Below are 57,671 nucleotides of genomic sequence, written 5' to 3' on the forward strand. Positions count from 1 at the left end.
GAGTGACGAGAGTTGTCGGCTTGATGATTGAGTCCCAAGGTCCTGAAAGTTCCATCGGTGACGTATGTAAAATCCATATTCAAACATCAAAGAACGGTCCGCAAGTTATGTTGGCAGAAGTAGTAGGGTTTAAAGATGAAATCGTGATTTTAATGCCCTATTCTTCGCTGAAGGAGATTTCGATTGGCTGTCTTGTTGAGGGGACTGGCTCACCGCTCGAAGTGAAAGTAGGTCCTGAACTGATAGGAAAAGTACTCGATGCAATGGGGAACCCATTTGATGGACAACCATTGCCAAAAGGGTTAATGACGGTACCAACGGAAAAGGAGCCGCCAAATCCTTTAAGTCGTCCGCCGATCAACGAACAGTTAGAGGTAGGAGTTAAAGCGATTGACGGAATGCTTACAGTTGGCAGCGGTCAGCGTGTAGGTATATTTGCAGGATCGGGAGTCGGAAAAAGTACATTACTTGGTATGATCGCCCGAAACACGGAAGCAGATATTAATGTCATTGCGCTTGTAGGAGAACGTGGACGTGAAGTACGGGAATTTATCGAACGAGATTTAGGTCCGGAAGGGTTGCAACGGTCGGTTGTCGTAGCAGCTACGAGTGATCAGCCGGCATTAATGCGCATTAAAGCGGCATTTACCGCAACAGCCATTGCAGAATATTTCAGGGACCACGGCAGGAATGTCATGCTGATGATGGATTCCGTAACACGTGTTGCGATGGCGCAGCGCGAAATCGGACTTGCAATCGGCGAACCGCCTGCAACAAGAGGGTATACACCTTCCGTTTTTGCAATATTACCAACATTGCTGGAACGGTCAGGGACAAATATACATGGAACAATTACCGCGTTTTATACAGTGCTTGTAGATGGTGATGATATGAATGAACCAATTGCAGATGCGGTACGGGGGATATTGGACGGTCATATTGTACTGGACCGGAATCTTGCCAATAAAGGACAGTATCCGGCAATCAATGTATTAAAAAGTGTAAGCCGTTTAATGAATCATATTGCACAGCCTGAGCATGTCCGTGCAGCGAGCCGTTTGCGGGAATTATACTACAGCTATTCAAAATCAGAGGACCTGATTAATATCGGGGCATATAAGCGTGGGACATCGAAGGAAATTGATGAAGCGATTATGTATGAGCCGCTCATTACGGATTTTTTAAAGCAAGGGTATAAAGATAAAATTTCGATCGATCAGACAGTCAATGAAATAATTGCATTATCGAATGGTGGTGCCCGTTAACTATGAAATACAATTATCGTTTTGAAAAAATTCTTGTCGTTAAAGATCAGGAAAAAACGGAATCGGAACTTGCTTTTAAAGAATCGGTTCAAGTGTTTGAAGAAATCGCTACAAAGCTGTATGACCTGTTAAAGAAAAAAGAAGATTTAATCGAGTTTCAGCAGGAACGGTTAATAATAGGATCTTCGATTGATGAAATCAACCACTATTCGAAATTTATCGATAGTATGGAAAAAACAATCCAGGATGTACAGCAAAAAGTAGTGCAGGCACGTGCAAAAATGAATTGGCATGAGCAAAAATTATTGGAAAAAAGTTTGGAAGTACGTAAATATGAAAAAATGCGTGAACGAGATCATGAAAAGTTCAAAGAAGATCAACTTCATATAGAAGCAATACAGTTAGATGAACTTTCAACAATTGCGTATTACAAGAAGGAAATCAGGTGATTCCGTGGCAAAAAAAATAGAAAATACGATGGAACAAGTGGAAGAAATGGAGCTGGAAAGCCAATCTCCAGGTTTTTTCAAAAAGTTTTTCTACCTATTTTTAATCCCGTTCATGTTTCTCATCGCAATTTTATTAATTATTACAACTATGACGGAATATAACGTTTTTAAGATGGCAGACGATGCGATAGAAAAAATCCCGTTCCTCAGCTCGGATGAAAAAGACGGGACAGTAGAAAATAGCGCATTAAATGAACAGAAAGTAGTAGAACTGCAAGCAGAAATTCAGGAGAAAGAAGCGCAAATTTCCCAGCTTCAATCACAAATTGATGCATCAGCGACTGAAAAGGAAGAGCTTTTGACTGAGCAAGAACGATTGCAGTTTGAAATTGAAAAACTTCAGCGGGATCAGGAAGAAACGAAAAAAGAATTCAAAGAGATTCTTTCTACTTTTGAAAAAATGTCTGCAGGAAAAGCGGCACCTATCCTGGTAGAAATGAATGACACAGAAAGCGTGCGTATTTTGTCGGAGATGAAACCCGATACATTATCAGCCATTTTTGCAAAAATGGCGCCAGCAGACGCTGCCCGCTATACAGAGCTTTTATCGCAGCAATAGTCCTTGAATGGAGGGAGGTGTACTAATATGGATATAGCAATGTTACAAACAGTTAAAATACCGAAACAAGATTTCCAGTCAAACACAGTGAAAACAGCGAAGCCAGATGCAAATGCATTTGGAAATGTGTTTAATTCCATAGTCGCAAAGCCGACTCCAACGGCTAAGCAAACGGAACCGTCAGAACCGGTGCTAGCTGAAAGTATTTCTGAAGTTTTGGAAGTGGACTCACTGGAAAGTTTACTCGAGCAATTAGGAGTGGAGATGGATGAGTCGGGGTTATTTGCATTAGTAGGTGAAGAAAGTACACCGGTCGCAATCGACGAACTGATGACGCTGGAAAACTTAACGGAGCTTTTAGGCATGACAAAAGCAGAGTTGAATGAAATTATTGACCAGTTATTAGGCGATTCAAAACAAGACATTACGGATATTTGGACTCTTATCGAACAAGCACCGCAAATTTTAAGTGAAGTATTGGCAACTATGCAGAAGCCTGAGCAAAATAATGTACAGCCTAAGGAATTGCAGCAAATTGTGCAGCTGTTAAAGTTAGCTCAATTAGCGGGAAATAAGGTAGATACGGTCTATCAACAGGAAGTCCAGCTAGCAAGTTTAAAAGATGCATTACTGGCAATGGCAAATGAAACAGGAAAAATTGCAGATACAAAAGACCGTGCAACAAAATTTTCTGACTTTCAGCAAGCAGTAAAACAATCTTCACTACAAACTATTCACAATCCGTCACAACAAGCGGCAAAGGAACCTACACAAAATATACAAAATCAGTCACAGCAAGCAGTGCAGCAATTAACTCAACAGAATACACAAACCCAGTCGCAGCAAAATCAGCAGACAACAGTAAAAGTTGAGACGGATATATTATCGGGCGGTCAATTACAACAGCAAATGACACAAACAAAAACCGTGACACTCACTTTACCTGCTGAGAAGCCGGCTCAGTCGGAGGCATTATTGAAGGAAATTCAAAACCTGATCAATCGCAGCCAGCTTTCTGGACAGTCAGGAAATATGAAATTATTCCTGAAACTGTTTCCGGAAAACCTCGGACAAATCCGAATTGAGTTAGTACAGAAAGATGGTATTATGACTGCTCGATTATTGGCGACAACAGCGATGGGGAAAGAATTGCTTGAAAATAATATCAATCAGTTAAAAGCCGGTTTCGTCGCTCAAAATATTCAAATGGAACGCATCGATGTAGCGCAATCTTTACAGGATGCGGATCGAAATGCACGTGATCAAAACTTCTTTAATAACTTCTTCCGTCAAAAAGATGAAGAAGAACAGGACAATAAGGAAGATACACCTGAAGAAGATAAACTATCGTTTAAAGAACTATTAAGTGAGGAGGCAGAATAAATGGCAAACTCGATTTCAAATGAATATTATTTACCGACAAATAATCCTAATTTCAAAGTGACGGATAAGCAGGATAACGGGGCGCTTGGAAAAGATGCATTTCTGAAAATTTTAATTACACAATTGCAGAATCAGGATCCGACAAGCCCGATGGATGATAAAGAATTCATTTCACAGATGGCGCAATTTTCTTCGCTGGAGCAAATGCAGAATATGACAAAGGCGATGGAGAATCTGCTTGAATCCCAACAACAGTCACAATTGATGAATTATTCGACATTCGTAGGCAAAGAAGTAAAGTGGCACGAAATTACAGATGAAGTGGATGCAGACAATAAGCCGATTTACAACGAGGGGACCGGTGCAATTCAGGAATTGAAATTTGTTGACGGCGAGGCTGTTTTTGTACTGGCTGACGGCAAGGAAATCAAACCGGGCAATATTTCATCGATTCTTGACAGTGGCAGTACGAGTGAAACACAGCCGACAGCTCCAGCTGGAAATCCGTTAGCAGAAGCGAGTCAGATGATTGGACATACCGTTCAATACAAAAATGGTGACCAGGTCATCGAGGCAATTATTGAAGCTATAAAAACAAATAATGTGAATATCGAATATATTCTAAATGACGGATCCCGTATCACAAAAGACCAATTTACAGTGAGTTCTCAAACAGCCCAAAATGAAAATGCAATAGAATAAGAGGTGGGTCTGATGAACCGAGTCAATATTCAACATATACCGTACCATCCACCGATAAAGCCGGTACTAAAGCAAAATACAGAGCAAGTTTCCAAGCAGTCCTTTATGGAGCATTTAAAACAGGCAACCGGTGAGGAATTGAAAATAAGCAAGCATGCTTCAGATCGGTTGAGTGAACGGAATATTTCGATAACGGACCGTGAGTGGCGGCAAATTACAGAAAAAGTTTTTGAGGCAAAGAATAAAGGTGTGAAGCAGCCGTTAGTCCTGCTGGATCAGGCAGCCTTAATTGTAAGTGCAAAAAATGCGACAGTGATTACGGCATTGGATCGTAACGAGGCGAAACAGCAACTTTTTACAAATATTGATGGAACAATCCTATTATAGGCCGGACCTTCAGAAGTAAGGAAGCCTACAGTCGTTGAATGATCGAGACGACTGAACTAATAAACAGATTTGAAAAACGAAGGGAGAACGACATTTTATGTTACGTTCAATGTATTCAGGGATTTCAGGCTTAAAAAACTTTCAGACAAAATTAGACGTGATCGGGAATAATATTTCGAATGTTAATACGTACGGCTACAAGAAAGAACGTACAGTATTTAAAGATTTAATTTCTCAAACACAAGCAGGCGCGTCTGCACCATCAGCAACTCGTGGTGGGGTGAACACGATTCAAGTAGGATTAGGTTCACAACTTGCGGCAATCGACACGATTCACAATGCCGGTTCAATGCAAACGACTGGACGAACTTTGGATTTAGCGATTTCCGGGGACGGTTTCTTCATGGTGGCAGATGCTGCTGACTTTGTTCAGGGCGATCCAGCTGCAGGTGAACCTGCTACGGCTGGAGGATTCACAAATACACTCTATACACGTGCAGGGAATTTCTACATGGATCAAAATGGTTTTGTAGTTAACAGTGATGGTAAATATTTAGTTGGTTTTGCTGCAGATGTAACTGCATATGATGCAATAGATCCGGAGAATGCCCCAGGTTCACAATTTACAGATAACAAACCTGCAGTTGCCGGAGGAATGAATTTGTTGGATCCAGCAACTGGCGAATTACTTCCGGAAGGGAACACAACGGCTTCTCCAATTCGAATTCCAACTACAGCTCAATCAATGAGTATTGCTCAAGATGGATCGGTTTCATTTGTCGATTCAGCAGGGGATCTTCAGTATGCGGGTACAATTGTGCTGGCGAAATTTGCAAATGCAAGTGGTCTTGAAAAAACGGGAGGGAATTATTTCCAAACTACTCCAAACTCAGGAGCGATTTATGCTCAATTAGGAACTCAAGATGGTATCGGTTCGATTAACTCGGGCTTCATGGAAATGTCCAACGTAGACCTTTCTGAAGAATTTACGGAGATGATTGTTGCACAGCGTGGCTTCCAGGCGAACTCTCGTATTATTACAACTTCGGATGAAATTTTACAAGAGCTTGTTAACTTAAAACGATAGTATAATAACTTTATATACTCATTGAAAATTCATTATAGAAGGGGGGCGGGCCGGCTCTCAAATGCAGGTCCGGTCCTATTTCAATGATTGAGGTAACTCGCCTTAACGGTAAAGCTTTTACATTAAATGCTCTATACATAGAAACGGTTGAAGCATTTCCAGACACCCAGATAACGCTGACGACGGGACGTAAATACATTGTGTTAGAAACTGAAGAACAGGTGCGGCAAAAAGTGAAGACATTTTATCGGCATGCCCAGGTTTTATCTAACCCGCACCTTAGAGGTGAAGAAGATGAAGAATAATAAATTATTGACAATTATGGTAATTATATTAGTGACGATTACATTATTCGGTGTTATTGTAGTTGTGCTGTTGACACAGCTCAACAAAGAGAAACCGGATGGTCCGACTATTGATGATATCATCGAATCATCGGTTGACATTCCTGAAATTACGACGAATTTAGCAGATGGAAGTTTTGTCCGAATTACATTGAAAATCCAGGCATCAGATAAAAAAGCTGGTGAAGAGTTATTTAAGCGAGATTTCCAAGTGAAAAATATCGTCATTCAAGAGCTTTCTGAAATGGAAGAAGAAGCTTTGGAAGGTAAGCAAGGAAAAATTACATTCCAGGATGCAATTAAATCTCAAGTAAATGAGTTAATGCAAGAAGGGGAAGTTACGCAAGTGTATATTACTTCATACGTACTTCAGTAATTATTAGTACTACAATTTTAATTTTTGAAATGGAGGTGGGCAAATGGCAGGAGATATAATGTCGCAATCCGAAATTGATGCACTTTTATCAGCGATTTCGACCGGAGAGATGTCTGCAGAAGACATAAAAAAAGAAGATGAAACACGAAAAGTAAAAGTTTATGACTTTAAGCGGGCTCTGCGCTTCTCAAAAGACCAAATCCGAAGTTTGACCCGTATACATGAAAACTTTGCGCGACTGTTAACAACTTTCTTTTCTGCACAGCTAAGAAGTTATGTCCAAATAACAGTTGCATCTGTGGACCAAATACCGTTTGAAGAATTTGTTCGATCAATCCCAAACATGACTTTGATCAATGTATTCGAGGTTCCGCCTTTGGATGGCAATATTTTAATGGAGATTAACCCGAACATTGCCTATTCGATGCTTGATCGACTGATGGGCGGCGCAGGGGGAAGTCATAGCAATGTAAACAATTTAACTGAGATCGAAACGAAAATCATGACGAATTTATTCGAACGTTCTTTTGATAATTTACGTGAAGCTTGGGAAAATGTAGCTGAAATCGATCCTATGCTTGTGGAGCTGGAAGTGAATCCGCAGTTTTTACAAATGATTTCGCCAAATGAAACAGTTGTAGTCATTTCGTTTAATACCATTATCGGGGAAACGACAGGAATGATTAATATTTGTATCCCGCATGTAGTATTGGAGCCTATTGTTCCAAATTTATCAGTTCGATACTGGATGCAGACAAATACGAAGGAAATTTCACCCGAACAATCGAAAATGCTTGAAAATCGTGTGAAACAAGCAAAATTACCGGTTATTGCAGAGTTAGGTTCAACAGATATTACAATTGAAGATTTCCTGACGATGTCGATCGGTGATGTTGTTCCGTTAAATCAAAAAATTGATAATCCGTTAACATTGAAAGTGGGCAGTTTACCGAAATTTACCGTGCAACCGGGGAAACTGAATAATAAAATGGCTGTACAAATTATCGACCCTTTGAAAGGAGGAGACGAAGATGAGTGATGATATGCTCTCCCAAGAAGAAATTGAGGCTCTATTAAGGGGCGAAACACTGGAGGATTTACCAGCGAACACTGAAAGTCCGAAAGAAGAAATTAAAGTTGAGGCTCACTTAACTCCAATCGAAATTGATGCACTAGGTGAGGTAGGTAATATCTCATTCGGCAGTTCGGCAACTGCATTATCTTCATTACTAGGTCAAAAAGTGGATATTACAACACCAAGTATATCAATGATTAACCGAAATCATCTGGAGCAGGAATTCCCGCACCCATATGTTGCTGTGCAAGTAGAATACACAACTGGACTATCAGGAATGAACCTGCTTGTAATCAAACAATCGGATGCTGCAATTATTGCAGACTTGATGCTGGGCGGAGATGGAATCAATCCAAGACCTGAACTAAGTGAAATCCAATTAAGCGCTGTTCAGGAAGCGATGAATCAAATGATGGGTTCAGCTGCGACATCCATGTCAACAGTATTTAACCAAAAGGTGGATATTTCACCACCTACAATTGATTTGCTGAACATTTCACAAAATGAAGGCACTGAAACGATCCCGACGGATGAGTTATTAGTTAAAATTTCATTCAGATTGCGTATCGGTGAACTGATTGATTCGAATTTAATGCAATTACTACCTTTAAAGTTTAGTAAAAAGATAGTAAAGTCATTAATGGGAGAAACTGATGAGCCTCTCACTGCAACAACAACAGTGGAGCCTAAGCCAGTTCAGCCAGAACAACAGCAGCCATTGCAAGAGACTCAACAACCGACTGCACAGCAACCTATGTATGAACAACCGGTGCAACAGCCGGTCTATCAGCAACCGGTGCAACAGCAAGCATATCAGCAACCTGTATATGAACAGCCAGTTTATCAGCAGCCTGCTTATACAGCGCCACCTGCCAATATACAGCAAGCTCAATTTGCCAGCTTCGAACCGGCAAATATTACACAGTCGGAAGCACGCAACTTGAATATGCTGCTTGATATTCCGTTGCAAGTTACAGTTGAGCTGGGCCGGACTAAACGTTCAGTAAAAGAAATACTCGAACTTTCCAGCGGGTCTATTATAGAATTAGATAAGCTTGCAGGTGAACCAGTGGATATTTTAGTGAACAGTCGGTTAATTGCAAAAGGTGAAGTTGTAGTAATCGATGAGAACTTCGGTGTTCGCATCACAGATATTTTAAGTCAGGCAGACCGCTTGAACAATATTAGATAGTTTTAATTGGAGGAATTGGATTATGTCTAAAAGGATTTTAATTGTTGACGATGCAGCTTTCATGCGCATGATGATCAAGGATATTTTAACGAAGAATGGTTTTGAAGTAGTAGGAGAAGCAGCTGACGGAATTCAAGCGGTTGAAAAGTACAATGAATTACGTCCTGATTTAGTAACAATGGATATTACAATGCCTGAAATGGACGGTATTGCAGCATTAAAAGAAATTAAAGGCACGGATCCAAGTGCGGTAGTTATTATGTGTTCAGCGATGGGCCAACAAGCTATGGTAATCGATGCGATTCAAGCAGGTGCAAAAGACTTTATCGTAAAGCCTTTCCAAGCAGATCGCGTAATCGAAGCGATTCAAAAAGCTTTAGGTTGATGTGATGAAAGCAAAAAAATCATTTCGATTTTGGCTCGCTGTTGGAATTGTATTGATGACGGCATTATTTACACCAATCTCAAATGGAACTTTTGCGATGGTAAGTAACGTATACGAAAACTGTAATGAAAACCCTGAAGTATGTTCAGAAGAAAAAATTTCAGATGAGAATACTCCGGATGCCGACGAAGAACAAACTGACTCGGCATCCGTTAGTATTGGATTTTGGGAATATCTGAAAGTTTTAATAGCACTTATCTTCGTCATAGGGCTATTATTGTTCATTTTAAAGTATTTAAACAAGCGTAACTTCAACTATCAACAAAATGCCGTAATCAAAAATATCGGTGGCTTGTCTGTAGGACAGCAAAAGTCTGTACAATTATTACTAATTGGTAAACGAGTTTATGTAGTTGGTGTCGGCGATAACATTCAGCTTCTGAAGGAAATCGATTCCGAAGAAGAAATCGACCATTTACTGAATCAAATTGAATCCAAACAGAGCATGGTGAATACTTCGCCATATATAGCACAATTATTTAATAAGTTTTCACAAAAAAAACGCCCGCAGGATATTTCGGAAAGCCCTAAATTTAATGATTTATTCAATGAAAAAATCGGTAAAATCAAGCAGCAACGAAGTGATGAGCTGGAGCGTTGGAAAGAACAGGAGCGTGATGATCGATGAATGACCTTCTTTCCGTGTTTTCTGAAAGTGATCCGGGAAATGTATCCACATCGGTTACGCTGTTATTCCTGTTAACCGTTCTCTCTTTAGCGCCGAGCCTGTTAATATTAATGACTTCATTTGCGCGTATCGTCATCGTTCTGTCGTTTACTAGGACAGCCCTTGCCACGAACCAGATGCCGCCAAACCAGGTAATTATCGGGTTGGCATTGTTTCTGACATTCTTTATTATGGCTCCGACATTCCAGCAAGTAAACGAGCAAGCATTACAGCCGCTCTTTGATGAAGAAATTAATTTGGAAGAGGCATATGAACGGGCAACAATTCCGTTTAAACAATTTATGGCTCAGCATACAAGACAAAAAGATCTGGAACTTTTTATCGAATATAATCAGGCGGAGTATCCGGATTCCATTGAGGAAATTCCGATGACACTGCTCGTACCTGCATTTGCGTTAAGTGAAATTAAAACAGCTTTTCAAATGGGCTTTATGATCTTCATTCCGTTTTTAGTTATTGATATGGTAGTCGCAAGTACACTGATGTCAATGGGGATGATGATGCTGCCTCCGGTAATGATTTCACTGCCATTTAAAATCTTATTATTTGTACTCGTCGATGGTTGGTATTTAGTGATGAAATCTTTACTTCAAAGTTTTTAGGGGATGATATAAAGTGACACAGGAAATGGTCATTGCAATAGCAGAAAATGCAGTATTCACGATATTGATAGTTTCGGGACCATTACTATTAATTGCGCTTATCAGTGGTTTAATAGTCAGCATATTTCAGGCAACAACTTCAATTCAAGAACAGACATTGGCGTTCGTACCTAAAATCGTAGCGGTATTAATGGCGATTATTTTTTTTGGCCCGTTTATGATCAGTAAAATGACGGACTACTTTCACGATATTTTAAATAACCTAGTTCGGTATATTGGGTGAGAAGATGACAGAATTACTGCCGAATTTATCAATATTGCTATTAATTTTAGTACGTGTTTCTGCATTTTTCGTCTCCGTTCCTTTATTTTCATATCGTACAATCCCACCGCAAATGCGCATTATATTAGCTGTCGCTTTAGCGTGGATGATGTATTACACGTTTGATATGGAGCCATTTGAAATTAATGCGTTCTACTTGCTGCTCGTTTTAAAAGAGGCGATTATCGGGCTGATGCTAGGATTGGCCGCGATGATCATCGTTTCCGCAGTTCAAATAGCAGGCGGATTTATCGATTTCCAGATGGGTTTTGCGATGGCGAATATTATCGATCCGCAAACAGGTGCCCAGTCTCCGTTAATGGGACAGTTTTTAAACTTTTTAATGCTTTTATTATTGTTGTCAATAAATGGTCATCATCTTATTTTAGATGGGATTTTTTATAGTTATCAGTTTATGCCGATGGATCAGTTTTTCCCGAATTTCGGTGAAGAAGGAACCGCACTGTTTATTATAAAAATATTTGTTTCTGTTTTTGCCATAGCATTTCAAATGTCAGCTCCAATAGTTGCAACATTATTTTTAGTAACGTTAGCGTTAGGAATTACAGGGAAAACGGTACCGCAAATGAACATATTTGTAATCGGATTCCCGATCAAAATTGCAGTAGGGTTTCTCGTATTGATGGTGACAATGGGTGTATTAATAGGAGTTATGAAGGAGCTAATTGAGTTTATGATTATTTCTTTACGTGACTTGATGGTTATTTTAGGTGGTGGCTAACATGGATAGAAAGCTATTGATTAATGTTGATCTTCAGTTTTTCGCAGGTGAAAAAACTGAAAAAGCAACACCGAAGAAAAGGCAGGATTCACGAAAAAAAGGACAAGTATTAAAAAGTCAGGACGTCACAGCCGCCGTATTACTCCTATTGTCATTTTTCTTTTTGCTTTTCTTTGCACCATTCATGTACGAAGGAATGAGAGATTTTTTACTGCAGGCACTTAACCGCAATATGCTAATTGAAACGCTGAATGCTGAAACTGTAATGGATATGTATGTTGAATCCATTAAAGAAATGGCAATTATCGTTCTGCCAATTATGGTCATTGCCATTATTGCAGGTATTGGAGCTAACTTTTTTCAGTTTGGCTTACTATTTACAACAGAAACTTTAAAAATAGATTTAAAGAAAATGGACCCTATTAAAGGGATCAAAAAGATTATATCTGTACGTGCAATCGTCAATTTAATTAAATCATTATTAAAAGTAACGTTGATCGGAACCGTGACAACCGTTGTCATTATTGTCTATTTGGAAGATGTATTATCGCTTGCATTACATAGCCCGGCAGAAATTTTAGCCACTGTCGCCTACTTGTCGGCGATTATGGGAATTGCCGCTTCGATTATGCTTGTCTTCATTGCATTGTTTGATTATATATATGAACGTTATGAATATGAAAAACAACTGAAGATGTCGAAACAGGATCTTAAAGATGAGCATAAAAATGCAGAAGGTGACCCGTTGATCAAGTCGAAAATTAAGCAGCGTCAACGCGAAATGGCAATGCGCAGAATGATGCAGGAAGTACCTGCTGCAGATGTCGTCATTACAAACCCGACCCATTTTGCCATTGCATTAAAATACGACGAAGATATGATGGAAGCACCGAAAGTTGTCGCAAAAGGAACCGACTTTGTTGCACAGAAAATAAAACTTATTGCAAAAGAACATGATGTCATTATGGTAGAAAATCGTCCGCTTGCCCGCGCGATGTACGACCAGGTGGAAATCGGCCAGGCTGTACCGGAAGAGTTTTTCAAAGCAGTTGCCGAAGTTCTTGCATATGTATACCGGATCAAACGCAAAATTTGACATAGATTTCAGGAGGGACAACAATGCAAATACGCGACTTAGGGGTTTTAGCTGCAGTGATTATGGTTGTAGCGATGCTCATTATCCCTCTTCCACATTGGCTACTCAGTTTTTTAATTATTATTAATATTACATTGGCACTTCTTGTATTATTAACTTCGATGAACATGAAGGAAGCGCTCGATTTCTCGATATTCCCTACTGTTATTCTATTATTGACACTGTTCCGTCTGGCACTGTCCGTATCGACGACTCGTGCTATTTTGGCGGAAGGTGACGCAGGTAAAGTAGTAGAGACATTTGGTAATTTCGTAACAGGCGGTAATATTTTAGTAGGGTTAGTTATTTTCTTATTATTAGTTATTATCCAGTTCATCGTTATTACAAAAGGGTCGGAACGTGTTGCGGAAGTTGCTGCACGTTTTACATTGGATGCGATGCCTGGTAAACAAATGAGTATTGATGCGGATTTAAACGCAGGAATGATTTCGGAAAAGGAAGCGCGCGAACGCCGTGAAAAAGTATCGGGAGAAGCGGACTTTTACGGAGCGATGGATGGTGCAACGAAATTCGTAAAAGGGGATGCAATCGCCTCGATTATTATGGTCGGCATTAACTTACTGTTCGGTATGATTATCGGTATGCTTCAGATGGAGCTAAGCTTTGGTGAAGCTGCCTCGAAATATTCGATGCTGACTGTCGGTGATGGACTTGTATCGCAGATCCCGGCTTTATTGATTTCCACAGCTACAGGGATTGTTGTTACACGTGCCGCTTCAAAAGGAAACCTTGGTTCGGATATTACAGCGCAGTTATTTGCACAATCCAAGCTATTGTATGTTGCTGCAGGTACAATTCTCCTGCTCGGATTATTTACTCCGATTCCGGACTGGATTACGATTCCGATTGCACTTGCATTAGCGGCCGGTGCCTTCTTAATGGACCGTAAAAAGGAAGAAACACCGGAAGAAATTATGGAATTCGAAGAGGAAGTTGCTTCTGATACGATGAAAAGCCCTGAAAATGTTATTAATCTATTAAATGTCGATCCGATAGAGTTCGAATTTGGCTACGGGTTAATTCCGTTAGTGGATACTGCGCAGGGCGGAGATTTATTGGACCGCGTAGTAATGATCCGGCGTCAGCTTGCATTGGAGCTTGGAATCGTCATACCGATTGTCCGAATCCGTGACAATATTCAGCTGCAGCCAAATGAGTACCGGATTAAAATAAAGGGAAATGAAATGGCAAGAGGTGAATTACTGCTCGATCATTATTTGGCGATGAGTCCTGGCGATGATAATTCAATCGATGGTATTGATACAATTGAGCCATCATTCGGCCTGCCTGCAAAATGGATCACAGAAGCAGTAAAAGAGGATGCCGAAATGTTCGGTTATACAGTAGTCGATCCGCCAAGTGTTGTTTCCACACATTTAACTGAAATGATCCGGGCAAATGCCCACGATTTGCTTGGTCGTCAAGAGACGAAGCAACTGATCGATCATTTACGCGAAACACATGCGATTTTAGTGGACGATTTAATTCCGACGCCATTATCGATTGGGGAAGTACAAAAAGTATTGGCCAAATTATTGCGTGAGAATGTGTCGATCCGTAATTTGCCGATCATTTTTGAAACACTGGCAGATTATGCAAAGCTTACGAGTGATCCCGATATTTTAACTGAGTATGTGAGACAGGCATTGGCCAGACAGATTACATCTCAATTCATAAACGGCCAACAAGCACTGAAAGTTATTACAGTGTCCGCAAAAGTGGAAAAACTTGTAGCGGACAGCATTCAGCAAACAGATCACGGGAACTATTTGGCGATGGATCCGCAACAGTCACAATTGGTATTGGAAGCTATTGCAAAAGAGGTAGAGCGTGTATCCTATACGGAACAGTCGCCAATTATTTTATGTTCGCCTGCTGTGCGCCTTTATGTAAGACAAATGACAGAACGTTATTTCCCGCAAGTACCGATTCTTTCATATAACGAATTGGATGCAGCCGTTGAAATTCAAAGTGTAGGGGTGGTGAATGTTGAATGAAGATGAAAAAATATAATGCACCTTCCATTGCTGAGGCGATGAAGCAAATTCGCGCCGATTTAGGGGAAGATGCAGTTATTCTGAATTCAAAAGTCGTCGTGACAAAAAAGTTTTTCGGGTTGGTAAAAAATAAAAGCTATGAAGTCGTGGCAGGATATGACAAGGTAGAAAAGAAACCTACATTGCCGTCTTTTGAAGATATGCCGGCATTTGCACCGAGATTGATAGAGGAAGAGATCAGTGAAGTGGCTTCGTCTGTGGAACAACCTAAAAAAGTTCCGCAAGGCGCTGCTGCCGGCTTGCCTGATAACTTGGTCAAAGAAATTGCTGATTTAAAATCGATTATGCAATCGATGCAGCGAAGGTCTACCCAATCTCATTATCCTGATGAACTCTTAACATTTATCGACTTTCTACGTGAGCAGGAACTTGGAGAGGAGCTTATCACAGGAATCAGTGATGAGCTTTTTATGTATTATACCAAGCAGGGTAAACAAATTACTTGGAACGAAATGCAGGGAGTTGCCCAAGACTTTTTAAGAAAAGAATTGTATGACTTGCCGATTAGCGGAATTTCATATGAAAAAAAATATATAAATGTGTTAGGTCCAACCGGTGTCGGAAAAACGACAACGATAGCGAAAATGGCCGCACGCGCTGTCCTTGAAAAGAAAAAGAAAGTCGGGTTTATTACGACGGATACGTATCGGATTGCTGCAATCGAACAATTGAAAACGTATGCTGCATTGCTTCAGGCACCTGTTGAAATTGTCTATAATGCAAAAGATTATGCAGAGGCGATTCAGAAACTTGACCATATGGATTTAATTTTTATCGATACGGCCGGGAGAAACTATAAAGAAACGAAATATGTTGAAGACTTGAAATCGCTAATCCAATTTAGCGAACAAATCGAATCTTATTTAGTCTTATCGTTAACGTCTAAGCAAAAAGACTTAGAATCAATTATTGAACAATTTAAGAACTTGCAGATTGAAAAATTTATCTTTACAAAGCTTGATGAAACAAATTCTATTGGCACTATGTTTAATTTAATGATTAAATATAATAAAGGACTAGCTTATTATACAAATGGTCAAGAAGTACCAGAAGATATCGAACAACCAAATAGTGATAATTTACTAGAACTTTTCTTCAAGGAGAATTCGGATGAAAGATCAAGCTGAAAAACTGCGCCAGAAATTGTTTGAAAGTGAACATAAGCCAGGGCGATCAATTGCAGTTGTTAGTGGAAAAGGTGGAGTAGGTAAAAGTAACTTTACGACAAACTTTGCCACCCTTTTATCAAAAAGAGGGAAAAAAGTAGTCATATTAGATATGGATATTGGAATGGGTAATGTACACCTTCTCATTGGAAGCTCCGTGAAATATAGTTTAAAAGATTACCTCGATGGTCAAATACCACTTGAAGATGTTCTGTGCGAAACAACGGAAGGGGTAAGCTATATTTCCGGCGGTTCCGGTATGTCGTCGTTAATGGAATGGTCTGCTGATGTTTTTGCCCGGTTAATCACGGCTTTTGAAACATTGCAGAAAAATTATGATTTTGTCTTGTTTGATATGGGAGCGGGTGTTGTTGATTGGTCTCTTGATCTATTAACATCCATTGAAGAAATTATCGTGATTTCAACAGCGGAACCGACGTCCATTATGGATGCCTATTCTATGATGAAATTTATCCATCTTAAAGACCCGATGAAGAAATTTTATCTGTTATGCAACCGTGCATTTACCGTAGAGGAAGGGCAAGATACGACACAGCGTCTAAAAACAGTGATGCAGCGCTTTTTGGAGAAGGAAGTATCGATTATGGGCTCGCTGCCGGAAGACCCGGTTGTGCGTCAGGCAGTACGCCAGCAAGCCTTATTTACACTGCTTTATCCTGATGCCCCTGTTACAAAAACGATGGACAAGATTGTCGAGCAATTTTTAACAAAGCAGCCAGTTATGAAAGAAGTGCATGCAACGAACGAGTCAATGAAATTTATATCAAAGTTAAAAAGCATCTTTTCGAGAGGTCGTGAGTAAATGAGCAACTTACAGAAAATCAAACTGCTGGTTGTTGATGATTCCGCCTTTATGCGAAAGCTAATAAGCGATTTTTTTTCGGATCATCGACAGATTGAAGTCATCGGCACTGCCCGGAACGGGAAAGACGCGATAAAAAAAATCGAGCAGCAAAAACCCGATGTCGTGACAATGGATGTGGAAATGCCGGAAATGAATGGGATGGAAGCATTAAAAGAGATTATGCAAAAGTACCCGTTGCCTGTTGTCATGCTTTCAAGTACGACAAAGCGTGGAGCAGAAAATACAGTAATGGCAATGGAGTACGGAGCAGTCGATTTTGTTGCTAAACCAAGCGGCTCCATTTCATTAGATTTACATAAAATTAAGGATGAACTTGTACGGAAAGTGGAAGAGGCTTCTAAAGTATCAATTTCCAAGTTGAAAAATCCTTTCCGTAAATCGACTGTTGCAAGTCAAACGATCCGTCAGCCTTCCAACAATGACGAATCAAAGCTGAACAATATGACAAAGCCATCCGCCAAAATCGATGTGCAGGTTAAAAAGACGGAGTGGAGCAAAACTTCGAAGAAAATCATTTTAATCGGGACTTCAACAGGCGGCCCGAGGGCTTTACAAGAAGTCATTACGAAAATCCCTGCAAATGTGGGTGCACCGATTTTAATCGTGCAGCATATGCCTGCCGGTTTTACGAAGTCGTTGGCAGGCAGACTTGATCAATTAAGTGAAATACATGTAAAAGAAGCAGAACAAGGCGACCTGTTGCAAAAGGGAACGGCTTATATTGCCCCAGGTGGCTACCATCTTAAATTAAGAAAAGTCGGATCGGCATTTGCTGTCGTACTCGACGACCAGGAACCGCCAAGAGCAGGACATCGCCCGTCTGTGGACGTTATGTTTGAAGATGTCAGCCAGTATTCGGATTTCGATAAAATTGCCGTCATTATGACAGGTATGGGTTATGACGGATCAAAAGGATTAGTCTCACTCAAAAAAACAGGTAATGTCACGGCTATTGCCGAGTCAGCAGAAACGTGTATCGTTTATGGAATGCCAAAAGCTGCCGTGGAAACGCAGCTTGTAGATGAAGTGGCGGATGTTGATGATATTGCCCGAACAATTATGAAATATATGCCTTAAAAAGGGGTGCCCTCTAAATGGAATTAAATCAGTATTTGGAAATGTTCATTGAAGAAAGTAAAGAGCATTTACAAGCATGCAGTGAACACTTATTGGAATTGGAAAAAAATCCGGAAGACTTGACGATTGTCGGGGAGATTTTCCGTTCGGCACATACTTTAAAAGGTATGGCAGCAACAATGGGCTTTGAAGACTTAGCCGACTTAACGCATAAAATGGAAAACATTTTAGATGCAATCCGCAACAGCAAAATTAAAGTGGACGCGGAAATTCTGGATGTCGTTTTCGAATCTGTCGACCATTTGGAAGAAATGGTATTCGACATTGCAGATGGCGGAGACGGTAAACGCAACGTGCAGGCGACAGTGGAAAAGCTAAAGCGCATTGAAGCAGGTGAACCGGCAAATGCCGCTTCGGAAGAACCAGCATCAGGTCAGGAAGTTGCTGCTGCAATGGTGGCAAATGAATATAAACAGCCAGCCGAAGCACCTGAACTGAAATTGTCCTATGATGATTTTGAAAAAACGGTCATTCTACAATCCTCTGAACAGGATTTTAATGCATTTGAAATTACAGTGGCTTTGCGTGAAGATTGTTTATTGAAAGCTGCCCGTGTATTCATGGTATTCGAAATACTGGAGAAAAACGGAGATGTCATCAAATCTTCACCAACAGTAGATAAATTAGAAGAAGAGCAGTTTGACAGTCAATTCCACGTTGCCTTTATTTCAAAAGAGTCTGCTGAAGATTTGCAAAAGATGCTGTTGAAAGTATCCGAGGTTGACCTTGTAGTTGTGAAAAAAATAGACCGAAATGTTTTTGTTACAAAAACTACAGCAATCGAAGTGCCTGCAGAAGAAGCACAGCCAGCAGTACAAGAAACTGTGAATGCCGTGCCTGAAGCACAGCCAAAAACCGCATCAGCTAAAAACAGCAACAGTAAATCGGGGCATGCATCGAGTAAAACGATCCGAGTAAATATTGAACGCCTTGATATATTAATGAACTTGTTTGAAGAGCTTGCAATTGATCGCGGTCGTCTTTTATCAATTGCCAGTGAAGTGAATCATGGAGAACTGAATGAAACAGTTGAACGTATGAGCCGTACAATGGGAGATCTGCAAAATATCGTTTTAACGATGCGCATGGTACCTGTAGATACTGTATTTAACCGTTTCCCGAAAATGGTACGTCAATTGTCGCGTGATTTAAACAAAAAAATTGAACTCAATATTGTCGGTGCCGAGACAGAACTTGACCGCACAGTAATTGATGAAATTGGAGATCCTTTAGTTCACCTGATCCGTAACTCTGTTGATCATGGAATCGAAAGTCCGGAAGTACGCCGTGCAAAAGGCAAACCGGAAGAAGGAACAGTAGAACTTCGTGCCTATCATAGCGGGAACTATGTATTCATCGAGATTGAGGATGACGGAGCAGGAATCAACCGTGATAAAGTATTGGCAAAAGCGCTGTCTAAAGGAATTGTTACACAAGAACAATCATTGACGATGACAGACAAGCAGATTAACGAGTTAATTATGGCATCCGGTTTCTCGACAGCCGACGTCATTTCAGATGTTTCAGGCCGTGGTGTCGGTTTGGATGTTGTTAAAACAACAATCGAATCATTAGGCGGCAATATCTCGATTGAATCGACTCAAAATGTCGGGTCGGTATTCTCAATCCAATTACCGCTGACACTATCGATTATTTCAGTAATGCTCGTAGAAATTGAAAATGAAATTTATGCGATTCCGTTATCGTCAATTATTGAAACATCGATTATCCGTCACACAGACATTTTAAACGCTCATAATCAAAAAGTAATTGATTTCCGTGGTAAAGTAGTGCCGCTTGTATTCCTGGAAGAAATTTTTGAAGTGCCGCGTGCTGAGCAAATAAATGATGGCTTCCACTCAGTTGTAATCGTCCGCAAAGGCGATAAATTAGCTGGTTTAGTCGTCGATTCATTTATTGGACAGCAGGAAATTGTATTGAAATCATTAGGTAACTACTTAACGAATATTTTTGCGATTTCAGGTGCGACGATATTAGGAAACGGAAAAGTAGCGTTAATTGTAGACTGTAACGCACTGATGAAGTAAAAGGATAAGAGGTGTGAAGAATGACGAATGCAACAGAGCAAAAAAACTTGAAAGTAATTGTGTTTCAATTAGCAGATAAAGAATACGCGATTCCTGTTTCGCACGTAAAGGGAATCGAAAAATTAATGCATATCACACGTGTACCGAAAACAGAACATTATGTAAAAGGTGTCATTAATCTTCGAGGTGTTGTAACGCCAGTCATCGATTTACGTGAACGGTTTGACTTGCCTGTTTCAGGTAACGAAGAAACAACCCGAATTATTATTATTACGCTGGAGACGATGGAAGTCGGCTTTATCGTCGATTCAGCAAACGATGTGTTGGACATCAACGCGTCCTCCATTGAACAGCAGCCGGAAGTGGTCGGCTCATTTGAAGAAGATTTTATCGCTGGTGTCGCAAAATTGGAAAACCGTTTATTAATTTTACTTCATTTAGATAAAGTGTTAAATCCGATTGATTGAATTCAATGAATAATTTTCCGGGTGAGCCTCGCTTGCCTGGAATCTATTAAAGTAGGGATTGAAAATGAACTTTAGTGAAAAAATTACGTTGCTTCATTTAGATGTTTTAAAGGAAATCGGAAATATTGGTGCTGCACATGCCGCTACAGCATTATCGGGTTTATTGGGAAAAAAGATTGATATGCGCGTACCTGACGTGAAAATGGCTTCATTTAATGAAATGATGGAGCTTGCTGGCGGTTCGGAAAATGCCGTCGTCGGTATTTATCTTCGTATCGAAGGGGATGTCAAAGGAAGCATGTTTTTCATTTTGCCGATTGAGCAGGCAAACCGATTTATTCGAAGTCTCATCCATGACGAATCTTTTGATTTTCATACCCCGCCTTATTCGGAAATTGGCTTATCGGCAATGCAGGAAATGGGCAATATTTTATCCGGCTCTTATTTATCGGCTTTATCCGATTTTACAGGTCTGAAAATTTATCCGACAGTACCCGGATTAAGTGTTGATATGTTTGGTGCAATTATAAGTATCGGTCTTATTGAACTTTCACAAGTAAGCGATTCGGTCATCGTCATCAACACATCTATATATGAAGAAGTCATGTCGGATGATGGAGCGGTAAAAGGGCAGTTCTTCCTGTTGCCTGAACCCGATTCATTTGAAGCAATTTTTAAATCATTAGGAGTGCCTACGACATGATAGTTACCCATTCAAATGAAGTGATTAAAGTAGGCATTGCGCAGATGGATATTGTGAAAGTCCCAAAGACAATCCGTACTTCCGGTTTAGGTTCTTGTGTGGGTGCCGTCATTTATGACGAATCCAAAAAAGTTGCCGGAATGGTCCATGTCATGCTGCCGGATTCCAGTTTAAATCGAACAGCAACAGTAAATACAGCAAAATTTGCCGATACTGGAATTGCCGCTTTAGTCGATCTTTTAAAACAACAAGGAGCCCATCACCTTAAATTGAAGGCAAAAATTGCGGGTGGTGCCCAAATGTTCCAATTTACTGCGGACAAAGATTCGATGAGGATTGGACCGAGAAATGTGGAGGCTGTTAAAGCTCAGCTAAAAAAACTGGGAATACCGCTCATCGCTGAAGATACAGGTGGGAACAGCGGTCGTACTATCGAATTTAATCCTGAAACGAGCTTGCTTCAGGTTCGTACCGTCAATAAAGGAGTGAGTGAAATATAATGTTTGGTTCAATATTTTATAATTTTTGGGCAGCACTACTTTCATTCGCTGTATATTTTATTGCTGCAATTCAAAATCCGTATGCAATGCCATTGCCGACAATTACCACAGCTTTTGTCGTCGCTGTCATTGCGTTTAGTTTGATGTTTCTTATCCGTTATTTCCTTGGTTATGTATTTTATACACCAGAAGCACCTGTTTTGATACAAACTGAAGAAGAACTTTCTGGTGCTGTAGCGAATGAGACGGACAAAACACAAACTGTTCCGCAACGCGACCATACGGCAATGGAAGTAGATGATGAGAATACGGGAGAAATTGCACAGGTCGTTCGTACAATGCTACAAAGCGATGAAGCCATTTCACGGTAAAAGAGTCGTATTTCCGACTCTTTTTTATTTAGCGGAATATAAGGAAATACTGTGTCGAATTACTGGATTAAATGTATATTAAAAGGCATTTTGGTATAATAAACACAAATGATTTTATTTTTCAAAAAAAAGGGGTGGGCATGTTTGACAGAACAAAGGCATAGAGACGAACAATCATTATGGGTTCGTTGGACAAAGAACCGTGATCCCGAAGCAGGCGATTTATTAATAAAAAAGTTTAAACCACTCGTATCGTATCATGTACAGCGTATAGCTGTCGGGCTTCCAAAGAACATTTCCCGGGATGATCTAGTGAGCCTGGGGATGATGGGGCTGTTTGATGCGTTAAATAAATTTGATATAAACCGGGATTTGAAATTTGATACGTATGCCTCATTCCGGGTACGTGGCGCTATTTTGGATGGTTTACGTAAAGAGGACTGGCTCCCGAGATCGGCACGAGAAAAAGCAAAAAAGCTAGAAGCGCAAATTGAATCACTTGAGCAGAAACTGATGCGCCATGCGTCACCCGAAGAAGTCGCAGCACATATGAAATTGCCTGTCGAAGAAGTTTACCAGACTTTTCAGGAACACTTTTTCTCGAATGTACTATCCATCAATGAGCAGCTGGATCAGGAAGAATCGGAAGGTAAGTCCTTTGTTATCCGTGATGACAATACGAAAACACCCGAGCAGCAAACTGTACATGTAGAGCTATTGGGCGATTTGGCTGAGAACATTAAAAAGCTGAATGAAAAAGAACAGCTTGTCATCAGTTTATTTTACTCGGAAGAATTAACATTAACCGAAATCGGTGAAATACTGGACCTGTCCACATCAAGAATTTCGCAAATCCACTCAAAAGCATTGTTTAAATTACGTAAATTATTGTCTTCGGAAATGATTAATACGTAAGGAGGCGGCGTTATGAGTTTAAAGGGCCTGGAATTGCAGATTGCGATTCCGAAAACATTTGATGCAGGGAAAATGGCGGACCAGCGTCAACAAAATACAATCCTGCAGCAAATGCATGCAAATGACGCATTAAACAAAGAACTGGAACGCAAACAATTATCCGTCAATGAAACAGAGCATCTGAACACAGTCAATGATGAGGAACAAGAAAAGCCTTCCGAAAACGAGGATGAGCAAATGCAGGGAAACAAGAAAAATAAGGAACAGCTGGAACAAAAAGTGCAGCATCCGTTTAAAGGGAATCTTTTTGATTTTAGCGGCTAGGAGCAGTCATCATGATCGCAGTAATAATTACCTTATTTCTTATCCAAATGATTACGATTTTTGTCATTGTTCTTTTATATAGTAAGCTTTCAAAGTTTAAGAATTTAGAAAAGCGCCAAAATGAACTGATGAATGAAATGGACAATGCGGTTAGCGTATATTTAATGGAAATGAAAGAAGAAAATGACCGGTTAATCAGCGAGTTGAAAAAACCGAATGTTGCCCAAAAGGCCGCCCCATCCCGTAAAGAGGAACAGGCGGAGATAGTAAAAGAACAGCCGGTAAACGATCAGGAAATAGAACCGCGCAAATTCGTACCGGTAAAGCAAGCTGCAAGTGCCTATCAAAAGCAAAAAATACAGCAGCAAGTTGAGGGAGAAACCGAAGAAGCTTTAGTAAAAGCGGAATCGCTTTCTGGAGACAAGGAACTCCAAGAGCAAACCCTGACGTTCGAGCAGCAAGTAATCAATCAATATCGCAACGGGAAAACGATAGAAGAAATTGCAAAAATGATGGGACGCGGAAAAACGGAAATTGAACTTCTCGTAAAGTTTCACGCGTAAAGTAGTTGCACTTGAAAGACCAGTATGATATAGTTACAAGCGGTGTTAACAATACACACGTATTTTGATGTAGTAAGTGGTGCTCGTAAGTCTACGGGTAGCTTGTTGCAGATGAAAAATACGGAGGAAAAAAACCAAACATATTAGGAGGAAACACTCATGTCAGTAATTTCAATGAAACAATTACTAGAAGCTGGTGTACATTTCGGTCACCAAACTCGCCGTTGGAACCCAAAAATGAAGAAATATATCTTCGTAGAGCGTAACGGTATTTACATTATCGATTTACAAAAAACGGTTAAAAAATTAGAAGAAGCATACGATTTCATGCGTCAAGTTGGTCAAGACGGTGGTAAAGTTTTATTCGTAGGTACGAAAAAACAAGCACAAGAAGCGATCAAAGAAGAAGCTGAACGTTCAGGCAACTACTACATCAACCAACGTTGGTTAGGTGGTACGTTAACAAACTTCGGTACTATTCAAAAACGTGTAAAACGTATGAAAGATATCGAAAAAATGGAAGAAGACGGTACTTTTGCTGTACTTCCTAAAAAAGAAGTAATCCAACTTAAAAAAGAGCACGAGCGCTTAGTTAAATTCTTAGGCGGTATCCGTGATATGAAAGCTATTCCGGACGTAATGTTCGTTGTAGACCCTCGTAAAGAGCGTATCGCAGTTGCAGAAGCAATCAAATTAAACATCCCTCTAGTTGGTATCGTAGACACTAACTGTGATCCAGATGAAATTGATTACGTAATCCCTGCAAACGACGATGCTATCCGCGCGGTTAAATTATTAACTGCTAAAATGGCTGACGCTTTATTAGAAGCTAAACAAGGTGAAGAAGAAGCTCCTGCAGTAGAAGAAGCTACAGCTGAGTAATTCACTGTTAGAAAAGGTGATAAGTGGATGAACCCCTTATCACCTTTTTTTGAGAAATGAATTGGAAGATGTATGAATCGTTGAAAAATCGCGGTTTATCGCTTAAAGTATGAAATAGTGTGAATAAATTTTTCATTATATTTAGGAGGAAACTCAATATGGCAAACATTACTGCACAATTAGTAAAAGAATTACGCGAAAAAACAGGCGCAGGTATGATGGACTGTAAAAAAGCATTAGTATCTACAGAAGGTGACATCGATGCTGCAATCGATTTCCTACGTGAAAAAGGTTTAGCTGCTGCTGGCAAAAAAGCTGACCGTATCGCTGCTGAAGGTACAACTTACATTTTAGAAAATGGTAATGAAGCGATTCTTTTAGAAGTAAATGCTGAAACAGACTTCGTTGCAAAAAACGACAAGTTCCAATTTTTAGTTTCTTCTTTAGCAGAGCAATTATTAGCTGCTAAACCGGAATCAGTTGAAGCTGCTTTAGAATTAGAAAAAGACGGCGTGAAAATCGCTGATCAAATCTCTACAGCTACAGCTACAATCGGTGAAAAAATTTCATTACGTCGTTTCGAAATCAAAACAAAAACTGATGCAGATGCATTCGGTTCTTACTTACACATGGGCGGACGCATTGGTGTATTAGTAGTTCTTGCAGGTTCTACTGACGCTGCTGCTGCAAAAGATATCGCGATGCATATCGCTGCAATCAACCCAACTTACGTTTCTCGTGACGAAGTTTCTGCTGACGAAGTTGAACGTGAGCGCAAAGTATTAACTGAGCAAGCGTTAAACGAAGGTAAACCAGAAAACATCGTAGCGAAAATGGTAGAAGGCCGTCTTGGTAAATATTTCGAAGACGTATGTTTATTAGACCAAGCTTTCGTTAAAAACTCAGATCAAAAAGTACGCGACTTCGTAAACTCATTAAATGCTACTGTAACAGGTTTCACTCGTTATGCAGTTGGTGAAGGTATCGAAAAGCGTGAAGATAACTTCGCTGAAGAAGTAATGAACCAAGTTAAAGGTAACTAATTAAATTACAACTTAAATTAGCATTAATTTAAGCAAAGAGTAGGGAGCACCATTTGCGTGTTCCCTATTTTTAAAGAAATCTATATATTTCAGGTCTTGAACAATAGAGGTGCTTGATGTATAAAAAGCACATGGAACGAAAGGCGGCGACTCCAGCGGGATAAGCGTGACGGCCGATACGCCGAAGGAGCAAAGCGACGAGGTGGATTGGCCCACGCCTGCGGAAAGCGTCCGCCTGTAGCGGAATGTGCGGGCAGGTACTTATTTTGTTTTTGAGCCTTATTTCTAATTAAATAAATGAGTAACGGAGGTCTACTATGGGTGTGTCAGAGTACAAACGAGTAGTAATTAAACTTAGCGGGGAAGCATTAGCTGGAGAATTAGGCTTCGGTTTCTCACCGGATGTTATTAAATCGATCGCTGCAGAAATTAAAGACGTTATCGACTTAGGTGTAGAAGTCGCATTAGTTGTCGGCGGAGGCAACATTTGGCGCGGAAAAATCGGCGCTGAAATGGGAATGGAACGTGCCAATGCAGATTATATGGGTATGTTAGGGACAGTGATGAATGCGCTGGCATTACAAGACTCACTGGAAAATTTGGGTGTTCCTACACGTGTTCAATCATCGATCGTTATGACACAAGTGGCAGAGCCATATATTCGACGTAAAGCAGTTCGTCATTTAGAGAAAGCACGTGTCGTAATCTTTGCTGCGGGAACAGGTAACCCATACTTCTCGACAGATACGACAGCCGCTTTACGTGCCGCAGAAATTAATGCAGATGCAATTTTAATGGCGAAAAACAATGTTGATGGGGTTTATTCGGCAGATCCAAAATTAGATCCTGAAGCAGTTAAGTATGACACACTTACGTATTTAGACGTTATTCAACAAGGTTTACAAGTAATGGATTCTACAGCTTCGACATTATGTATGGATAATGATATTAAGCTTGTCGTTTTCAACTTATCAGAACCAGGTAATATTAAACGTGCCGCATTAGGCGAAAAAATTGGAACAGTTGTTAGGAGAGATGCGTAATGACACAACAAGTATTAAATCAAGCACAAGAAAAAATGACGAAATCTATTAATGCTTTCTCACGTGAATTAGCTTCAATTCGTGCAGGTGTAGCAAATGCTTCACTATTGGACCGTATTACAGTGGATTACTACGGGACACCGACACCAATCAACCAAATGGCAGGTATTTCTGTACCGGAAGCACGCCTTTTAGTAATCCAGCCTTATGATAAATCAATCTTGGGCGAAATCGAAAAAGCGATTATGCGTTCTGACATCGGAATCACTCCGACAAACGACGGTAATGTTATTCGTTTAGCAGTGCCGGCATTAACTGAAGAGCGCCGTAAAGAATTAGTGAAACAGGTGAAAAAAGAAGCGGAAGAAGCGAAAGTTGCTGTCCGCAACGTGCGCCGCGATGCAAACGATGACCTGAAAAAACTGGAAAAGAACGGTGAAATCACAGAAGACGAACTACGCGGCTTCAATGATGACATTCAAAAACTAACAGACAACTCGATCGTTAAAATCGAGGAGTTAGTGAAAGAAAAAGAAAAAGAAATTTTAACAGTTTAATTTTAAGAGTATTTTATTGGAAACTGGTTGATTGGAATGGTTTTGCGGCAGGAGTGCTGAGTGATAGTAAAAGGAACAAATGCTAAAAACGCCACGTCCTGTGGCAACGCTTTTGTGACCAACATCGTGTTGGCCTCCGACACGCAATGGAAATCAACCCGAATGTTAATAAGGTAATATCTAATTTTTAATAATTTTGTTTCGCGCTGGTGGATTACATTAGCGCGAAATCTTTTTCTGGCGAAGTATGAACTTTACATGGATTAAAACGTCCTGCTAATAAGGACGTTTTTTTACAATATATAGATAAAATATAAATTTGTTAGGGAAATATAGCTGGAGCAAAAAGAACATGCACATGAACCCATTCCCCCTAATTAAAAGTATAAATTGTGGAAAAAATACATATTAAAGTTAAAAGAAGAACAATTATTTTTCAGGATACTAAAGAACTTCATTAGATAAAAAGGACAGGCTATCCCTTTTTTGATATGATAAAAAGGAAAGCAGTCCGATTTGTGCAGTTGGGGGTATTAACTATGTTTAAAAAACTTTTTGGGAAAAATACAAATAAAGAACAATCATTCGGTAGTGAAAATGTGGACTTAGTTAAGGGAGAGGATATCCCTACCCATATTGCAATTATTATGGACGGAAATGGACGTTGGGCAAAAAAGCGTTCGATGCCACGGGTTGCAGGACATCATGAAGGAATGAAAACCGTTCGAAAAATAACACGTTGCGCTTGTGATTTAGGAGTGGAAGTATTGACGCTCTATGCGTTTTCAACAGAAAACTGGAAGCGTCCTAAATCAGAAGTGGAATTTTTAATGCGTTTACCGGAGCAATTTTTAAATTCCTTTTTACCGGAGCTGATGGAGCGGAATATTAAAGTAGAAATGATCGGTGTGATGGATTCATTGCCGGAATATACACAATCTGCTTTGAAAAAGGCGATGGAAGCAACTGCAGGGAATACCGGTTTGGTCCTAAATTTTGCGATGAATTACGGTGGGCGTGCTGAAATTGTAATGGCGATGCAACAGCTTCTGAAAGAGGTAGAAGCGGGAAAGATTACAATTGATGAATTAAATGAACAACATATTTCCCAGTATGTAATGACGGCTCATTTACCTGAACCTGATTTACTGATTCGCACGAGTGGTGAAGTGCGCATAAGTAACTTTATGCTATGGCAGCTTGCCTATACGGAGTTTTGGTTTACTGATACGCATTGGCCTGATTTTGACGAAGCATGTTTAAAAGAGGCGATCTCTGTGTATCAAAACCGTAACCGCCGTTATGGAGGGCTGAAAGGAGAAGGAACAAATTGAAACAACGCATCATTACCGGAGTAATTGCTGCAGCATTATTTATTCCATTCGTAATTTATGGAGGAGCGCCGTTTGCGGTTTTAATGAGTATCATCGCAGTGATCGGTTTCTATGAATTGTTGAAAATGAAAGGAATTTCAATTGCATCTGTTCCAGGTATTATTGGTACACTTGCATTATTAGTGTTGGTTGTACCAAATGAATGGTCACTTAATGTTGTAGAGTTTTTCCAATATGATTCGATTTTAATGATTGTATATGGAATCGCGGCATTATTGTTGATTTATATTGTACTGGTAAAAAATAAAATGACGTTTGATGAAATTGGTTTTATATTGCTAGGGGCATTTTATGTCGGACTTGGTTTCCACTATTTTATCGAAACACGTTTTATCGGATTGGAATTTGTCGTGTTTGTGTTATTAGTCGTATGGACAACAGATTCCGGTGCCTATTTTGTTGGCCGTAAATTAGGAAAGAACAAATTATGGCCGGAGATATCACCGAAGAAGACAGTGGAAGGTTTTGTTGGCGGGATCGTGATTGCAGTTATTTTCGCAATTGCTATGCAGCTGATCTATCCTTTTGCTTCAAGCTGGCTGCAATTAATCGTTGTGACAATTATTGCTTCGATCATCGGACAAATGGGTGATTTGGTTGAATCGGCTATTAAACGTCATTATGATGTGAAAGATTCAGGCAATATCCTGCCAGGACACGGCGGCATATTGGACCGTTTTGACAGTTTACTATTTGTTGTACCATTACTGCACTTTTTACATTTCTTTTCCTAGGACATAGAAAGGACGTATCATTGTGAAAAAAATTAGTTTATTAGGGGCAACAGGTTCCATCGGATGGCAAACTTTTGATATTCTACTTGCCAATCCGAATGAATTTAAGCTTGTTGCATTTTCAGCTGGGCAAAATATTGAAAAGTCCCGTGAAATCATTAAAAAACTGCAACCAGAATTAGTTTCAATGCAAACAGAGGAAGCGGCAGGCACTTTACAAAAAGAATTCCCGCATGTTTCCTTTACATATGGAGAAAAAGGATTGGTCGAAGTGGCGACACATCCGGATTCGACAGTGCTTGTCAATGCGGTATTAGGCAGTGTTGGACTGGAATCGACACTTGCTGCAATCCGTATGGGGAAAACGATTGCGATTGCCAATAAAGAAACACTTGTAACAGCGGGACATCTTGTAATGGCTGAAGCGAAAAAATACAATGCCCCGATCTTACCGGTAGACAGTGAACATTCAGCTGTTTTCCAATCGATGAACGGTGAAAATAAAAAGCGTATCGAGCGCATTGTTTTAACGGCATCCGGTGGTTCATTCCGCGATCGAACAAGGGATGAGCTGGCAGGTGTAACAGTAAAAGATGCATTGAATCACCCGAACTGGTCAATGGGAGCCAAAATTACGATTGATTCAGCAACAATGATGAACAAAGGGCTTGAAGTTATTGAGGCACATGTACTGTTTGATATGCCATATGACAACATCGATGTGCTGCTGCACCGTGAAAGCATCATTCACTCGATGGTGGAATATGAGGATACAAGTGTCATCGCGCAGCTCGGAACACCGGACATGCGTGTGCCGATTCAGTATGCGCTTAGCTACCCGGATCGTTTACCGCTTGCAAATGGCCAACGTTTAAATTTGGCCCAAATTGGACAGCTTCATTTTAAGGAAGTGGATTTTGACCGTTTCCGCGCACTAAAGCTTGCTTATGATGCAGGACGTATGGGCGGAACAATCTTAACGGCGATGAACGCGGCAAACGAAGCTGCAGTTGCATTGTTTTTACAGGAAAAAATTACTTTTTTAGAAATTGAAGAATGTATTGAGCGTATTATGAATAGTCATAACAATATCGCTTTGCCAGATTTAGCAACTATTTTGCATGTAGACAGTGAGACGAGAAAAACAGTCGCAACCATGGTAAAATAGGAAAGTGTGAAAAACGGATGTGAAGAACGAAAAGGTGGACATCCCCTTTTGTACAAGCATGCCTTTTTTCAAAGAGCTTAATTGCTAGAAAAGATTGAGCGAAATACTATTCGGCTCAGTTCCAATGAAGGTGGGAGATTATGCAAACAGTTATAGCCTTTATTTTAATTTTTGGCTCACTCGTTTTTTTCCATGAGCTAGGTCACTTCTTATTTGCAAAGAAAGCAGGCATTATGGTGCGTGAATTTGCGATTGGTATGGGACCGAAGATTTTTGGGATGACGAAAGGAGAAACAGTCTATACGCTACGACTATTGCCGATTGGCGGTTATGTAAGAATGGCCGGCGAAGATACCGATACGGTAGAACTGCAGCCCGGTTACCGCGTAGCTTTAATAACGAACGAAGAAAATATCGTAGAAAAAATCATACTCAACCAAAAAACACATTACCAGAACGTCATCTTTTTAGAAGTAGAGCGTGCAGATCTGGAACGTGAACTTTGGATTGAAGGTTATGATGAGGATGACCAGTTCATTCGCTACAATGTATCGCGGACAGCAAGCGTCGTTGAAAATGGTACGGAGCAGATGATTGCACCGCTTGATCGCCAATTTAATTCAAAATCTGTTGGTGCTCGTGCAATGGCAATTTTCGCGGGTCCATTGTTCAACTTTATTTTAGCGTTTTTCATCTTCTTGATTATCGGGCTCATTCAGGGGATTCCTTCCGATGAACCGGTCATTGCCGAAGTTGTGGACAATTCTGTTGCAAGCAGTGCCGGATTGGTCGATGGCGATAAAGTCGTCAAGGTGAACGGGCAGTCGATTTCAACTTGGGAGGAACTATCCGAACAAATTTTCGACAATCCAAACAAAGCCGTAACATTCGAAGTGGAACGTGCAACGGGCAATGAAATAATTGAACTGACACCAAAAGCTGTGGAACAGGAAGGCGGTCCAGACTACGGACAGATCGGCGTTATGCGTTCCATTGAAAAAAATCCGCTGCAAGCCGTAGTTTACGGTGTGGAAGAAACATATAACATGATTATTACAATCGGGACACTTGTCGGCAAACTGATTACAGGCCAATTCTCGATTGATGCATTATCAGGCCCGGTAGGAATTTATAAAACAACGGAAACGGTCGTCACTTTCGGTTTATATAATATTCTATACTTTGCGGCGATGCTGAGCGTCAACTTGGGGATTATGAACTTGTTACCACTACCGGCACTTGATGGTGGCCGTTTACTTTTCTTCGCTGTGGAAGCAGTAAGGGGAAAACCGATCGACCGACAAAAAGAAGGTATGGTTCATTTCGTCGGAATCCTCCTCCTGATGATCCTAATGGTCGTCGTAACATGGAACGATATCCAGCGATTCTTCTTTTAAAATTTATTAAGATGATTTAACTGGATGGAAATCAACCCCATGTCAGATGCAGAATCTCTTTTAAACAAAATACGTTTTAAAATGGCAGCTTTGAGCGTTTTGTATGAATAATACTAGCGTTCAAAGCTAAATTTGATTAGTATTATAAAGAGCAGCAATTTAAATAAAAAAGGTGGCACTATTTATGAAACAGACCAAAACGTTTATCCCTACTTTAAGGGAAAATCCATCCGATGCAGACGTGAAATCGCATCGCATGCTACTGCGTGCCGGATTTATCCGTCAAAATGCAGCCGGAGTATATTCATACTTACCATTAGCGCGCAAAGTATTATTCAAAATCGAACAAATCATCCGTGAAGAAATGGAAGCAATCAATTCAATCGAGCTATTGATGCCTGCATTGCAACCAGCAGAACTTTGGCAGGAATCAGGTCGCTGGGAAGCATACGGTCCAGAACTTATGCGTTTAAAAGACCGTCATGACCGTGACTTTGCTTTAGGTGCTACACATGAAGAGGTCATTACTACTTTAGTGCGTGATGAAATCAAATCATATAAAAAATTACCATTAACACTTTACCAGATTCAAAGTAAATTCCGTGATGAAAAACGTCCACGCTTCGGCTTACTGCGCGGTCGTGAATTCATTATGAAAGATGCTTATTCTTTCCACTCATCACGTGAATCACTTGATGCGACTTATGATGATATGTACCAGGCATATTCAAATATCTTCACGCGTCTTGGCCTGAACTTCCGTGCCGTAATTGCGGATGCAGGTACAATTGGCGGTAAAGGTACACACGAATTCATGGTGCTTTCTGAAATTGGTGAAGATACAATCGCTTATTCGGATACATCGGATTATGCGGCAAACATCGAGATGGCAGAGGTTGTTGTAGAATATACAGCACCGACAACACCGATGAAAGACATTGAAAAGATTGAAACACCAGATCAAAAAACAATCGAAGAAGTATCGGCATTTTTAAATGTGGAACCTTCAAATGTGATCAAATCACTAGTTTTTGATATTGATGGTGAGCTGGTTGTTGTTTTAGCGCGCGGTGACCACGAAATTAACGATATTAAACTGAAAAATGCATTAGGTGCTACATCTGTTGAGTTGGCAGAGGACGCAGCTATTAAAGAATTATTAGGCTGTACTCCAGGTTCAATCGGTCCTGTGAAATTGCCGGTGAATGTGAAAGTGATTGCGGATAACGCAATCAAATCGGTCCGTAACGGCGTTGCAGGTGCAAACGAGGATGGATTCCACTTATTGAACGTCAATCCGGAGCGCGACTTCGCGATCAGCTCTTATGAAGACATCCGTTTCATCCAACAAGGTGACCCATCTCCGGACGGCCAAGGTATCATCAAGTTTGCAGAAGGCATCGAAGTTGGACATATTTTCAAATTAGGTACAACCTATTCAGAAAAACTAAATGCAACATTCCTTGATGAGCAAGGGAAAGCACAACCTTATATTATGGGATGCTATGGTATCGGGGTTTCTCGTATACTTGCTGCAGTTGCGGAACATTTCCAGGATGAGAACGGATTTGTATGGCCTACACAATTAGCGCCATATGACTTGCAGCTAGTACCGGTCAATGCAAAAGACGAAGCACAAGTTCAATTAGCGGACGAGCTTTATGGTGTACTGAAATCATACCGCTACGAAGTGTTATATGATGACCGTCCAGAACGTGCCGGCGTAAAATTTGCGGATGCAGATTTAATCGGATTACCTGTTCGTATTACAGTAGGTAAAAAAGCTTCAGAAGGACTTGTGGAAGTGAAATTCCGTTCAACAGGCGAATCTGCAGAGTGGGCGAAAGAAGAAGTAGTCGATCGCTTAAACGAATATTTCCGCCAAAACTAGTAATGATTAAGATAGAGAGAACGGGAAAGTACAATTTTTTATGTACTTTCTTTTCTTTTTCATTGGATGTGGAGGGGCCGACTTTGATCGGTGTGGCGGTCAGTATTTTGACATGCCCGGCGAATCCCTTAGCCTCCCAATGAAAACAGTTATTGAAAGGGTGAAATAATTGTCAAAACAGGAAGGAAGACAAAAATTCCTACTTTTGTTACAGCAGCTTGAATTGACTGATGATGTCTATATGTCCTTTTTTGAAAATGGAACACTCGAACGTGTAACGGTTCATAAAAAGAAACGTATTTGGGACTTTAAAATTAAAATAGAAAATATATTGCCTTATCAGGTGTATCAGTTACTGCGTATGCGGATGGTCGAGAAGTTTTCTCCTATAGCCAATGTGTTACTGACAATCGAGTCGCATAATCCGGTAGTTAATGAGCAGCATATTTTGGATTATTGGCAAGTAGTCATTGAGCAATTGGATGAAATGTCGCCGCTCCTGCGTGCAAATTTATCGAAGCAAACACCGAAATGGACAGGACATAAGCTTATTGTGACATCGATGCTCGAAGTCGAATACTTGTCATTAAAAGCGAAATATACAGATAAAATTGCCGAGTCGTACAAAACATTCGGTTTCCCTCATATCCCGCTGGAGTTCCAGCTTGTAGAGGAAAATGATGAATTTATCGCACAGCAAGAAGCGTTTTACCAGCAGCGCAGGGAAGAGGAAGAGCGATTGTCCAAACAGGCGATGGCCGACTTTGCGACACGTGAAAAAGAAAAGGCGGCCAATCCGGGTGCAGTTTCCAATGGAGATACACCATTCCAGATTGGAGCACTCATTAAAAATCCGGATCCGGTCGAAATCCGTACAGTACTGGAAGAAGAACGCTCGATTGTACTGGAAGGGTTTATTTTTGCATGTGATATTAAAGAACTTCGAAGCGGTCGATCATTGCTTGAGTTTAAAATTTCCGACTACACCGACTCACTAATGGTCAAAATGTTCTCAAACGGTGATGAGGATGTCGCGAAGATGAAGCAGATGAGCAAAGGGATGTGGGTGCGTGTACGCGGATCCATTCAGCTTGATACATTTGCCCGCGATCTGGTCATGATGGTAAAAGACATCAATGAAATCAAGCGTGAACCTAAAAAAGACCATGCTCCGGAAGGCGAAAAGCGTGTTGAGCTCCACCTGCATACACCGATGAGTCAAATGGATGCGATGACATCTGTCGATAAACTTGTCGCACAGGCAGCCAAATGGGGACATCCTGCAATTGCGGTAACCGACCATGCAGTTGTTCAGGCATTCCCTGAAGCGTATGCTGCCGGCAAGAAAAATGGCATTAAAGTCATTTACGGCGTGGAAGCAAACTTAGTGGATGACGGAAAACCAATTGTTTACGATCCGATTGATGTGGACCTTGAAGATGCTACGTATGTCGTATTTGACGTAGAGACGACCGGCTTTTCGAATGTGTATGACACAATTATCGAGCTGGCGGCAGTTAAAATAAAAAATGGTCAAGTCATTGATACATTTGAACGTTTCTCAAACCCGCACCGTAAATTAACAGCAAAGATTATCGAGCTGACACATATTACCGACGATATGCTCGTCAATGCACCAGAGCTGAGTGATGTCATCCGCGAATTCCATGATTTTATCGGCGATGGCGTTGTTGTCGCGCATAATGCAGCGTTTGACTTAGGCTTCTTATATGTTGCCTACAAAAATGCGGGCATAGAAGTTCGCCACCCGGGGATCGATACGGTCGAGCTTTCCCGACTTGTCAACCCAGGGCAAAAATCGCATAACTTAAAAACATTGACGAAAAAATACAATATCGAACTAACCCAGCATCACCGTGCCATTTATGATACCGAAGCAACAGGTGAGCTCTTCTTGCATCTATTGAAGCAGGCAGCCGATTTAGGCATTAAAAATCTGATTGAAATGAATGACCATGTCGGCGGTGAAGAAGGATACAAACAGTCACGTCCAAGTCACTGTACGATTTTGGCGGTAGATGATGCCGGACTGAAAAATCTGTTTAAGCTAATCTCTATCTCGCATACGCAAACATTTTACCGTGTACCGCGTATTCGCCGATCCGATTTGCAGAAACTGCGACAAGGTTTGATTGTTGGCTCAGGCTGCTCGAATGGTGAGCTATTTGAAACGATGATGAATAAAACGCAGGAAGAAGCAGAGCGTATCGCAAAATTCTATGATTATTTGGAAGTCATGCCGAAACCGGTCTATTCTCCATTAGTGGATGGCGGTACGGTGCATGATGAATGGGCATTGGAAGACATTATCCGCCGTATCGTCAAGCTTGGCAAAAAGCTGAACTTACCGGTTGTAGCTACTGGAAATGTCCATTACCTGCATGAAACCGATGCAAAGTTCCGTCAAATCCTTGTTGGTTCAATGGGTGGGGCAAACCCGCTGAACCGGAATCCTTTACCGAAAGTCCATTTCCGTACAACGGATGAAATGCTGAAGGAATTCGACTTTTTAGGTCCGGATTTGGCGAAGGAAGTTGTTGTGACAAATACGCAGCTAGTTGCCGATATGATCGGCGATGTAAAACCGATCAAAGATGATTTATATACACCGAAAATTGAAGGATCGGATGATGAAGTAACGAATCTGACATATGAAATGGCACATAGCATTTACGGCGAAAATTTACCGGAAATTGTACAGGCACGGATCGATAAGGAACTGAAATCCATTTTAGGGCATGGATTCGGGGTAATTTACCTGATTTCCGCAAAGCTCGTAAAAAAATCGCTCGCTGACGGTTACTTAGTAGGTTCGCGTGGTTCTGTAGGATCATCCCTTGTCGCGACATTTATGGAAATTACCGAAGTGAATCCGCTGCCTCCGCATTATGTTTGTCCAAGCTGCAAGCATTCTGAGTTTATCGCGGATGGTTCGGTTGCATCGGGCTATGACTTACCGAACAAACAATGCCCGGAATGTGGTGCCCCGTTTAAAAAAGACGGCCAGGATATCCCGTTCGAAACGTTCCTAGGGTTCAAAGGAGATAAGGTACCTGATATCGATTTGAGTGCGACACGTTGCTAATTGAAAAGATTAGCCACCAATAAGGTAGAACTGCTATTTCGAAGTATGGAATGAAGGAGTAACTTCCTGAAACATGCTCGCTGAAGCTACGACATGCAAGCAGATGACTGCAAAACTGAAACTTGTATGAAGCTCGTTAAAGTAGGCTAAAGTTCACCCAAACAGCTCGGCTGTGGAAAGAGAGTAATCTTGTGAATGATAGGCCTGGCGTCTATAAACTTTCTATGGTTAGAATCAGTAGAATCACTGGGACGAACCCTCGACTGACTTTTCGTGAATGTCACGCGGTAGAAATGCTGCGGAGTCCAAAGTAGGACTTCTAGGTGTGGATGAGTAAGCGTTTGGTTATGAAAATCCATCTTGTGTTACAGGCACATGCAAGCCTAGCGGAATTTAGGGGGAACCTAAGGAAAGATGTACAGATAGAAATAGTGGAACGTGTGAAGCTCCGAACGTAAGAGACAGTTGCATGTCAATGACGACGGTACGAGGAAAGGCTTTTAGCTATAACTCGTTTTAACGGAGTGGCAGTAGTGCCGTAGTACTGATGATGAAATGCCAATGATGACTGAATAACAAATAGGTCGGAGGAAAAAACATTTCTGAGGGAAGGGCACAAGTCGTTAGTGTTGAAAACAAACCTACACAAGTCAGATTCTAGTATGACTAAAGAGAACGAAAGCTCATAGGGAGTGATTAGTTGGCTGACTTAATGATACAAAAATTAAGAAACAATGAATATTTTGGGTTACAAACAACTTTTGATAATCTTTATGAAGAAAGCAAAAGTGGTCGATATTTTACAGACCTTTATGAATTAATTATTTCTAAAGAAAACATTCAACTCGCCTTTCGAAACCTGAAGAGTAATACAGGTAGTAAAACGAAAGGGACAAACGGACACACAATTAAACACCTGAACAAAATGAATGCTGATAAACTAATCAAACTTGTTCGAAAAAGACTGGAAAATTATTCACCACATGCAGTTAGAAGGTTGTTTATACCAAAACCTAATGGAAAGATGCGACCTCTTGGTATCCCGACAATTGAGGATAGACTAATACAGCAAATGTTCTTACAAGTATTAGAACCAATTACAGAGGGAAAATTCAATCCACAAAGTTATGGATTTAGACCGAAGCGAAGCACACATGATGCACTCGCAAGATGCTATCATATGGTGAATCATAGCCATCAACATTACGTTGTTGATATTGACATTAAAGGTTTCTTCGACAATGTGAATCATAAAAAGTTATTGAGACAATTATGGACGATTGGTATTAGGGATAAAAAAGTATTAGCAATAATTAAGAAGATGCTTAAAGCTGAAATTAGTGGTGAAGGAATACCACTGAAAGGAACCCCACAAGGAGGTATTTTATCTCCATTGCTTACAAATGTAGTTTTAAACGAGTTTGACTGGTGGATTTCAAATCAGTGGGAAACGAAACCGACAAAAGTACCTTACAAGTTAAAACGCAATAAAACGGACGCTCTTAAAAAGACGAAACTAAAGCCTATGTATTTAGTTCGATACGCAGATGATTTTAAAATCTTCACAAATTCTTATCAAAACGCCTGTAAGATCAAAGTAGCTGTTAAGAAATGGCTAAAGGAACGACTAGGGTTAGAAATTAATGAAGAAAAAAGTAAAATTACAAACTTGCGAAAAAACGGTACAAACTTTTTAGGGATTCGATTTAGAGCGGTACAAAAGGGCAATTCGAAAACGGGATACATCGTTAATTCGAAAATGGACCCTAAAGCAAAAGAAAAGGTACAAGGTGTAATTAGGCATCAATTGGTAAAGCTAAGAAAAAGCCCTACTCCACAAAAGGTGATGAATTTTAATGCAAATATTATAGGCCTGCAAAATTATTATAAAATCGCTACCCGAATATCGCAGGACTTTAATGAAATAAGGCATAAAGTTCATCCGAATATTAAGTCACTTCTATTTAGAAAGATTTTTGCTAAGACAAAAGAATCAAATGGAGTGATTGATAAGTTTTATGGGGATTACAATTATCCACGTTTCAAAAGCAATGGATTACTGGTCTATCCTATCGAAGCGGTTCGACATGATATACGAGGACAGCGCAAGCCTGAATTCACGATTTACAATGAAATTGATAGGAAAGTAATTCATAAAGATTTAAAACAAGTGTCTGTTAGAGAAATTGAAATGTTTCGTAAAGGAATATATAAATCGAAAAGTGTTCTGTATGAGAATAACCGTCTAAGTAAGTATGTAGCGCAAAAAGGTTGCTGTGGAATTACTGGTGAGCGATTAACTCCTCATCAAGCAATATGCCACCACAGAAAACCGACAGCTCAAGGCGGCTCAGATGAGTACGATAATTTAATTATTATCAACAAGCAATATCATACAATCATTCATCATTCAGACCCGTTAATAAATAAAGATTACCGAAAGATAATAAGTAAGTTCGAAGTAAAAGCATTAAATAACTTAAACAGACTAAGAACGGAAGTAGGAAATCCAAAGCTTAGTCTATAACATTCAACAAAACTAACGATGGAACGCCGTGTGAGTGTGAAAGCCTCATGCACGGTGTGGGACGGGGGAAAAGCTGGTGATAACTTCAAAGGCTTACCTATCGTCATACTTCTCCGGCGAATATCAGCCACAGGCGCATAACTATACGAAAGTGCTGTTCGGTGAAGATTATGTATTCCGTGCCGGAACGATTGGTACGGTCGCTGAAAAGACGGCCTATGGTTATGTAAAAGGATACGGAAGCGACAATGGCATCACTTACCGAAATGCGGAAGTAGACCGCCTTGTGCAAGGATGTACAGGGGTAAAACGTACAACAGGACAACACCCTGGGGGCATTATCGTAGTACCGGATTATATGGATATTTACGACTTCTCGCCAGTACAGTTCCCTGCGGATGCCCAGGATTCAGAATGGAAAACAACTCATTTCGACTTCCACTCGATTCACGATAATATTTTAAAGCTCGATATACTCGGGCACGATGATCCGACCGTCATTCGTATGCTTCAGGATTTATCCGGAATCGATCCGAAAACAATCCCGACAGACGATCCGATAGTTATGAAAATTTTCAGTTCGACGGAATCGCTCGGTGTGACGGAAAAGCAAATAGGTACGAAAACAGGAACGCTCGGAATTCCGGAGTTCGGGACAAAATTCGTACGCCAGATGCTTGAAGAAACAAAACCGTCGACATTCAGTGAACTTGTTCAGATTTCAGGACTGTCACACGGTACAGACGTATGGCTTGGAAATGCACAGGAACTGATTAAAGACGGCACTTGTGTATTAAAAGAAGTAATCGGCTGTCGTGACGATATTATGGTTTATTTAATTTATCAGGATCTGGAGCCGTCATTTGCCTTCAAAATTATGGAATCCGTTCGTAAAGGTAAAGGGTTAACAGATGAAATGGAAGCAGAAATGCGTGCAAAAAAAGTCCCGGAATGGTATATCGATTCTTGTAAAAAGATAAAATACATGTTCCCGAAGGCCCATGCGGCAGCCTATGTACTAATGGCCGTACGTATTGCCTGGTTCAAGGTGCATCACCCGATTCTTTACTATGCGGCGTACTTCACGGTGCGTGCGTCGGACTTTGATTTAATTGCGATGACACAAGGTTCTGTCATGATCCGCAAAAAAATCGATGAGATCAATATGAAGGGGCTCGATGCGGCGCCAAAAGAGAAAAGTTTACTGACAGTGATGGAACTTGCACTGGAAATGTGCGAACGCGGCATGAGCTTCAAAAAGGTTGATTTATACCGTTCACAGGCGAGTGAATTCATCATTGAAGGTAACTCATTGATTCCGCCATTTGATGCGATTCCAGGTCTAGGTACAAACGTAGCGAAACAAATTGTTGAAGCACGTAAAAACGGAGAGTTTTTATCGAAGGAAGATCTGCAGCAGCGCGGCCGTGTATCGAAAACGTTAATCGAGTATATGGATGAGCTTGGATGTCTGGAAGGAATGCCGGATGCCAACCAGCTATCATTATTCTAATGTTTGGATTGACCAAAAGAGCGGATTTTGTGTTTACGGATGCATAATCTCTTAAATGTTGTTAATTCTATCTGTTAATAGGCAAAATTTGCATTAGGATAGCCTTTGTGCTATGCTGAGTGTAATAATTTGTTGATAGTTCACCAGCAAAAGAGTGGGGTTTCCCGCTCTTTTCTGTTGTTTACACAACTATTTAATTCCGATGAGCAAGTGTTCTGATCATTTGTACAATGGAGTTGAACCTTTGGCGAATATCACAAATTTTAAAATGAAAAAAATGAAGTCCGTCAAAAACGTCGTATCTTACGGCAATGACTGGCTGACCCACGTCCTGTGGGCCTCAAAAGAAATCTGGACGCAATTGCATATTGATGTAAATGTCTCCATTTTTTTCAATGAAAACTCGTCTTTTGTTTAACCAATACTATGAAGATTTAAAACAAACAAAGACGTTAGGGAGGATACGATGAGCAAAGTTACGTCGATCATTGAAGAGCTAGTGACACCGATCGTGGAAGAGCTTGATTTGGAATTAGTTGATATCGAGTTCGTGAAAGAAGGACGCGACTGGTTCCTTCGTATTTATGTTGACACACCTGAAGGCGGCATTGATATTTTACAATGTGCACAAGTGAGTGAACGTTTAAGCGAGAAGTTGGATGAAAATGATCCAATCGAGCAAAACTATTACTTAGAGGTTTCTTCACCAGGAGCAGAACGTCCGTTAAAGAAACAGCAGGACTTTGAAAAAGCAATCGGCAAATATATTTATGTAAAAACTTATGAACCAGTTAAGGATTTAAAAGAATTCTATGGTTATTTACGCGCATATACAGATGAATTTTTAGAAATCGAATTCCGTATTAAAACACGTAAAGTTACAGTACAAATTGAAAAAGAAAAAATTGCGCAAGCGCGTCTTGCTATCGATTTTTCAGATAAGCAAATTTAGGAGTGAAAACAAAAATGAGTAGTGAATTACTAGATGCCCTAACTGCCCTTGAAGAGCAGAAAGGTATTTCAAGAGATGTATTAATTGAGGCGATTGAGGCGGCTTTAGTAACTGCGTACAAACGTAACTTCAACCAGGCGCAAAACGTTCGTGTGGATCTTAACTTAGCGACAGGTTCAATGGTTGTTTATTCTCGTAAAGACGTAGTAGAAGAAGTAGAAGACGATCGTCTGGAAATCGCATTGGAAGATGCGAAATTCATTAATGCAGCTTATGAAATTGGTGACGTCGTAGAAGAAGAGGTAACACCACGTAACTTCGGACGTATCGCGGCACAGACTGCTAAGCAAGTTGTGACACAACGTGTTCGTGAAGCGGAGCGCGGTTTAATCTATGAAGAGTATGTAGACCGTGAAGATGACATCGTAACAGGTGTAATCGAACGCCAGGATGCACGCAATATTTATGTGTCAATCGGTAAAGTGGAAGCGGCATTGCCTGTCAACGAACAAATTCAAGGTGAAGTATATAAGCCAACATCACGCATCCGTGTTTACATTACAAAAGTTGAGCGCACAACACGTGGTCCACAAGTAATCGTATCTCGTACACATCCTGGATTATTGCGCCGTCTGTTTGAGATGGAAGTTCCGGAAATTTATGATGGCACAGTTGAAATCAAATCAATCGCGCGTGAAGCGGGAGACCGTTCAAAAATTTCTGTATATGCACATAATGAAGAAGTAGATCCAGTAGGTTCATGCGTTGGAGCAAAAGGTGCCCGTGTGCAGACAATTGTAAACGAATTAAACGGTGAGAAAATCGATATCGTTGAATGGTCAGAAGATCCGGTTGTATTCGTTGCAAACGCACTAAGCCCTTCAAAAGTCCTTGACGTTCAGGTGAATGAAGAAGAAAAATCAACAACAGTTGTTGTACCGGATTATCAATTATCACTAGCGATTGGTAAGCGCGGACAAAACGCTCGTTTAGCAGCAAAATTAACGGGCTGGAAAATCGATATCAAGAGTGAAACAGATGCACGCGAATTAGGAATTTATCCTTCTGAAACGAGCACATTCGTTCCACGTGAAGATGAAGAAGAAGTACAATTTGATTTATATGGTGATGACGAAGAATAAGCCGTCATTTGGAATGATTTTGCAAGGAGGGTAAGCAATATGGTCGTTAATAAAAAAATTCCTTTACGCAAATGTGTCGCAACAGGCGAGATGCTTCCGAAAAAATCAATGATTCGCGTCGTTCGTTCTAAAGAGGGCGAAGTGACTGTTGATATAACAGGAAAAAAATCCGGTCGTGGAGCATATGTTTCTAAAACGGAAGATGCTGTTGAACTGGCGCGTAAAAAGAATATTTTAGATCGCCAGCTTGATGCAAAAGTGCCGGATGATGTGTATGAGGAGCTGCTAACGCTAATCCGCAGGGAGTCGATTTTATGACAAACCCTGCCTTGCTGCAGCTATTAGGTTTAGCGGCACGTGCACGAAAAACAATATCCGGAGAAGAGCTTGTCGTAAGGGAAATTCGCAGCGGCAAAGCGAAACTTGTCTTTTTAGCTTCGGATGCTTCGGCCAATACGAGCAAAAAGATTCAGGATAAATGTACGTTTTATAATGTTGAGTATTATGTTTTCGGAGATCGATATGATCTTGGACATGCTACCGGGAAGGAAGCCCGTGTAGCGATTGCTATTACAGATAGCGGATTTGCTAAAAAAATGTCTAGTCTACTCAACGAAAATTAATCGGGGGTGAGCAGATGAGCAAAGTAAGAGTTCATGAATACGCGAAAAAGGTAAATAAAACAAGTAAGGAAGTTATTGAGGTGCTAGCAAAACATAATCTGCCGGTGAAAAATCACATGGCGGTCATTGATGAGCAGGCGGTCTCAAAACTAAATTCTGTCTTTAAGCAAGCAGTGGAACCAACGAAAGATTCTCCTGCAAAGACATCTGCCAAAGCTGTAAATGTAACACCAAAACGCGGTGAACAAGGGCAGAATAAAGTGCAGCAAGGTCAAAAGCAGGATCGTCCACAATCTGCTTCAAATAACCAACAACCGAACAAAGCTTCAAACGCCCAAGGGCAAACAAAATCGCAACAAGGCGAAAAAATAAGAAATGATAAAGGTAACCAAAATCGAAATATGACTCAAAATAACTTTAACAACCGCAAAGGCGGCACAACACAAAACACTACTAGTAATAATAAAGGCGGGAATACGCCAAACAAAGGCGGTAACACGCCAAACAGAGGCGGAAATACGCCAAACAAGGGTGGCAACACTCAAAATAAAGGCGGCTATCAACAACGCAGAAAGCCAGGTATCAACGGTGGTAAACGTCGTACGCATCGCCCAGCACCACAACCAATGGTGCAAAAAGAATTACCGGAAAAAATTACTTTCTATGAAAGTTTATCAGTTGCAGAACTTGCAAAAAAATTACACCGTGAGCCATCGGAAATTATTAAAAAATTATTCATGCTTGGCGTAATGGCAACAATTAACCAAGAGCTGGATAAGGATGCAATCGAGTTAATCTGTGCAGACTACGGGGTAGAAGTAGAAGAAGAAATCCGTATCGACAAAACAGATTTAGATACGTACTTCGATGATACAATCGTGGAAGTTGACGAAAACGCATTAGAAGAGCGCCCACCAGTTGTAACAATTATGGGACACGTCGACCACGGTAAAACATCATTGCTTGACTCAATCCGTAAAACGAAAGTTACTGCGGGTGAAGCAGGCGGGATTACGCAGCATATCGGTGCATACCAGGTAGAAGTTAACGGGAAGAAAATTTCATTCCTTGATACTCCTGGACACGCGGCATTCACAACAATGCGTGCGCGTGGTGCATCAATTACAGATATCGCAATTATCGTAGTTGCAGCGGATGACGGCGTAATGCCTCAAACAGTTGAAGCGATCAACCACGCAAAAGCTGCAGAAGTACCAATTATCGTTGCAATCAACAAAATGGATAAACCATCTGCCAACCCGGACCGTGTACAACAAGAATTAACTGAGCACGGATTGGTTCCTGAAGCATGGGGCGGAGATACAATCTTCGTACCAATTTCAGCACTAAAAGGTGAAGGTATTGACCAGCTTCTGGAAATGATTTTATTAGTTTCTGAAGTAGGCGAATTAAAGGCGAACCCGACTCGTTCAGCAATCGGTACAGTAATTGAAGCACAGCTTGATAAAGGCCGTGGAGCAGTTGCAACACTTTTAGTTCAAGATGGTACATTACGTGTTGGTGATCCAATCGTAGTCGGTCATGCATATGGTCGTGTACGTGCAATGGTAAATGATCTTGGCCGTCGTATTAAAACAGCCGGCCCTTCTATGCCGGTTGAAATTACGGGCTTAAGCGAAGTACCACAAGCGGGTGACCGTTTCGTAGTATTCGAAGATGAAAAAACAGCTCGTCAAGTTGGTGAGTCTCGTTCAATGACGGCTATCCAAGCGTCACGTTCAGAAAAACAACGTGTAACACTTGATAACTTATTCGAACAAATGAGCCAAGGCGAAATGAAAGAGCTGAACTTAATCGTAAAAGCAGACGTACAAGGTACAGTGGAAGCAATGGCTTCTTCATTAATGAAAATTGATGTTGAAGGCGTTAACGTTAAAATCATCCACACTGGTGCGGGTGCGATTACAGAATCGGATATCTCTCTTGCTGCTGCATCAAATGCCATCGTTATCGGATTCAACGTACGTCCGGATACGAATGCAAAACGCGCTGCTGATGAAGAAGGCGTAGATATTCGTCTGCACCGTATCATCTATAAAGTAATTGAAGAAATCGAACACGCGATGAAAGGGATGCTTGATCCGGAGTTCGAAGAGAAAATCGTTGGTCAAGCGGAAGTTCGTCAAACAATTAAAGTATCTAAAGTGGGTACAATCGCAGGTTCATACGTTATCGAAGGTAAAATCGTCCGCGATGCCGGTGTACGTGTAATCCGTGAAAACGTTGTTGTTTTCGAAGGTGAACTGGATTCACTAAAACGCTTCAAAGATGATGCAAAAGAAGTTGCAAAAGGATATGAGTGTGGTATTACGATCAAAAACTACAACGACATTAAAGAAGGCGACATTATCGAAGCCTTCGTAATGGAAGAAATCGTTCGTAAATAATGATTGTATACGCAGAAGTTGAATTCATGATTCAGACTGCCCACTCATTAAAAGAAAAGCGCGCCGTCCTTCAGCGGATGGTGACGCGTACGAAACAAAAATTCAATGTTTCCGTTGCTGAAATTGATCATCAGGATGTATGGCAGCGTACGAAGCTTGCACTTGTCTCAGTTGCTTCTTCCAAAGAAGCGGCTGAGCGCGAGCTGATGCGGGCCGTTCATTTCCTGCAGTCAAATCCAGAGTGGGAACAGCTTGATTTTTATCGGGAATATTTATAAAACCCATAAATCCGGCAAATGTACTATTAATTACGCAATTTAAATGAGGTGACATTTATGTCTCTACGTTCTAATCGAGTTGCTGAGCAAATGAAAAAAGAAATTACTGAAATCATTGCCCGCAAAATCAAAGATCCGCGTGTAGGCTTCGTTACGGTTACAGATGTAGCAGTAACAGGAGACTTACAGCAAGCAACTGTTTATATTACATCGTTAGGCAATGACCGCGAACGTGCGGAAACATTGCAGGCGCTGGAAAAAGCATCCGGTTTCATCCGTTCGGAAGTCGGTTCACGTATCCGCTTACGCCGTACGCCTGAACTGGCATTCGAATTCGATACAGCAATCGAATACGGAAACAAAATCGATGCATTACTACGCGGCCTACACGAAGATAAATAAAACCAAGAAGTCTGCACTGCATAACTATGCAGGCAGACTTTTTTGCTTTTTAGAGTTCTTCACTGAATTTTTTTAAGAAATTGAGTACAGAAGTTTTGTTAAAGGAGTAAACTCTATGTTAGGTTGGAGTGACGCGTAGCGAAGCAAAACGGATGATGTGAAAAGTACCGACTATAGAACGAACTTAAAGTAAAGAATCAATTATATATGAAATCCTCATTTCGAATAAAGGAGCAAAACAATGAACGGTATTTTGCCATTATGGAAAGAGCGCGGTATGACAAGTCATGACTGTGTGTTTAAGTTACGGAAAATATTGAAGACGAAAAAAGTAGGCCATACCGGGACACTTGATCCGGGGGTGGAAGGCGTCCTGCCGATCTGTATCGGTCAGGCAACACGTATCGCCGAATATTTAACAGATGCCGGCAAAACGTACGAGGCCGTTGTATCGATCGGACGCACGACAACAACAGAAGATGCGGAAGGCGAAACAGTAGAGCAAAATACAGATTTCAAATCATTTACACGTGAAGATGTTTTACACGCACTTCAAACGCTGACTGGCGAAATCGAACAAACGCCCCCGATGTTTTCCGCTGTAAAAGTGAACGGCAAAAGGCTTTACGAGTATGCAAGAGCAGGTCAAACAGTCGAGCGTCCGACACGTAAAATCACAATTTACGAGCTGGAGTTACTGGATGATGCCCAAACATTTGAAGGGGAAGAAGTGACGTTCTCGATCCGCATCAAATGTTCGAAAGGTACGTATATTCGTACATTAGCCGTACAGATCGGTGAAGCATTAGGCTACCCTGCACATATGCATGAACTTGTACGAACAGCATCAGGCACATTCACAAAAGACAATTGCTTCACATTGGCCGAAATCGCTGAAATGATGGAAGCCGGGGAGCAGGAGAAGTTCCTGTTGCCGGTTGAATATGCACTATCTGACTACCCATACGTCGAGATCACGGAAGACATTGAAAAGCAAATTTTTAATGGGCAAGTTCTCCCGATGCATACTTTATTAACGGAACATGATAAAATTGTATATGGTGTAGAGGGACGAGCATTTGCGGTTTACATCGCCCATCCAACAAAAATTGGGCAAATGAAGCCGGATAAGATGTTTCCCGAAATTAATTAGGAGGCACGAGATGAACGTTATTCATTTGAAATACCCCCATCAATTAGCACAGGAAATAGAAAAAGAGGCGTACTCATTAGCAATCGGATTTTTTGATGGGGTACATAAAGGACATCAGGCGGTTATTGAAGCGGCAAAGCAAAAAGCCGAGCAGCTGAATATTAAAAGTGCCGTGATGACATTTGATCCGCATCCATCGATTGTATTGGGGAGACGTAATGAAAAAGTGTTTTACATTACGCCACTTTCACAAAAAATAGATACACTGAAAAAATTGAATATCGATACAGTATTTGTTGTGAACTTCACGTCAGATTTCGCAAAGCTTACACCGGAAGAATTCATTAAGTATTTTATCGTAGATTTAAATGTCCAGCATGTAACGGCAGGCTTTGACTTCTCATTTGGCGCATACGGCAAAGGCAATATGGAGCTGATGGAACAACTTGCTAACGGACGGTATGGTGTCACGGCAATCGAAAAACAGCAGGATGCAGTCGAAAAAATCAGCTCAACACGTATTCGCCAAGCATTGCAGGACGGGGAAATGGAGCAGGCTCGTAATCTATTAGGACGTGCATTTGAAGTGCCGGGAATCGTCGTCCACGGAGATAAGCGCGGACGGACAATGGGTTTCCCGACAGCGAATGTCCAGGCGATGGAAGGCTGCTACATACCGGCAACGGGTGTGTATGCTGTGAAAATTTTGGTTCAGAATAAATGGTATGACGGTGTTTGTAATGTAGGGTATAAACCGACATTCAATAACCCGGAAGAAAAGCAGCTGTCGATTGAAGTGCATATTTTAAATTTCAATAAAAATATTTATGGTGAAGAGGTCGTTGTCGGCTGGTATAAACGTATCCGCAGCGAACGGAAATTTAACGGCATCGAAGCGTTGATTGAACAAATTGAATTGGACAAACAGCAGGCGATCGCTTATTTTGAACAACTGCGCTAAATAGTTGCGCATCCATAAACAATTATGGTACTATTCACTAGTACGAAATTCTCGTATGAACCTTAGCTCGGCTTTACGCAACTCCAGCGACTGCTGTGCTATTGGGGATATTTTAATTATTAGGAGGTCATTTAAAATGGCAATTACACAACAACGTAAAAACGAAATTATCGCTGAGTACCGCGTACACGAAACAGATACTGGTTCTCCAGAAGTACAAGTAGCTGTATTAACTGCGGAAATTAACGCTTTAAACGCTCACTTATCTACTCACAAAAAAGATTTCCACTCTCAACGCGGTCTTCTTAAAATGGTAGGTAAACGTCGTCATTTATTAAAATATTTACGTGAAAACGACGTAGCTCGTTACCGTGAATTAATTACTAAACTTGGATTACGTCGCTAATACGTCGATAGTCTGACAATAAAAAGCGGGATTTTTCCCGCTTTTTATTATGTTTGAAAAGATTTTGCTTTCCGAATCAATGGTGCGATGTTTAACTTCTTTGAGCAGGTGTCGATACGCCTGTTGAAAGAAGTTAAACCATTGCTGGAAAGCCAAAATATTTTATTGAATTTATCGATATTTAGATCAAAAAATTTAGCATAGAAAACGCTTTTTTGATACACTAACTATGGTACATAATATGATACGTAGAGTGTTTCAATAAGAAAGGGGTTCATTTAATGAACGAAAAAAAGGTCTTTTCGTATGAATGGGCAGGCCGTCCACTAGTAGTAGAAGTAGGACAGCTGGCAAAACAAGCAAACGGCGCTGCAATGATCCGCTACGGCGAAACAGCAGTTCTAGCTACGGCAACAATGTCAAAACAACCGAAAGCATTAGATTTCTTCCCGTTAACAGTTAACTTTGAAGAACGTCTTTATGCAGCAGGTAAAATCCCTGGTGGTTTCATTAAACGTGAAGGACGTCCATCAGAAGCGGCAGTATTAACTTCTCGTCTAATCGACCGTCCAATCCGTCCAATGTTCCCGGATGGTTTCCGTAATGAAGTACAATCAATTTTAATGGTTATGTCAAATGATTCAAACTGCCCTGCTGATGTAGCGGCAATGTTTGGTTCTTCATTATCATTGGCAATTTCCGATATTCCATTCGACGGACCGATTGCAGGTGTACATGTAGGATATATCGACGGAGAATTCGTTGTGAACCCGACTGTTGAACAATCGGCAAAATCGACTGTTCACTTAACAGTAGCCGGTAACAAAGACGCGATTAACATGGTAGAAGCAGGTGCTTTGGAAGTAACTGAAGATATTATGCTTGAAGCGATTATGTTCGGTCATGAAGAAATTAAAAAGTTAATTGCTTTCCAAGAGCAAATTATTGCTGAAGTCGGTAAAGAAAAACTAGAAGTAACATTATATGAATTGGATGCAGACTTAACAGCAGCGATCAAAGCTGAATGTGAAGCTGATATGAATACAGCGATCCAGACAGTGGACAAGCAATTACGCCAAGAAAATATTACAGCAGTAAAAACACGTGTTATCGAATCATATGAAGCTAAGGAAGCTGACGATGAGACGATGAAACAAGTGAATGCTATTTTAGATAAAATGGTTAAAGACGAAGTGCGTCGTCTAATTACAGAAGATAAAGTGCGTCCGGATGGTCGTAAACAAGATGAAATCCGTGCATTATCTTCTGAAGTGGATTTATTGCCACGTGCACACGGTTCAGCATTATTCACACGTGGACAAACGCAAGCATTATCAATTTGTACTTTAGGTGCTTTAGGTGACGTTCAAATTATTGACGGCTTAGGTATTGAAGAGTCAAAACGCTGGATGCACCACTATAACTTCCCTCAATTCTCAGTTGGGGAAACAGGCCGTTACGGTAGCCCGGGCCGTCGTGAAATCGGTCACGGTGCATTAGGTGAGCGTGCGATTTTAGCGGTAATGCCAACAGAAGAGGAATTCCCGTATGCAATCCGTTGCGTATCGGAAGTATTGGAATCAAACGGTTCTACTTCACAAGCATCGATCTGTGCATCAACAATGGCACTTATGGCTGCAGGTGTGCCAATTAAAGCACCGGTTGCAGGTATTGCAATGGGTCTTGTTAAAAAAGGCGAACACTATACAGTATTATCGGATATCCAAGGTATGGAAGACCACCTTGGTGACATGGACTTTAAAGTGGCAGGTACAGCTAAAGGTGTAACAGCACTTCAAATGGACATTAAAATCGATGGTCTGTCTCGTGATATTTTAGAAGAAGCGTTAACTCAGGCGAAAATCGGCCGTATGCACATTTTAGAGCATATGATGTCAACGATTTCAGAGTCTCGCACTTCATTATCACAATACGCACCAAAAATCGTTTCAATCAAAATTAATCCTGACAAAATCCGCGACGTAATCGGACCGGGTGGTAAAGTAATCAATAAAATTATTGATGAAACAGGCGTTAAAATTGATACAGAACAAGATGGTACAATTTACATCGCTTCAGCTGATGAAGCAATGATTAACCGTGCTAAAGAAATGATCGAATCAATCGTACGCGAAGCTAAAGTAGGCGAGTACTACATGGCAACAGTAAGACGCATTGAAAAATTCGGTGCTTTCTGTGAAATCTTCCCAGGCAAAGACGGCTTACTGCACATTTCTGAAATTCAGGAAGAACGTACGAAAGAAGTGGAAGACGTATTAAAACTTGGTGATGAATTACTTGTGAAATGTATCGAGATCGACAAGCAAGGTCGCGTAAACTTATCACGTAAAGTAGTAATCAAAGAAGAAAAAGAGCGCGCGGAACAAGGAAAATAATTGTTTCCAGGCGTTTATAAAAAGGGAGGTTGTACACTACTGTACAGCCTCTTTTTTAAATAACTTATGGAATGAATGCTAAGGGCGTCACATCGTGTGACAACGCGTTTGTGATCAATATCCTGTTGGCCACCGGGCATTTAGTTGGTAGCCATGCCCGCGGAAAGCATCCGCCGTAACGGAGCAGAACGGCTCAAAAAGAAAGTTTTTTTCATCCCCGACTATTGGTGAAGAGTCATACTACGATTTATTAAGTCATACTTATAGTTTACTAGCCGAAATAAAGGAGAAATTTATGGTACAAGTAATTACAGCAAAAAATGGCGTGCGCATCGTTACCGAGCAAATGCCGCATGTCCGGTCATTATCGGTCGGCATTTGGGTCAATGCAGGCTCACGCTATGAAACAAAAGAAGAAAATGGGATTACCCATTTCATCGAGCATATGCTATTCAAAGGAACAAAAAACCGTACAGCCCGTCAAATCGCGGAAGAGTTCGACCGCATCGGCGGAGAGATCAATGCCTTCACATCGAAGGAACATACATGCTATTACGCGAAAGTGCTGGATCATCGCGGGGAGCTCGCAATCGATATCTTGTCCGATATGTTCTTTAACTCCTTATTTGCAAAAGAAGAAATTGAACGCGAACGCCAAGTTGTCCTTGAAGAAATTTATATGAGCGAAGACGATCCGGCAGATGACGTCCACGAAAAATTATGGAGTGTCATGTTCCCGGAAGATGCGCTGGGCCGTCCGATTTTAGGAACACCGGAAACGCTGGCAACATTCGATGAAGAAATGATCCGAGGGTATATGGCGAAACATTACGGCCCTCAAAATGTAGTCATTTCGATTGCAGGGAATATTGAAGAGCATTTACTGGAAAAAGTGGAAGCATTATTCGGAAACTATGAAGCAAGTGAAGAATCAATAGTTTCAAAACCGTCTTATCCGGTATTTACACCAGGCGAAGTTGAAAAATTACGTGATACCGAACAGGCGCATATCGCCATTTCATTTCCGGCCATTGCGGTAAAAGATCCGAAAATGTACAGCTTTATTGCGTTGAATAATATTATCGGCGGCAATATGAGTTCACGACTGTTCCAGGAAATACGTGAAGAGCGCGGCTTGGCGTATTCTGTATTCAGCTACCAGTCGAGCTATGAAGATGTCGGGACGTTTACGATTTATGCGTCGGCATCAAAACAAAACCTGGATGCATTGAAGCAGCAGATTGACCAGACGTTATTTGACCTTGTGGCAGGAGGGGTAACGGAAACCGAGCTTGACAATGCGAAGGAGCAGCTAAAGGGCGGCTTCGTTTTAGGCCTTGAAGGAACGGAAGACTTTATGAACCGTAACGGAGTCAATGAACTGATCCATCAAAGTCATCGTTCAGTCGATGAAGTGCTGGCTAAAATCGATGCCATTTCGATGGAAACGATCGATGAGTTGATTACACAGATTCTATTATCCGAACCGGCCATTGCGATTATCGGACCGGAAAACGAATAACGAAAAGGACAGCGCATGCTAACTACTAGCCCGCGCTGTCTTTTTAAAATTCGGCTGCCTGGAATTTTATGATGGCTGTTTTAAAGTAGCGATAATAAACAATCAATCCTAAAATAGGAACAATCGCTGCGCCCAGCAGTTTGAGATCTACAATACTCAGTAAAACCATAAACAAAATGTGAGCAAATAAAAAGATCAGAAAATAACCGATAATTGTCCAAACCGATATGCTTTTCGTACCCTTTGTCGGATCACTTAAATAGTTTTTCAGCATCGAGCCGATAGAAGCAATGCCGGCAGCAAAGACGATTGAAATCAGTGAAAGTTCAAAACTGCTCATCTGGTTATTTAAATATAAATAACCTTGATAAATCCCGATTGGAATCGTAATGATAAGCAAAAGAAGCAAACTGAAGAGAAATAAACTTTTGACTATGTCCTTTGGATCAATCGGCATGATCCGTAAGCGTTTCATAAAATGGTTTTCGAGCAAGTAGCTAGTACCTAAAGCAGGAGACAAAGCTAAAAAGTAGAGTGTCAGAAAGCCTAAATTAACTTCTTTAATGATCAGCCACTGAATCCCTGTCATTAATAAAATGAAGAAAAAAGCGGCGATGAATAGTTTTTTCGATAAATGAAAGTGCATTTTAAGCAGTGCAATCATAGGACATCCCTCCTGTATTCACGAAAGTAAGTGATGCATGCGGCAATGATGAGAAGAAATAATAAAACAAAGAATACTATAATGCTCTGAAAAGTAGCCAGCGTTTCAAAGAGTGATAAAAATTGTGTAAATGCTACTGGAATAAAAACGATGGACAGGTTTACAAAGTAGCCGAATTTCACACGACGTATGAGCAGAAAAATAGTAATAATAGAAAAACTGACACCAAAGCTTAACACCAGCTGTTTGACGGAAGGTAAAACAAGCTGCCGCTCCAGCAATGTTTGAATAACGGTCGTTGCCGCGAGTGTATAAAGGTTATAGTATAGTGTGTATCGTCCTAAAAAAGAGAGATCCACAATGAAATAAGTCTTTTTGGAAACCGGAAATAAGCTTGTCATGACGAGCTCGCTTTCCCGCATATCCAAATAAGTCGCACAGAGCGCTGTAATACTGATGGACAGTATAAAGTACGCAGCCGATTCTGCACCTTCAAACAGCAAGGGAAGGCCGAAAAAAGAAGCGGCAACAGGTATAAACAAAATCCAGGAAGCCAATTTCTGTTCGTAATAATGAAGGAACATTTTTCTCATTATTTCCGCCCCTTTACGAAGAACAGCATCAGATCATCAATCGTCGGTTTATGCAGTTCAATAACTGGATTTACAAACTCCCGCATGACCAAGTATTCGATGCCAAATACATAATCCCGTTTACCGATAATCGCATGATCCGGTATAACTTTCGATTCTTCAAGGGATCCTTTCCAAATTCCGTAACCGTAAAGCAAATCGTCTTTATTTTCACTGAACAGAATTTCGCCGTCATGGATAAATGTAATCGTATCCGCGATTTTCTCTAAATCCGTTGTAATATGCGAAGAAAAGAGAATGGCATGATCTTCCTGTTCCATGAAGTTTTGAAGCATACCGAGCACTTCATCGCGCACGATCGGGTCAAGACCGCTCGTTGGTTCATCAAGCAGCAAAAGTTTCGGCCGGTGCCCCAATGCAAGTGAAAGAGCGAGCTTCATTTTCGTTCCTTTGGACATCGTTTTGATTTTGTCGTACTTCGGCACATCCAGCTGCTCCAGCAACTCATCAAAATAAGGACGGTCCCAAGTAGGATACACATTTCCGTACAGCACATCGAGCTCCTTTGGGGTGAAGCTTTCCGGTATATGCAGTTCATCAAATACAACCCCGATTTGCCCCTTCAGCTCCACTTCATGTTCGATATGATCTTTCCCAAATAAAAGAATTTCGCCGTCAACTTTTTTCAGCAAATTTAAAATCAGTTTGATCGTCGTTGATTTCCCGGCACCGTTTTGTCCGATAAAGCCGGCAATTGTCCCGCTCTCAACGGTGAACGAAATATTATTTAAACGGAACTTTTTGAATTGCTTCGAAACATTTTTAACTTCAATTGCGTTCATCATCATTCCTCCAATAGTAAATCGAGTAAGTCATGCAGTTCCGCTTTCGGCATATTTGCCGTTTTGGCGATGAATACCGCTTTCGTGAAATGTACTTCAATTTGGCGGATCAGCTCTTCACGCAGGAAATCCTGATTGCGCTCCGATACATAGCTGCCTTTACCGGCGATTGTGACGATAAAGCCATCCCGTTCCAAATCGGCATACGCCCGCTTTGTTGTCATGACACTGATTTTCAATTCTTTCGCCAACGCCCTTATAGAAGGCAGGGCATCACCTGTCAGCAGCTTGCCTGTCAAAATGGCCTGTTTTAACTGGTCGGTAATTTGTTCATAAATAGGCTTTTCACTGTTATTGCTCAATTTGATAATCAATTGTTTCACCTCACATGATCAAACTGTATATACACAGTATACACAGATGTGGCAGATTTTGTCTATCGAAAATTCTGCAAAATTAATTTTTGTTGGAATGGTTTATAATTAAGAGTAATTTCTACCTTTATTAATGCGAACAATGGCTATGTGACCCGCTGCCTGCGAATAGGTCCTTTAAACTTAAATGATGAACCATTTCACTTCTGCCAAAGTTGATGCATATAGTAATGTAGGCTCTTACAAGAGGAGGGATGCAATGCTTTTATCAGAGCTCGCTGAAAAAGAACTGATCGAAATGGAAAACGGTGTTCGATATGGATTTTTAGCTGAGACGGAATGTATTTTTGATGCCAAAACAGGGAAGATTGCCGGATTTGAAATGCCGGCGCAAATGGTGAAAATGCCGTTCCAAAAGAAAAAGACCGGGATGGTAAAATATATTCCTTGGAGTGAAATTATTTTAATCGGGGAAGACCGGGTATTATTTCAAAAAACAACATCGACATTGAAGCATGCCAATGATGACTGAACGCTGGCTTGTGATCGGTACAGATGAGCGGATGAAGTTTTTGGCGAAGCAATTATCGACAAATGATCGCACGGTGTACTACAAAAACACGACTGTTTGGGATGAAGCGCTGAACAAAGTGGCGCTGGAGCTGCACCCTACAGAAATTGTGTTGCCGATCCACCCTTTATCGATCCAAGTGGAGGAGCTTCTAGGTATTCGTCAGGCACGATTCTTTGCGGGGAAATTGACTGATCAGTGGAAACAGATTCTTGAAAACAAGCGCCTGCATTATTATCTGGAAGATGAAACATTCATCTGGAAAAATGCCGCGCTTACTGCAGAAGGCTTTTTAGCACATTTGTATAAAGAAAAAGTAAATGTGCAGTATAAAACAATTATGATTACAGGGTTTGGACGTGTAGCAAAAATGCTTGCCCTGTTTTTAACACGTCTCAATGCAAAGGTCATCATCGCCGTACGTTCGGAAACGCAAAAAGCCGAGGCCCTTGCATATGGTTATCAAGGTATTGAATTGAACGAGAAGAATAGTATGGAAGCGGATTTTCTGATCAATACAATTCCGACAAAATGGCTGACGAAGGATTTTGAAGGCTGGATGATCCGTCCGATTTATGATGTCGCATCAAGCCCGGGATGTTTGAACGACATCAAATTATCTCAGTATGAGCTGCTACCTGCATTACCTGGGAAATACTTTCCGCAAGCTGCAGCAAACCTATTATACGAAACGATACTAGAATTACGAAAGGAGGAAGCAAATGCTTGAGGGAAAACGCATTGGTTTAGGAATTACCGCATCACATTGTACGTACGAAGATGTCGTACCGAAAATAACCCAATTTCGTGAAGCCGGTGCAACCGTTGTACCGATTATAACGCCTTCTGTATTACATGCTGCTACACGATTTGGAACTGGTGAAGAATGGATTGCAAAAATCGAAGCCCTCGCAGGAGAAAAGGTTGTCAGCTCCATTGCGGAAGCGGAGCCGTTTGGACCGAGTAATCCGCTGGACTGTATGGTCATCGCGCCGATGACAGGGAACTCCATCAGTAAATTTGCGAATGCGGCAACAGACAGTGCCGTACTGATGGCAGCAAAGGCGACACTTCGAAACGGGTCACCAGTCGTACTTGGGATTTCAACGAATGATGCACTTGGATTAAACGGAATGAATTTAATGAAATTAATGAATG

The 57,671-nt window shown here is 40.9% G+C and carries 58 protein-coding genes and 2 pseudogenes (2 of these 60 cut by a window edge); 56 read left to right on the forward strand and 4 right to left on the reverse strand.

All coding sequences use genetic code 11. From position 1 onward, the window contains the following. The 53 genes and pseudogenes from fliI to MKZ25_RS05150 form a co-directional block, all read left to right on the forward strand. Positions 1–1,265, forward strand: the 3' portion of a protein-coding gene (gene fliI, locus MKZ25_RS04890; protein ID WP_340800452.1) for a flagellar protein export ATPase FliI. The gene continues 61 nt to the left of window position 1, outside the view; the window shows 1,265 of its 1,326 coding nt (coding positions 62–1,326); the start codon falls outside the window, past its left edge; its stop codon occupies positions 1,263–1,265. Positions 1,266–1,267: 2 nt separating this feature from the next. Then, the gene (gene fliJ / locus MKZ25_RS04895; protein ID WP_340800453.1) at positions 1,268–1,714 is read left to right on the forward strand and encodes a flagellar export protein FliJ; all 447 of its coding nucleotides are present in this window, start codon (positions 1,268–1,270) and stop codon (positions 1,712–1,714) included. Beyond that, positions 1,671–2,333, forward strand: coding sequence for a MotE family protein (locus MKZ25_RS04900; RefSeq protein WP_340800455.1), 663 nt, complete (start codon positions 1,671–1,673; stop codon positions 2,331–2,333). Before fliJ ends, MKZ25_RS04900 begins: the two co-directional genes overlap by 44 nt. Positions 2,334–2,360: 27 nt before the next feature. Beyond that, positions 2,361–3,716, forward strand: a complete 1,356-nt coding sequence (locus MKZ25_RS04905; RefSeq protein WP_340800456.1) for a flagellar hook-length control protein FliK — start codon at positions 2,361–2,363, stop codon at positions 3,714–3,716. Further along, positions 3,717–4,418 (forward strand): flagellar hook assembly protein FlgD, encoded by a 702-nt coding sequence (gene flgD, locus MKZ25_RS04910; protein WP_340800458.1) that lies wholly within the window; start codon positions 3,717–3,719, stop codon positions 4,416–4,418. Positions 4,419–4,430: 12 nt separating this feature from the next. After that, the gene (locus tag MKZ25_RS04915; protein WP_340800460.1) at positions 4,431–4,805 is read left to right on the forward strand and encodes a TIGR02530 family flagellar biosynthesis protein; all 375 of its coding nucleotides are present in this window, start codon (positions 4,431–4,433) and stop codon (positions 4,803–4,805) included. A 97-nt stretch (positions 4,806–4,902) separates the two neighbouring features. After that, on the forward strand, positions 4,903–5,892 hold the full coding sequence (locus tag MKZ25_RS04920) for a flagellar hook-basal body complex protein (RefSeq protein WP_340800462.1): 990 nt from the start codon (positions 4,903–4,905) through the stop codon (positions 5,890–5,892). 83 nt (positions 5,893–5,975) lie between these two features. After that, positions 5,976–6,197 carry a flagellar FlbD family protein gene (locus MKZ25_RS04925; protein WP_340800463.1) on the forward strand — a complete coding sequence of 74 codons (222 nt, stop codon included), beginning with the start codon at positions 5,976–5,978 and terminating at the stop codon, positions 6,195–6,197. Continuing rightward, positions 6,187–6,612, forward strand: coding sequence for a flagellar basal body-associated protein FliL (fliL, locus tag MKZ25_RS04930; protein ID WP_340800465.1), 426 nt, complete (start codon positions 6,187–6,189; stop codon positions 6,610–6,612). The genes MKZ25_RS04925 and fliL overlap by 11 nt, the downstream gene beginning before the upstream one ends. 43 nt (positions 6,613–6,655) lie before the next feature. Next, entirely contained in the window at positions 6,656–7,651 is a 996-nt protein-coding gene (fliM, locus tag MKZ25_RS04935; protein ID WP_340800466.1) for a flagellar motor switch protein FliM, read from the forward strand. Beyond that, complete coding sequence (gene fliY / locus MKZ25_RS04940) at positions 7,644–8,879, forward strand: flagellar motor switch phosphatase FliY (RefSeq protein WP_340800468.1); 1,236 nt, start codon at positions 7,644–7,646, stop codon at positions 8,877–8,879. The genes fliM and fliY overlap by 8 nt, the downstream gene beginning before the upstream one ends. Positions 8,880–8,901: 22 nt before the next feature. After that, positions 8,902–9,264 carry a response regulator gene (locus MKZ25_RS04945; protein WP_008403273.1) on the forward strand — a complete coding sequence of 121 codons (363 nt, stop codon included), beginning with the start codon at positions 8,902–8,904 and terminating at the stop codon, positions 9,262–9,264. Between the two features lie 4 nt (positions 9,265–9,268). Next, positions 9,269–9,952 carry a flagellar biosynthetic protein FliO gene (locus tag MKZ25_RS04950; RefSeq protein WP_340800469.1) on the forward strand — a complete coding sequence of 228 codons (684 nt, stop codon included), beginning with the start codon at positions 9,269–9,271 and terminating at the stop codon, positions 9,950–9,952. Further along, a complete protein-coding gene (gene fliP, locus MKZ25_RS04955; RefSeq protein ID WP_340800471.1) occupies positions 9,949–10,614 on the forward strand; it encodes a flagellar type III secretion system pore protein FliP in 666 nt (221 codons plus the stop codon). The genes MKZ25_RS04950 and fliP overlap by 4 nt, the downstream gene beginning before the upstream one ends. Positions 10,615–10,627: 13 nt before the next feature. Then, the gene (gene fliQ / locus MKZ25_RS04960; protein WP_340800472.1) at positions 10,628–10,897 is read left to right on the forward strand and encodes a flagellar biosynthesis protein FliQ; all 270 of its coding nucleotides are present in this window, start codon (positions 10,628–10,630) and stop codon (positions 10,895–10,897) included. A 4-nt stretch (positions 10,898–10,901) separates the two neighbouring features. Further along, positions 10,902–11,678: a flagellar biosynthetic protein FliR gene (gene fliR / locus MKZ25_RS04965; protein WP_340800474.1), complete on the forward strand. Its 777-nt coding sequence runs from the start codon at positions 10,902–10,904 to the stop codon at positions 11,676–11,678. Between the two features lies 1 nt (position 11,679). After that, a complete protein-coding gene (gene flhB / locus MKZ25_RS04970) occupies positions 11,680–12,774 on the forward strand; it encodes a flagellar biosynthesis protein FlhB (RefSeq protein ID WP_340800475.1) in 1,095 nt (364 codons plus the stop codon). A gap of 23 nt (positions 12,775–12,797) precedes the next feature. Next, positions 12,798–14,831: a flagellar biosynthesis protein FlhA gene (flhA, locus tag MKZ25_RS04975; RefSeq protein ID WP_340800476.1), complete on the forward strand. Its 2,034-nt coding sequence runs from the start codon at positions 12,798–12,800 to the stop codon at positions 14,829–14,831. Continuing rightward, the gene (gene flhF, locus MKZ25_RS04980; protein WP_340800478.1) at positions 14,828–16,018 is read left to right on the forward strand and encodes a flagellar biosynthesis protein FlhF; all 1,191 of its coding nucleotides are present in this window, start codon (positions 14,828–14,830) and stop codon (positions 16,016–16,018) included. The genes flhA and flhF overlap by 4 nt, the downstream gene beginning before the upstream one ends. Continuing rightward, positions 16,002–16,880, forward strand: coding sequence for a MinD/ParA family protein (locus MKZ25_RS04985; protein WP_340800479.1), 879 nt, complete (start codon positions 16,002–16,004; stop codon positions 16,878–16,880). Before flhF ends, MKZ25_RS04985 begins: the two co-directional genes overlap by 17 nt. Continuing rightward, entirely contained in the window at positions 16,881–18,020 is a 1,140-nt protein-coding gene (locus MKZ25_RS04990; protein WP_340800480.1) for a protein-glutamate methylesterase/protein-glutamine glutaminase, read from the forward strand. Positions 18,021–18,037: 17 nt separating this feature from the next. After that, positions 18,038–20,128: a chemotaxis protein CheA gene (locus MKZ25_RS04995; protein WP_340800481.1), complete on the forward strand. Its 2,091-nt coding sequence runs from the start codon at positions 18,038–18,040 to the stop codon at positions 20,126–20,128. Between the two features lie 20 nt (positions 20,129–20,148). Further along, the gene (locus MKZ25_RS05000; RefSeq protein ID WP_340800482.1) at positions 20,149–20,595 is read left to right on the forward strand and encodes a chemotaxis protein CheW; all 447 of its coding nucleotides are present in this window, start codon (positions 20,149–20,151) and stop codon (positions 20,593–20,595) included. 64 nt (positions 20,596–20,659) lie between these two features. Continuing rightward, entirely contained in the window at positions 20,660–21,298 is a 639-nt protein-coding gene (locus tag MKZ25_RS05005) for a chemotaxis protein CheC (RefSeq protein ID WP_340800483.1), read from the forward strand. Continuing rightward, positions 21,295–21,798 (forward strand): chemotaxis protein CheD, encoded by a 504-nt coding sequence (locus MKZ25_RS05010; RefSeq protein ID WP_340800484.1) that lies wholly within the window; start codon positions 21,295–21,297, stop codon positions 21,796–21,798. The genes MKZ25_RS05005 and MKZ25_RS05010 overlap by 4 nt, the downstream gene beginning before the upstream one ends. Beyond that, positions 21,798–22,169 carry a multidrug transporter gene (locus MKZ25_RS05015; RefSeq protein WP_340800485.1) on the forward strand — a complete coding sequence of 124 codons (372 nt, stop codon included), beginning with the start codon at positions 21,798–21,800 and terminating at the stop codon, positions 22,167–22,169. The genes MKZ25_RS05010 and MKZ25_RS05015 overlap by 1 nt, the downstream gene beginning before the upstream one ends. Positions 22,170–22,313: 144 nt before the next feature. Continuing rightward, positions 22,314–23,084 carry a FliA/WhiG family RNA polymerase sigma factor gene (locus MKZ25_RS05020; protein ID WP_340800486.1) on the forward strand — a complete coding sequence of 257 codons (771 nt, stop codon included), beginning with the start codon at positions 22,314–22,316 and terminating at the stop codon, positions 23,082–23,084. Positions 23,085–23,096: 12 nt separating this feature from the next. Next, complete coding sequence (locus MKZ25_RS05025; RefSeq protein ID WP_340800487.1) at positions 23,097–23,408, forward strand: RNA polymerase subunit sigma; 312 nt, start codon at positions 23,097–23,099, stop codon at positions 23,406–23,408. An 11-nt stretch (positions 23,409–23,419) separates the two neighbouring features. Beyond that, positions 23,420–23,971 (forward strand): hypothetical protein, encoded by a 552-nt coding sequence (locus MKZ25_RS05030; protein WP_340800488.1) that lies wholly within the window; start codon positions 23,420–23,422, stop codon positions 23,969–23,971. Positions 23,972–24,130: 159 nt separating this feature from the next. Beyond that, positions 24,131–24,853 (forward strand): 30S ribosomal protein S2, encoded by a 723-nt coding sequence (gene rpsB, locus MKZ25_RS05035; protein ID WP_008403254.1) that lies wholly within the window; start codon positions 24,131–24,133, stop codon positions 24,851–24,853. Positions 24,854–25,011: 158 nt separating this feature from the next. Beyond that, on the forward strand, positions 25,012–25,896 hold the full coding sequence (gene tsf, locus MKZ25_RS05040; RefSeq protein ID WP_340800489.1) for a translation elongation factor Ts: 885 nt from the start codon (positions 25,012–25,014) through the stop codon (positions 25,894–25,896). 317 nt (positions 25,897–26,213) lie between these two features. Beyond that, the gene (gene pyrH, locus MKZ25_RS05045) at positions 26,214–26,939 is read left to right on the forward strand and encodes a UMP kinase (protein ID WP_340800490.1); all 726 of its coding nucleotides are present in this window, start codon (positions 26,214–26,216) and stop codon (positions 26,937–26,939) included. Next, positions 26,939–27,496, forward strand: coding sequence for a ribosome recycling factor (gene frr / locus MKZ25_RS05050; RefSeq protein ID WP_340800491.1), 558 nt, complete (start codon positions 26,939–26,941; stop codon positions 27,494–27,496). The genes pyrH and frr overlap by 1 nt, the downstream gene beginning before the upstream one ends. A gap of 539 nt (positions 27,497–28,035) precedes the next feature. Next, positions 28,036–28,830 carry an isoprenyl transferase gene (locus tag MKZ25_RS05055; RefSeq protein WP_340800492.1) on the forward strand — a complete coding sequence of 265 codons (795 nt, stop codon included), beginning with the start codon at positions 28,036–28,038 and terminating at the stop codon, positions 28,828–28,830. Beyond that, complete coding sequence (locus MKZ25_RS05060; RefSeq protein ID WP_340800494.1) at positions 28,827–29,624, forward strand: phosphatidate cytidylyltransferase; 798 nt, start codon at positions 28,827–28,829, stop codon at positions 29,622–29,624. The genes MKZ25_RS05055 and MKZ25_RS05060 overlap by 4 nt, the downstream gene beginning before the upstream one ends. A gap of 22 nt (positions 29,625–29,646) precedes the next feature. After that, positions 29,647–30,792 carry a 1-deoxy-D-xylulose-5-phosphate reductoisomerase gene (gene dxr / locus MKZ25_RS05065; protein WP_340800495.1) on the forward strand — a complete coding sequence of 382 codons (1,146 nt, stop codon included), beginning with the start codon at positions 29,647–29,649 and terminating at the stop codon, positions 30,790–30,792. A 140-nt stretch (positions 30,793–30,932) separates the two neighbouring features. Then, complete coding sequence (gene rseP, locus MKZ25_RS05070; protein ID WP_340800496.1) at positions 30,933–32,189, forward strand: RIP metalloprotease RseP; 1,257 nt, start codon at positions 30,933–30,935, stop codon at positions 32,187–32,189. Positions 32,190–32,373: 184 nt separating this feature from the next. Further along, entirely contained in the window at positions 32,374–34,080 is a 1,707-nt protein-coding gene (locus MKZ25_RS05075) for a proline--tRNA ligase (RefSeq protein WP_340800497.1), read from the forward strand. 169 nt (positions 34,081–34,249) lie between these two features. Continuing rightward, positions 34,250–37,171: pseudogene (locus MKZ25_RS05080) on the forward strand (PolC-type DNA polymerase III); the annotation flags it as partial. Between the two features lie 715 nt (positions 37,172–37,886). Continuing rightward, the gene (ltrA, locus tag MKZ25_RS05085; protein WP_340800498.1) at positions 37,887–39,713 is read left to right on the forward strand and encodes a group II intron reverse transcriptase/maturase; all 1,827 of its coding nucleotides are present in this window, start codon (positions 37,887–37,889) and stop codon (positions 39,711–39,713) included. Between the two features lie 109 nt (positions 39,714–39,822). After that, positions 39,823–41,226, forward strand: a pseudogene (locus MKZ25_RS05090) (PolC-type DNA polymerase III); the annotation flags it as partial. A gap of 466 nt (positions 41,227–41,692) precedes the next feature. Continuing rightward, a complete protein-coding gene (gene rimP, locus MKZ25_RS05095; protein WP_079525284.1) occupies positions 41,693–42,178 on the forward strand; it encodes a ribosome maturation factor RimP in 486 nt (161 codons plus the stop codon). A gap of 14 nt (positions 42,179–42,192) precedes the next feature. Next, positions 42,193–43,320, forward strand: a complete 1,128-nt coding sequence (gene nusA / locus MKZ25_RS05100) for a transcription termination factor NusA (RefSeq protein WP_340800500.1) — start codon at positions 42,193–42,195, stop codon at positions 43,318–43,320. A gap of 39 nt (positions 43,321–43,359) precedes the next feature. Next, on the forward strand, positions 43,360–43,638 hold the full coding sequence (rnpM, locus tag MKZ25_RS05105; RefSeq protein ID WP_340800501.1) for an RNase P modulator RnpM: 279 nt from the start codon (positions 43,360–43,362) through the stop codon (positions 43,636–43,638). Further along, positions 43,635–43,943 (forward strand): YlxQ family RNA-binding protein, encoded by a 309-nt coding sequence (locus tag MKZ25_RS05110; RefSeq protein ID WP_340800503.1) that lies wholly within the window; start codon positions 43,635–43,637, stop codon positions 43,941–43,943. Before rnpM ends, MKZ25_RS05110 begins: the two co-directional genes overlap by 4 nt. Before the next feature lie 14 nt (positions 43,944–43,957). After that, positions 43,958–46,351: a translation initiation factor IF-2 gene (gene infB / locus MKZ25_RS05115; RefSeq protein ID WP_340800504.1), complete on the forward strand. Its 2,394-nt coding sequence runs from the start codon at positions 43,958–43,960 to the stop codon at positions 46,349–46,351. After that, positions 46,351–46,629, forward strand: a complete 279-nt coding sequence (locus MKZ25_RS05120; RefSeq protein WP_340800506.1) for a DUF503 domain-containing protein — start codon at positions 46,351–46,353, stop codon at positions 46,627–46,629. The genes infB and MKZ25_RS05120 overlap by 1 nt, the downstream gene beginning before the upstream one ends. Positions 46,630–46,686: 57 nt before the next feature. Beyond that, complete coding sequence (gene rbfA / locus MKZ25_RS05125; protein ID WP_079525296.1) at positions 46,687–47,031, forward strand: 30S ribosome-binding factor RbfA; 345 nt, start codon at positions 46,687–46,689, stop codon at positions 47,029–47,031. Between the two features lie 241 nt (positions 47,032–47,272). Beyond that, on the forward strand, positions 47,273–48,184 hold the full coding sequence (gene truB / locus MKZ25_RS05130) for a tRNA pseudouridine(55) synthase TruB (protein ID WP_340800507.1): 912 nt from the start codon (positions 47,273–47,275) through the stop codon (positions 48,182–48,184). 10 nt (positions 48,185–48,194) lie between these two features. Continuing rightward, positions 48,195–49,145 carry a riboflavin biosynthesis protein RibF gene (gene ribF, locus MKZ25_RS05135; protein ID WP_340800508.1) on the forward strand — a complete coding sequence of 317 codons (951 nt, stop codon included), beginning with the start codon at positions 48,195–48,197 and terminating at the stop codon, positions 49,143–49,145. 136 nt (positions 49,146–49,281) lie between these two features. Beyond that, the gene (rpsO, locus tag MKZ25_RS05140) at positions 49,282–49,551 is read left to right on the forward strand and encodes a 30S ribosomal protein S15 (protein ID WP_340800509.1); all 270 of its coding nucleotides are present in this window, start codon (positions 49,282–49,284) and stop codon (positions 49,549–49,551) included. 281 nt (positions 49,552–49,832) lie between these two features. After that, on the forward strand, positions 49,833–51,947 hold the full coding sequence (gene pnp / locus MKZ25_RS05145) for a polyribonucleotide nucleotidyltransferase (RefSeq protein WP_340800510.1): 2,115 nt from the start codon (positions 49,833–49,835) through the stop codon (positions 51,945–51,947). A 295-nt stretch (positions 51,948–52,242) separates the two neighbouring features. Next, the gene (locus tag MKZ25_RS05150) at positions 52,243–53,469 is read left to right on the forward strand and encodes a M16 family metallopeptidase (RefSeq protein ID WP_340800511.1); all 1,227 of its coding nucleotides are present in this window, start codon (positions 52,243–52,245) and stop codon (positions 53,467–53,469) included. Positions 53,470–53,512: 43 nt separating this feature from the next. Here MKZ25_RS05150 and MKZ25_RS05155 read toward each other — a convergent pair whose 3' ends face one another. From MKZ25_RS05155 to MKZ25_RS05170, 4 genes are read right to left on the reverse strand one after another with little or no spacing between them, the layout of a single operon-like run. Beyond that, positions 53,513–54,133 (reverse strand): hypothetical protein, encoded by a 621-nt coding sequence (locus MKZ25_RS05155; protein ID WP_340800512.1) that lies wholly within the window; start codon positions 54,131–54,133, stop codon positions 53,513–53,515. Next, positions 54,130–54,726, reverse strand: a complete 597-nt coding sequence (locus MKZ25_RS05160) for an ATPase (RefSeq protein WP_340800513.1) — start codon at positions 54,724–54,726, stop codon at positions 54,130–54,132. The genes MKZ25_RS05155 and MKZ25_RS05160 overlap by 4 nt, the downstream gene beginning before the upstream one ends. Beyond that, positions 54,726–55,568: an ABC transporter ATP-binding protein gene (locus MKZ25_RS05165; protein ID WP_340800514.1), complete on the reverse strand. Its 843-nt coding sequence runs from the start codon at positions 55,566–55,568 to the stop codon at positions 54,726–54,728. Before MKZ25_RS05165 ends, MKZ25_RS05160 begins: the two co-directional genes overlap by 1 nt. 2 nt (positions 55,569–55,570) lie before the next feature. Further along, the gene (locus MKZ25_RS05170; RefSeq protein WP_340800515.1) at positions 55,571–55,942 is read right to left on the reverse strand and encodes a GntR family transcriptional regulator; all 372 of its coding nucleotides are present in this window, start codon (positions 55,940–55,942) and stop codon (positions 55,571–55,573) included. Between the two features lie 259 nt (positions 55,943–56,201). Here MKZ25_RS05170 and MKZ25_RS05175 point away from each other — a divergent pair, with 259 nt between their 5' ends. The 3 genes in view from MKZ25_RS05175 to MKZ25_RS05185 are tightly spaced (each overlapping or abutting the next) and all read left to right on the forward strand, a layout consistent with a single transcriptional unit that may run on beyond the window. Continuing rightward, entirely contained in the window at positions 56,202–56,474 is a 273-nt protein-coding gene (locus tag MKZ25_RS05175; protein WP_339175606.1) for a YlmC/YmxH family sporulation protein, read from the forward strand. Continuing rightward, positions 56,464–57,243 carry an NAD(P)-dependent oxidoreductase gene (locus MKZ25_RS05180; protein ID WP_340800516.1) on the forward strand — a complete coding sequence of 260 codons (780 nt, stop codon included), beginning with the start codon at positions 56,464–56,466 and terminating at the stop codon, positions 57,241–57,243. Before MKZ25_RS05175 ends, MKZ25_RS05180 begins: the two co-directional genes overlap by 11 nt. After that, a protein-coding gene (locus MKZ25_RS05185) for a dipicolinate synthase subunit B (RefSeq protein ID WP_340800517.1) crosses the window boundary here: on the forward strand, positions 57,236–57,671 show its 5' portion. The gene runs 155 nt beyond the window's last position; 436 of the gene's 591 nt are visible here — the first part of the coding sequence; its start codon is at positions 57,236–57,238; its stop codon lies off the right edge, out of view. Before MKZ25_RS05180 ends, MKZ25_RS05185 begins: the two co-directional genes overlap by 8 nt.

The sequence above is a fragment of the Solibacillus sp. FSL W7-1464 genome, from assembly GCF_038004425.1.
Taxonomy (GTDB): Bacteria; Bacillota; Bacilli; order Bacillales_A; family Planococcaceae; genus Solibacillus.

What these genes read in the sequence shown, in the direction of transcription:
- fliR (WP_340800474.1), top strand. Translation starts at nt 10,902, where the DNA reads ATGACAGAATTACTGCCGAATTTATCAATATTGCTATTAATTTTAGTA.
- fliJ (WP_340800453.1), top strand. Translation starts at nt 1,268, where the DNA reads ATGAAATACAATTATCGTTTTGAAAAAATTCTTGTCGTTAAAGATCAG.
- rnpM (WP_340800501.1), top strand. Translation starts at nt 43,360, where the DNA reads ATGGTCGTTAATAAAAAAATTCCTTTACGCAAATGTGTCGCAACAGGC.
- MKZ25_RS05175 (WP_339175606.1), top strand. Translation starts at nt 56,202, where the DNA reads ATGCTTTTATCAGAGCTCGCTGAAAAAGAACTGATCGAAATGGAAAAC.
- MKZ25_RS05025 (WP_340800487.1), top strand. Translation starts at nt 23,097, where the DNA reads ATGAGTTTAAAGGGCCTGGAATTGCAGATTGCGATTCCGAAAACATTT.
- rpsO (WP_340800509.1), top strand. Translation starts at nt 49,282, where the DNA reads ATGGCAATTACACAACAACGTAAAAACGAAATTATCGCTGAGTACCGC.
- MKZ25_RS05000 (WP_340800482.1), top strand. Translation starts at nt 20,149, where the DNA reads ATGACGAATGCAACAGAGCAAAAAAACTTGAAAGTAATTGTGTTTCAA.
- rpsB (WP_008403254.1), top strand. Translation starts at nt 24,131, where the DNA reads ATGTCAGTAATTTCAATGAAACAATTACTAGAAGCTGGTGTACATTTC.
- nusA (WP_340800500.1), top strand. Translation starts at nt 42,193, where the DNA reads ATGAGTAGTGAATTACTAGATGCCCTAACTGCCCTTGAAGAGCAGAAA.
- MKZ25_RS05075 (WP_340800497.1), top strand. Translation starts at nt 32,374, where the DNA reads ATGAAACAGACCAAAACGTTTATCCCTACTTTAAGGGAAAATCCATCC.
- flhA (WP_340800476.1), top strand. Translation starts at nt 12,798, where the DNA reads ATGCAAATACGCGACTTAGGGGTTTTAGCTGCAGTGATTATGGTTGTA.
- fliP (WP_340800471.1), top strand. Translation starts at nt 9,949, where the DNA reads ATGAATGACCTTCTTTCCGTGTTTTCTGAAAGTGATCCGGGAAATGTA.
- rimP (WP_079525284.1), top strand. Translation starts at nt 41,693, where the DNA reads ATGAGCAAAGTTACGTCGATCATTGAAGAGCTAGTGACACCGATCGTG.
- pyrH (WP_340800490.1), top strand. Translation starts at nt 26,214, where the DNA reads ATGGGTGTGTCAGAGTACAAACGAGTAGTAATTAAACTTAGCGGGGAA.
- fliM (WP_340800466.1), top strand. Translation starts at nt 6,656, where the DNA reads ATGGCAGGAGATATAATGTCGCAATCCGAAATTGATGCACTTTTATCA.
- pnp (WP_340800510.1), top strand. Translation starts at nt 49,833, where the DNA reads ATGAACGAAAAAAAGGTCTTTTCGTATGAATGGGCAGGCCGTCCACTA.
- MKZ25_RS04925 (WP_340800463.1), top strand. Translation starts at nt 5,976, where the DNA reads ATGATTGAGGTAACTCGCCTTAACGGTAAAGCTTTTACATTAAATGCT.
- MKZ25_RS04905 (WP_340800456.1), top strand. Translation starts at nt 2,361, where the DNA reads ATGGATATAGCAATGTTACAAACAGTTAAAATACCGAAACAAGATTTC.
- flhF (WP_340800478.1), top strand. Translation starts at nt 14,828, where the DNA reads ATGAAGATGAAAAAATATAATGCACCTTCCATTGCTGAGGCGATGAAG.
- infB (WP_340800504.1), top strand. Translation starts at nt 43,958, where the DNA reads ATGAGCAAAGTAAGAGTTCATGAATACGCGAAAAAGGTAAATAAAACA.
- MKZ25_RS05150 (WP_340800511.1), top strand. Translation starts at nt 52,243, where the DNA reads ATGGTACAAGTAATTACAGCAAAAAATGGCGTGCGCATCGTTACCGAG.
- MKZ25_RS04990 (WP_340800480.1), top strand. Translation starts at nt 16,881, where the DNA reads ATGAGCAACTTACAGAAAATCAAACTGCTGGTTGTTGATGATTCCGCC.
- frr (WP_340800491.1), top strand. Translation starts at nt 26,939, where the DNA reads ATGACACAACAAGTATTAAATCAAGCACAAGAAAAAATGACGAAATCT.
- MKZ25_RS05055 (WP_340800492.1), top strand. Translation starts at nt 28,036, where the DNA reads ATGTTTAAAAAACTTTTTGGGAAAAATACAAATAAAGAACAATCATTC.
- MKZ25_RS05015 (WP_340800485.1), top strand. Translation starts at nt 21,798, where the DNA reads ATGTTTGGTTCAATATTTTATAATTTTTGGGCAGCACTACTTTCATTC.
- fliL (WP_340800465.1), top strand. Translation starts at nt 6,187, where the DNA reads ATGAAGAATAATAAATTATTGACAATTATGGTAATTATATTAGTGACG.
- MKZ25_RS05120 (WP_340800506.1), top strand. Translation starts at nt 46,351, where the DNA reads ATGATTGTATACGCAGAAGTTGAATTCATGATTCAGACTGCCCACTCA.
- MKZ25_RS05155 (WP_340800512.1), bottom strand. Translation starts at nt 54,133, where the DNA reads ATGATTGCACTGCTTAAAATGCACTTTCATTTATCGAAAAAACTATTC.
- MKZ25_RS05110 (WP_340800503.1), top strand. Translation starts at nt 43,635, where the DNA reads ATGACAAACCCTGCCTTGCTGCAGCTATTAGGTTTAGCGGCACGTGCA.
- MKZ25_RS04950 (WP_340800469.1), top strand. Translation starts at nt 9,269, where the DNA reads ATGAAAGCAAAAAAATCATTTCGATTTTGGCTCGCTGTTGGAATTGTA.
- MKZ25_RS05030 (WP_340800488.1), top strand. Translation starts at nt 23,420, where the DNA reads ATGATCGCAGTAATAATTACCTTATTTCTTATCCAAATGATTACGATT.
- flhB (WP_340800475.1), top strand. Translation starts at nt 11,680, where the DNA reads ATGGATAGAAAGCTATTGATTAATGTTGATCTTCAGTTTTTCGCAGGT.
- fliY (WP_340800468.1), top strand. Translation starts at nt 7,644, where the DNA reads ATGAGTGATGATATGCTCTCCCAAGAAGAAATTGAGGCTCTATTAAGG.
- MKZ25_RS05180 (WP_340800516.1), top strand. Translation starts at nt 56,464, where the DNA reads ATGATGACTGAACGCTGGCTTGTGATCGGTACAGATGAGCGGATGAAG.
- MKZ25_RS05010 (WP_340800484.1), top strand. Translation starts at nt 21,295, where the DNA reads ATGATAGTTACCCATTCAAATGAAGTGATTAAAGTAGGCATTGCGCAG.
- tsf (WP_340800489.1), top strand. Translation starts at nt 25,012, where the DNA reads ATGGCAAACATTACTGCACAATTAGTAAAAGAATTACGCGAAAAAACA.
- MKZ25_RS04995 (WP_340800481.1), top strand. Translation starts at nt 18,038, where the DNA reads ATGGAATTAAATCAGTATTTGGAAATGTTCATTGAAGAAAGTAAAGAG.
- MKZ25_RS05005 (WP_340800483.1), top strand. Translation starts at nt 20,660, where the DNA reads ATGAACTTTAGTGAAAAAATTACGTTGCTTCATTTAGATGTTTTAAAG.
- rbfA (WP_079525296.1), top strand. Translation starts at nt 46,687, where the DNA reads ATGTCTCTACGTTCTAATCGAGTTGCTGAGCAAATGAAAAAAGAAATT.
- MKZ25_RS04920 (WP_340800462.1), top strand. Translation starts at nt 4,903, where the DNA reads ATGTTACGTTCAATGTATTCAGGGATTTCAGGCTTAAAAAACTTTCAG.
- MKZ25_RS04915 (WP_340800460.1), top strand. Translation starts at nt 4,431, where the DNA reads ATGAACCGAGTCAATATTCAACATATACCGTACCATCCACCGATAAAG.
- MKZ25_RS05165 (WP_340800514.1), bottom strand. Translation starts at nt 55,568, where the DNA reads ATGAACGCAATTGAAGTTAAAAATGTTTCGAAGCAATTCAAAAAGTTC.
- ribF (WP_340800508.1), top strand. Translation starts at nt 48,195, where the DNA reads ATGAACGTTATTCATTTGAAATACCCCCATCAATTAGCACAGGAAATA.
- MKZ25_RS04945 (WP_008403273.1), top strand. Translation starts at nt 8,902, where the DNA reads ATGTCTAAAAGGATTTTAATTGTTGACGATGCAGCTTTCATGCGCATG.
- MKZ25_RS04985 (WP_340800479.1), top strand. Translation starts at nt 16,002, where the DNA reads ATGAAAGATCAAGCTGAAAAACTGCGCCAGAAATTGTTTGAAAGTGAA.
- truB (WP_340800507.1), top strand. Translation starts at nt 47,273, where the DNA reads ATGAACGGTATTTTGCCATTATGGAAAGAGCGCGGTATGACAAGTCAT.
- flgD (WP_340800458.1), top strand. Translation starts at nt 3,717, where the DNA reads ATGGCAAACTCGATTTCAAATGAATATTATTTACCGACAAATAATCCT.
- MKZ25_RS05160 (WP_340800513.1), bottom strand. Translation starts at nt 54,726, where the DNA reads ATGAGAAAAATGTTCCTTCATTATTACGAACAGAAATTGGCTTCCTGG.
- rseP (WP_340800496.1), top strand. Translation starts at nt 30,933, where the DNA reads ATGCAAACAGTTATAGCCTTTATTTTAATTTTTGGCTCACTCGTTTTT.
- MKZ25_RS04900 (WP_340800455.1), top strand. Translation starts at nt 1,671, where the DNA reads ATGAACTTTCAACAATTGCGTATTACAAGAAGGAAATCAGGTGATTCC.